Here is a 57671-nt window from a genome sequence, read left to right as displayed (position 1 = left end):
TACGCTGGGCCACTTCCGGATTGAGCGGTGCCGGCGGCTTGCCGTAAAGCCCCTTCACATACCCTTTGACTTCGCCAGGTACAATTTTATAGCGTTCACCTAAGAGCACATTCAAGACGGCCTGCGTGCCGATGATCTGGCTCGTCGGTGTCACTAACGGCGGATAGCCCATATCGGACCGCACGGAAGGAATCTCTTGCAACACTTCATTGAGCCGGTGGCCGGCTTTTTGCTCTTCCAACTGGGAAACCAAGTTGCTGATCATACCGCCGGGCACTTGATGATCAAACACCTGCATATCATTAATGCGCGTTACACCCCGGGAATAACCCAGGCGCTTGCGCAGATCTTCAAAATAGCGGGTGATCTCAAAGAGCGCATGAATATCCAAGCCCGTGTCATATTCCGTATCTGACAACGCCCGGACAACCGTTTCGATCGGCGGTTGCGAAGCCCCGAAAGCCAAAGGCAACGCGGCAGCGTCAAAAACATCGACACCGGCTTCAATCCCTTTGAGCAGTGCCCCTACAGCCATACCACCAATATAGTGGGTATGCATTTGCAGCGGCAGATCGACTTTTTCTTTGATCTTAGTGACCAGTTCCCGTGATTTGAAAGGCAAAAGCAGTCCGGCCATATCTTTAATGCACAGGGAGTCGGCGCCCATCTCCGCCAGACGAACAGCGGTTTCGACATAATGCTCCATCGTGTGTACCGGGCTAATCGTATAGACGATCGCTGCCTGCACATGAGCACCGGCCTTTTTGGCGTAACGCATCGCCGCTTCCATGTTGCGAATGTCATTTAAAGCGTCAAAAATCCGGATGATATCCATCCCGTTTTCCACAGCTTTATGAACGAACGCTTCCACCAGATCATCAGCATAATGGGTATAGCCGACCAGCGACTGACCCCGCAAAAGCATTTGCAGTTTGGTCTTTTTAAAGTGACTACGCAAAATACGCAGGCGTTCCCAGGGATCTTCATTTAAGTAGCGCATACATACATCAAATGTAGCCCCACCCCAGACCTCAACGGAGTGGTAGCCTATTTGATCCATCTTTTCAATGATTGGCACCATATCTTCCAGGCGCATCCGCGTCGCCCATAAACTTTGATGACCGTCGCGCAGCGTGGTGTCTGTTACACGAATCTTGCGTTGCATCTTTTGTCTTCCCCTCCATCACCGACGACCAAAATAGAAACAACTCAGGCCGTTGTTGGACCGACAACTCCTGAGTTTATTCTTGTCTAGCAAGCATAAAGCTAGACACCTAAATTAAATTATATGGTTATACAAGCCCTGATGCAAGGTCAGAAGGCGAATGTATACAAAAAATCTGAAAAAAACGCCAGGTTTACATGGCATGACTGGTCACGGAAACGGCTTCCGCTTTGATTCCCGTGGCCTTGCCCACCATTTCCGCCAACTTTTTTTGCTCCTCTCGGTCAACGTGCCGTCCGGCTACAACTGCCGAAACACCTTCCGCCTGCATGACGACCATCGCATCAGCATAGCCCTGGGCCAGTAAAAGCTTCTCCGCTTCCATCTCCCGGTTCATCCGACTGGTCAATTCCAGAAGCTTGCGGCCGGCTTCTTCCCGCGTTTCTGCCGATGCTTGCTTGTTGTTGACCATCTCCCGGAGCAGTTCAATCTGCTGCGATCGCGTCCGCTCTCGCGCCAGCCGGTAATCCACAAAAAAGCCGGCTTTGCCGGCACCGGACGTTCCCGCCTGCCCATTGCCGGAATCGCCCGGCAACACTCCCGGCAGCATTGCCGAAGCAGGCTTTTCTGCGCCTTGCTCACTTGGCGCCACAGCGGTAACAAGCGCCCCTTTAGGGGTAGCCTCGCTTGCGCCACCGCCCACCGGCGGCACCGATACAACCGGCTTTTCGCTGACGGCCGGCAGTTGCCGCGACAAGACCCAGCACACCGCCCCAGCCCCAGCTTCATAAGTAACTAATAACCCAATACCGACAGACAGCGCGACCAGTACCACACCGGCCGCTTTGCCCAGCGTCGTTGACGACCACCCTTCTTCGTCATCGGGAATATGGCGAAACTTCATCACTTGCTCACCTCACGGGCAAAAATACTGACTTTATGCGCCGGCACATCAAGCAATGTCGAAACAGCCCGGGCAATCTGCTCCTTGATCGCCGGATCTTTGGCACCGTCAGCAACGACCAAAACACCGGCCACTTGATAGCGCATCTCCCGCACCACAACCGGCTTTTCCTGTGCCCCCGTACCGCCTTCTTTCAAGACCACCACTTGGCGCGTATCCGTTGCATCGGAGGTGACACGCGTTCCACCTTGCTTGTCCCGTTCCTCCACTTTGCGATTATTGCCGTTTGTGTTGATCGCATACTCCGACACCGTCCCCTGGGCCAAACTGATTCGCACATCGGCTTGACCGACCCCGGCGATCCGCGCCAGTGCCGAGGCCACCCGTTCCTCAACCAGCTTTTCCTGCCCGGCCAGTTCCGATCCGCGATTAATCTTGGCGCCATCGGTTGCTGCGGTTGTCGCAACTGGAGCCGGGCTCCCTGTCGTCGGCGTCGGTTGCCGGCCAAACCAACTGCTTTCCTCTGTGCGCTCACCGCTTTGCCATAACATCAACGCTAAGCCAAGAAAAAAGGCCGCACCAATCACCCCAATGATCTTATCCTTCGGCGGTTTAAACCAAGCCTCCACTGGCCACGCACCTCCACCGTCATTCCCAGACTACATACACCCGTTCCGCCGGCACACCATAAAGCCCCGACAAAGCGCGGACTAATCCCTCGTCGCCTTTACCGGCCGGCGCTCCTGCATCCGCCCTTCCCCCAGCCGGACTTGGCGCTCCGCCGGCAGTCGCAACGGCGCCGCCGGTTTCCACGGACGCGCCACCCATATCAGGCACCATCACCGGCTCCACGGCCTCAGCAACACCGCGCCGTAACGTCACGCGGATCTCCCGGATTTCACCGGATCGGTTGCCTTCGGTTTCCATCTGCACATCGGCCCTAGCCTCTTGCACACCCGATTTCATCATCGCCACTGCTTCGATCTGCCGGGCCAGTCGCCCCTGCGCTTCGACCGCCGCCTGTGCACCGGCCTCTTGCCGCATCGCTTCACCCTGCTCACGCACCGCCTGATAACCGCCATCCGCTACGGCATTGCTGCGCATGCTTAATGTCTCCGCCCAATTGGGCTGGCTCAGCCAACTCATGATCGGCGTCAACACAGCAACCATGATAAAGATACCGGCTACCAAACGCACCAACGGTTGCAACCGCCCCGTGGGCAAGAGCATATCGATCAATGTGCCTACCAGTACGATCAGGATGATCTGCTGGATCATCTCCCGAAGCACCGTCAAAGGCACCACCCCTTTTTCATCGCTACCGATCTCCCAGTGCTTCCTCCAGTGCTGCCTCCATCGCTAGCGCAACATTACCGTCAAATTTCCCGCACCGACAACCACCGTCAGCGCCAGAAAAAACATTAACCCAACCGTGGCTACAGCCCCAAAGACCAGCGCCAATCCCTGGCCGATCGTCTCTAAACTGTCGACAACAGGACTGTCCCCTGCCGGTTGCAGCAACGCACCGGCCAGGCGATAGACGAGGACCATGGCCAGAATCTTAAGTGCCGGTAGCACACAAAGTACAATGATCACCATAACACCGAGCAGACCCAAGCCGTTTTTGAGCAGCAGCGATGATCCGATGATCAAGTCAAAACTATCGGCCAGCAGTTTGCCGACGACGGGCACAAAATTACCGGTCGCATACTTGGCCGTCCGCAGCGCCAGTCCGTCGGCCACCGAACCGACAGCGCCATAAAGACTGATGACACCGAAAAAGAGCGTCGTCAACAGCCCTAAAAGCAGTTTGTAACCGTCCTTGCTCAAGTTATAGAGATTGCGCACCTTGAACTGCGGCGCGATGTGCCCGAGCATCCCCAGCACAGCGATAAAAAAAATCAACGCAAAAATCCAGTCACGGATCAGCGTGCTGATAAAGGTCAGCGTCCCAAAGATCATCGGATGCAAGAGCGCCCCAGAGATAAAGCCACCCATGGCCGTCAACAGCGTCAGCAGAATCGGCAAGATCGCCTGCATAAAGCGAACCATCTCATCAATGGCATTTTGACCGGTCGTAATGGCCACCTGAAAGCTGTGGAGCGCGATCGTGATCAGCGCCATGTAGCCCACCGCAAAAGCTACCTTTGACGTCGTTCCGCCTTCAAAACCGGTCTGCAAATGACTGAGCACAGCCACAACGACGGCCAGGATCACAACCTGGCTGAGCAGCGCTGTGTTCGCCACAACCTCTTGAAAAAGATAGCCCATCACTCCCTGAAACAAACCATCGATCGTAAAAGGAATCTTGCCCTGGCGCAGATCTTCGATGATCATCGAAGGATTCCACCCCGGCAAATAGCGACTCTTGTCCTTTTCCAGTTCGCTTAAAAACTGCTCCAACGCCGTTAGATCCACGTCCGGTGTCGGCAGACCGCCTGTCGGTCCGCCGCCGACGGCCCCAACACTACCGGCTCCGCCGATTCCACCGCTCGCAGCTGCCGTTGTCACCGTACTGTTGGTGGGTGGTGCCCCTATTGCCCCCGACCCTGACCCCGATTCACCGGACAGGACAACCGGCGGCACCGTAATCGCTTCACCGGCTGCTTCGGCCATGACCACTGCACTTACGCCCATCATCAAGGCACACCACCCGGCCACCACGATCCCGGCCAGCCACCTACACCATCGCCGCCATCTCATGGACTTGCACCTCCCGGCAGCAGATTGATCAGCGACTCCATCAAAGCCAGCACGATCGGCAAGGCCAGCACCAGGACCAAGACCTTGGCACCTAACTCCACCTTCGACGCAATCGCTCCTTCCCCGGCATCACGGCAGATCTGCGCCCCAAACTCCGCTACATAAGCGATGCCGACGATCTTGAGCAACGTCGTCAAATAATAGCGGTTGATCTGCGCGCGGTTCGCCAGATCATCGAGCACCTGCACAACTGCCGTCACCTTCGTAAGAATAAATAAAAATAAAATCACCCCGGCAGCAATACTCAACTGCACGGCCATCTCCGGACGCTGCTTCCGCAAGATCACCAGCAATACCGTAGCGATCAAACCAAAGCCCACGATCTGCAATACTTCCATGATCGTCACCTCAACCAGTTCAGCGTCCGGCTTTTACTGCAAGAAAAAAACCGCTCTAACCTCATTAAAGAGCCCGCTGATCAAGCGAATTACCATCAGCGTCACCAGCGCCACACCGCTGATCGCCAACAATTGCGCCAGTTCTTCCCGTTTCGCTTCCTTTAGAATGGCATAGAACACGGCGACAAAAATTCCGATACCGGCGATTTGAAAGATCTGCGTGATATCCACAACTGCATCCCGCCTTTACCATATGGTCACAATCACGGCCAATCCCGTCAGCACCCCACCATAGGACCAGACCTTGGTCATCCGTTCACTGACATCGCGGGCCGTCACCTCCAACGCCTGTAGCCGCCGCTGCACTTCATAAATGCTGCGCAGTTGCTCTTCCCGGGGCGCTTCACCGAGCCCTAAAGCCAGGCGCATCAAGGCCTCCCCTTCCTCCGGCAGGAGCACCGTCTCCGGCAACCATTTTTCCACTGACCTACGCCAGAGCTTAGCCGCCGGTTCGCCCTGAGCTTGACGCAATTGTTGACCGGCCTCGGTAAACAAGCGCCCTGCGGCCCCTGCCGGCACCCCCGACCCGACCGCTTCCAACGCTTCCGGCAACGGCACCGCTCCGTAGCCGACCTGTGTTGCCAGCAATGCCAGAGCCGCCTGCAATTCCGCCAACAAGCGCGGTCGTGCACGTAACCGCCAAGCTTGCCATCCCCCAACGCCTGCGCAGGTTCCCAGGATCAAAAGCGCCCCTACCAACTTCAGCATCGCCTTCGCCCCTTAACTGTCCGTCCACGGACGCCCATCCACATCAAAGACCGCTTCCACTGTTCCCGGCCCCCGGCGGCGGCTCAAGAGCACATAGCGCTGAAACACTTCCTGCTCCATCAAAGCCCGCAGCGCCGGCCGCTGGCGCAGATCCTTTAGGCAAGCACCGTGGGCCGTTGCAATCACGGCCACGCCGGCGTTGATCGCCTCCAAAATGGCCTGTACATCGTCGGCGACGCCGATCTCATCAGTGACCAGCACCCGCGGATTCAAGGAACGGAGCAGCCGCATCATTCCCTCCGATTTGGGGCAACCATCCATCACATCGGTCCGCGTTCCTACATCATGTTGCGGTACGCCGCGATAACAGGCAGCCACCTCGGACCGTTCATCAACCAAACCGACATTCCAACCGGGCCAGTCCGATTCAGGCCGTCCGGAACTGATCTGGCGCACCAGATCACGAAGCATCGTCGTCTTACCGCAGCCCGGCGGCGATAAGATCAACGTAGAAGCCACCCCGGACGCGCCTCCCGTCAAGACGATCGGCATCAAGCCGTCGGCCACACCGGGCAGTTGCCGGGCAATCCGGATATTCAGCGAAGATACCGGATAAATCGTTTTTACCCGCCCCTCCGTCAAGACAACCCTTCCCGCCAAGCCTACTCGATGGCCTCCCGGCAACGTGATGAACCCCTGGCGAAACTCCTCCTCTAACGCGTAGACGGAACAAGCGCTGATCAGATGGACGGTCTGCTGCAACTCATCGGCCGTTACCGGCCGCAGCAGCACATCGCGGTTTCCGCAGACCAGTCCCAGCGGCCGCTCCGCCCGCAACCGGATCTCTTCAACCATGCCCAGCGAGCCTGGTCCCACTTGGCCGACAACAGCCGATGTCCCGGCCATCCACTCCTCCAGCAACAGCCGCAATGAAGGTGCCAAAAAGGATAACAAGCCCAGCGGCCATTCCCAGCCGCTCGCCTTGGTTACAACCTCCAACGTTCGGCCGGTACGCCCGCTTAGCTCCATGGCCCCGCCGCTGGTGCCTGCCTGGCTGCCTGGGCGTTTGCCCACAACCGGCAAGGTACTGTCACGTTCCCGGCCCACGGCCAGCGCCGCATCGACTGCGCCGGCACTGCCGGATTTTTCTTCTTGCGTACGGATCCACCGCATACCTCGTCCCTCCCTTTCTCTAAAAAGGTATGCTCGGTTTCCAACTTTATGCAAAAATGGACAGGGCGAATTGTATCGCCCTGTCCTATATGCCCTTTAAAAGAATAACAGGTTATGGAAATTAAACATCTTCTATGCTAGAATAGGGAATAGAAATACGTTTTGGGAGGGATAAATATCGATAAGGATATGCGTATTCCCAGGAATCACAAAGACATAACGCTACGATCGATGGCCGTAACCTTCCGCGGCGAAATGTTGCAATTTTTCAATCTGGCACTACCGAAAGTGGTGGATGCCTTGCCAGTGCATGTACCACTCATTGACGTAAAGGATCAGACCATGGATGTTGTCTTCGCCTTGGAAGACGACAGTTTGCTACACTTGGAGTTTGAGTCGAGCGAACCTACCATTGCAGATCAAATTCGCTATGGTCACTACGATTTGGAACTCTTTGCGCAGCAGCAGAAGATCATCCGGCGTATCGTTATTTTCGCTGCCGGCATTCAAAAAACTCCGGAACCGTTGAACATTGGAAGCTTAACTACGCATCAGAATGTGATTCACCTGAGCCGTCACTTTGACGGTGCTGATGAGTTGGAGCGAGCGCTGATCAAAATCCAACGTCACGAACCATTGGATGCGCAAGACAAGCTCCGCATCATGCTTCTGCCGATGATGTTTGAAAAACCGCAAGAACGCTCGCAAGCAGCCTGGAAAATCACCGAAGCCTTACAACAGGAGCATTCAGATAACAGTGCCTACCTAATCGGCACCATGGCAGCCGCCAATTTCAGCAATCTATTGAGTCCGGAAAAAGAAAAGATCATGGAGGTGCTACAAATGGCCAACGCTTTTCAAGAACTTTATCGAGAATTTGAGGAAAAAGGCATCGAAAAAGGTTTCAAAAAAGGCATTGAAAAAGGCATTGAAAAAGGTAGAAAAGAAGGCATCGAAGAGGGCCGTGAAAAAGGCCGCGAAGAAGTACGCAAAGAAATTGCCATCACCGCCTTGAATAATAAGTTTGATGTAGAAACCGTTGCAAAACTTAGTCATTTGCCACTTGAGAAAGTCCTCGAGATTAAAAAAGAGCTTGGTCTTTGACGCTTCCCCAGTCTGCTTGCAGGGACCACAAATACGGTACTTCCTATGACAAAAAATCCTCTCCGGTACGCCGGCCTTACAGCCCGCCTCCAGAGAGGATTTTTTACATTATCGCTATTACACCCGCATTACGCCCGCGAAACGTAGTTCCCCGTCCGCGTATCGATGATCAACATTTCACCTTCATTAATGAAGAAAGGCACTTGCACAATCGCGCCCGTCTCCAACTTAGCCGGCTTGCTGCCGCCGGTGGCCGTATCGCCACGCACACCTGGTTCCGTTTCAGCCACAAGCAGTTCCACCGTGTTCGGCAGTTCCACGCCCATCAAATTGCCGTTCCAGGTCAAAATCGAAACATTCATGTTCTCTTTCAAGAACTTGAGTTGTTCTTCGATCTGCGACTTTTGCAGCGTCGTTTGATCAAAAGTCTCGACATCCATGAACGTGTACTCGGAATCACCGTCATTGTAGAGATACTGCATCTGCCGGCGCTCCATCCGCGCTTTGGGAACTTTTTCAGCGGCACGGAAAGTCCGCTCCACCACCGAACCGGACTTGATATTTCTTAACTTGGTACGCACAAAGGCCGCACCTTTGCCAGGCTTTACATGTTGAAACTCGATGACTTGGAAAGCATCGCCGTCCAACTCAATCGTCGTTCCCGGACGAAAATCATTCGATGAAATCATGCCCCGAAAATCTCCCTTCGCTATCACAAAGAATTGTCCACAATGGAAATAGTATATCAATAGTCACCGCGAAACGATAGTCCCTAACCGCAAAAATCATAGAGGATCAGCGAATTTCCATCAATTCTTTGGGAGCTTGCGTCAGGATCATACATCCGCCATCGCGCACGATCACCATATCTTCGATGCGCACACCACCCCAGCCTGGCAGATAAATCCCCGGCTCGACAGTGACGACTTGCCCCGATTCCAGCGTATCCGACGATAACGGCGACAAGCGCGGCGCTTCATGAACGACCAGTCCGACGCCATGACCGGTACCGTGACCAAAGCGCTCCCCATAACCGGCCCGTTCAATCACATCCCGCGCCAGGCGATCAACCGCCTGCCCCGTGACCCCCGCTCGAATCCCAGCCAGCGCCGCCAACTGCGCTTCCAAGACCGTGCTATAGACCCTGCGCTGCTCCGGCGACGCCGACCCCAAGACGACGGTCCGCGTCGTATCGGAGCAGTAACCGTCGAGAACACAGCCGTAATCGAAGGTGACCATGTCGCCTTCCGCTAGCACTTTATTAGAAGCCACACCGTGCGGCAAAGCACCGCGCGCGCCGGAAGCGACAATGAAGTCAAAAGAAATCCCCTGCGCCCCCTGCCGGCGCAAGAAAAACTCTAGCTCTATCGCCACTTCCCGTTCCGTCACCCCGGGACGCAAAAAGCCCAGCAGATAATCAAAGCCGCGATCCGCCAGTTCAACCGCCCGGGCAATGGCCGCTTGCTCCGCTTCATCTTTAATCGCCCGTAGCGCTTCCACGGTACCCACCTTTTCCACCCACTGCACCGCCGGATCAACCGCTTGCTGCCACAACTGCTTTTGCCGTAGCGTCACCACATCGGCTTCCAGCGCCACACGGGACCAGCCCTGCTCGCTGATCAGATCGGCCAGGCATTCCTTCCACGCACCGCGCTGCTCCACCAACTGCCAACCGGCACATTCGGCGCGCACTTGATCCCAGTAACGAAAATCGGTCACCACCAGCGCTTGATCGCGCGTCACCAGCAGTGCTCCGTCCGATCCGGTAAAGCCCGACAAATAGCGGCGGTTCTGCGGCTGCGTAATCAGATAAGCATCAACGCCCTCATCCCACGCCGCCCGCAACCGCTCCAATCGCGATCGCATCATCAACTCGTCTCCTTTAACCAGCCCCGCGCCGCTTCCATGGCCAAGCGATACCCGTCTGCCCCAAAGCCACAGATCTGGCCGATGGCCACCGGTGCCACCATCGATACATGGCGAAAGGCTTCCCGGGCGTGAATGTTCGACATATGCACTTCGATTGTCGGAATCGCCGTCCCGGCCACAGCATCGCGCAGCGCCACCGATGTATGGGTATAGCCGCCGGGATTGATGATCAAGAAATCAACCTCACCCATGGCAGCATGAATCCTGTCGATCAGCGCCCCCTCATGATTGGACTGAAAACAGTCCACCTGCCAGCCCCACGTTTTGCCTTGGGCCACAACGGCCGCTTCAATCTCAGCCAGCGTTGTCGCCCCGTAAACCGCCGGTTCACGCCGCCCCAGAAGATTGAGATTTGGCCCATTGATCAACAGTACCCGTTTTGCCATTACTCGTACCCCGTTCCGATCGCTTCTTTCAAAATACAACAAGGCGATTTAATTCAATATTTTATCTTTTTTATCTTCCTTCTTTACCTTGACCTTTAACTACTGTTGCAGCTTACCCACCGACTAGACCTACCCGCTGATCGCCATCTCCCGGATCCGCACCGTCGGCGCACCCTTACCGCCGAAAAAGGTCAAATCGGCCCCAACACCGTCAATGGCCATCAGCAACTCATGCAAATTCCCAGCAATGGCCGCCCCGCGAAAAGGCCGCGCCAAAACGCCCTTTTCAATGCACAATCCGGCAGCGCCTACCGAAAAATCACCGGAGATCGGATTGGCCGTATGCATCCCCATCACTTCGGTCACATAAATGCCATCCTCCACGTCACCAATCAACGCTTCCGGCGTCAGCGTCCCCGCATCGAGGAAAAAGTTCGTCGTGCCCACTTCCGGCGTGCCTTTAAACGATCCCCGCACCCCATTGCCCGTGGACGCGGTGCGATCCTTGGCCGCCGTATAGGAGTTATAAAGATAGGTCTGCAAGACGCCCTGATCCATCAGCACCGTGCGCGATGTAGGCACCCCTTCGCCGTCAAAAGGTGCCGAAGCGATCCCTTCCGGCAAACGGCCGTCATCGATCAGCGTCACCAGCGGCGAAGCCACCGTCTTAGTTAACTGCCCAGCAAACATCGACTTGCCTTTTTGCACCGCTTCCGCCGTCAACGTCGGCGCCAGCACACCGAGAAATTGCGTCATCACCCGCGGGTCAAACACAACTGGCGCCCGCTTGGCCGCCAGCGGTTTCGCACCCAACATGCGCACCGCATGTTCCGCCGCTTCCCGGCCCACTTTTTGCGGTTGCAAGTCACCAAATCCGCGGCCGTAGGAAAAAGAAAAGCCCGTTTGACTTTCGCCGTTTTCCTCAGCCACCAAGAACAAGTAAGCCCCACAATAAGAGCCGCGATAAGCGACATCGATACCGCGGGAATTGACGATCGACACATGATATTGGGCATCTTGATAAGCGGAACGCTCCGTAATCTTGATCCGCTTATCGGTCGCCTTGGCAATGGCCTCCATCTCCTTGGCCAGGGCGATTTTCGCTTCCACCGCCGTAGCATCAAGGGAACCGTCAAACGTCACCACATCGGGATACTTCTCCACCGGTACCGGCAACGCATGATAGGGATCGGCCGCCGTATAGGTGGCGTTGGCCAGTGCCTGCTCCACCGTCAAAGCCAGCGCCCCTTCCGTCAGATCCGATGTAAAGGCATAGCCCATGCGGCCGTTAGCAAAAACCCGCAGCCCCAAGCCGCGATCCTCCGCTTGTTTCATCGTCTCCACAGCGCCCTGCGCGACTTCAATCGATAACTCCTTGCTGTGCAGCCCATAGGCCTCGGCCATGGCTGCACCTTTTTGTGTAGCCTGCGCCACCATCCGGCGCGCCAGGTCACTCATCACCGTTCCGCTCAACAACGATCAACCTCCCTCATATCCCGGCCGTCTAGCGGCGGCGAATCCGTCCGTAACCACCATCAACATCTTCGTTCCAGGGCATTGCCTCAATCCGCCGAATCTGCGGACCACTCGGTTCAGCAGCACCGGTTCCACCGACGATGAGCGACTTCATCCGCATCGTCGGCTGCGCATCGGCAACGGGCACCCCTTGCCCATCTTTGCCGCAAGTGCCGATGGCAAAGCCCAGATCAGAGCCGACCCGATCCACCACTTTTAACGCTTCCGGTCCGTTACCCGTCAAGGTAGCACCGCGCACGGCATGGGTCACTTCGCCCTTTTCGATCAGGTACCCTTCGGCCACATCAAAGACAAAATCACCGGTCGTCGTGTTGACTTGACCTCCGCCCATCCGCGTGACCAGTAAGCCCCGTGGCGTATCTTTGATGATCGCCGTCGGGTCTTCCTTGCCGGGTGCAATGATCGTATTGGTCATCCGGGGAATCGGCTTGTGCTGGTACGACTCACGCCGACCATTGCCTGTGGATGCCCGTTTTTCTTTGGCTGCGGTAAAGCGATCATACATATAGCCTTTGAGTTCGCCTTCTTCGATCAACACCGTTCGCTGCCCCGGCGTACCTTCATCATCAAAACGCAGCGCCCCGTATTTGCCGGCCAGCGTACCGTCATCGATCACCGTCACTAATGGCGAAGCGACCGATTGCCCCAGCTTGCCGCCGTAGACCGACAAACCTTTTTGCACCAGATCGGCTTCCAGCCCATGACCGCACGCTTCATGAACCATCGTCCCGCCGGCAGAACCAGCCATGACCACCGGCATCTTGCCCGTCGGCGCCGGTTGGGCTGATAAAAGCAACAGCGCCCGGTTCACCGCCGCCTGCGCCACCGCTTCCGGCTCTTTTTCACGAAACAGTTCGAAGCCGACGGTCCCACCGAGCGACTCGTAGCCCGTTTGAATCCCGCTGTCACCGGCGGCCACCGCATGAACAACAAAGCGGGAACGGACCCGCTCATCTTCCATATACACACCTTCGGAGTTGGCCACGGTCACCGCTTGCACCACATCGGCATACATCACCGACACTTGTTTGATCCGTTCATCCATCGACCGCGCCTGCTGGTTTGCCCGCAGTACATGGGCCACCTTATCATCGACCGTCACTTGATCCGGCGGCAATTCCACCGTTAAGTCCACCGGCGAAAGAGCCGGCCGCAGATCAACCACTTGCCCCTGCGCTCCGCCTTGCGCCGCATGGCTGGCCACCTGCGCTGCCTGGGTCAGTCCTTCTACCGTCAAGTCATTCGTGTAAGCATAGGCCGTCGCTTCACCGGCGATAACGCGAATACCTGCGCCTACATCGACACCGGAACTAAGCCGTTCGATCTTATCATCTTCACAGCCAATCCCTTGCGATACCTTTTTCTCAACAAAAATATCGGCAAAATCGCCGCCATGCTGCATAGCCACTTGCAATACGTTCTGCAATGCTTCTTTACCGGGCCGATCCAACCACTCCATCTCTGGTCCACCATCCCTTTTACCAATCTCCCGCCCAAGCGGTCCCATCAGCGAAAAATGATTAGCCTGACTCGCATAGAATTCCCGCTCTTCAGGAATCAAGTCAGAACGACGCTAGATACCACGCGTCATTACCCGTGTGATCAATTCGACAGATGGATAGCGCTTCCTGCCAGCTTCATTGCCTTTTACAGCGATCTCTACCAGCAGTTCGCCCCCGTCTCCTTGGCCCACTGTGCGAAAAGCCAACTTATCGATGCCAGAGGCCAACGGTTTTTCGTCCGCTCCCACCCTGCGCCGCACCACCCCGTCGGTGCCCAGACGATAGGCGACGGAGACCCAGGCCGGCGCCACCGGTTTACCGTTAGCATCCAGGGGATAGGTCACCAAAGACAGGCACGATAACTGTCCCGGTACAGTGAGATCGACTTGCTTGGCCCCGCGCAGATCCGCCGCCAGCCAATGCAATACCCAACGGGCGCCGTAGACCACTTCATATTGATGCGTTTGCCCCCGCCACGCTACCTGACTGTTGGTCACCAAGGGCCAGGCCAATGCCAGCACCGTACTCACTAACAGCACCACCAACACCACTTCAATGAGCGTAAAGCCGTTACGTCCGTCTGCACTTTTCCCCGTGTATCTGACCATATGTATCCCATCCTGCCTACTACCTGTACAGCCACTCTTTATAGCTCCTCTTTATAGCTCCTGATCACTGCGCGGCGCTTGCCGGTCGATTCGCACACGACCGCTTCGCGAAATCACCACATACCGTGAGCGCCCACGACCGTCCGTCAGCGTCACCGTTCCGCCCATACCGGGCAGGCGAGCCCGACCGTCTTCGGTAAAGATAAAACGATCCTGCCAGAGCGTCCCGGCATTAAAGGTCGTCTGGGCAATTTTAATGCCATTTTCTAATACCGTCTGGCGTAACGTCTGATTGACTCGCAGCACGGAATAGTTGGCCGTATTACGCCGAAAAATCAGCGTATAGGAAGCACGTTGGGCCACCGCCTGATCACGAGCCCATAAAAAATCAGCTTGCACCTGCCGCGCTGCCAGCATCAATCGTTGCTCCCGGAACCATTCATAGTACGTAGGAAAAACCGTCCCCGCCAGTAACCCGATAATTGAGACCACGACCATCACTTCCGGCAGGGAAAAACCCCGCTCCCATCGCCCCAAGCCATGCACCTCCTGGATTCATCGGCTCACGCTGGTTGATCAACCGTACTTTGCTCCCCTCCGTTGTCGTATGGACTACCATATCGCGGGCGACGGCCAACCACGCTTGATCTTTGCGAGCCTCCACGATGATGACCCACCCCGGCTGCAATAAGCTCGATGTTACCGTCCATGTAAGGGAGATTCCTTCGATCGGCAGGGCTTGTGCTTGCAGCGTATTCAAAAGCGCCTGAAGCGCTGTCTTATTCCAATCGGTCAGATCTTGTCCTGCCGCCGCTTCGCGATTCAAAATCGCCAGCGCCGCCTCCAATCCCGCTTCTGCAGCATACTGCATTTGCTTGGTTTTTTCGTCGTCACGCAGGCCCATCCGCATGGCCGAACTCATCAACACCACACCGGCCATGGCCACCATCATGACTGCAATTAACACCATCAGATGAAGCAGCACCATACCCGTCTGCCTTTTGTCTTTCATCCTAACCAGTTCTCCCTCCCCCCACTCACACTCTCTCTCACTCTCTCACTCTCTCACTCTCTCACTCTCTCACTCTCTCACTCTCTCACTCTCCCTCTCTCCCTCTCTCCCTCATCTTACCCTCGTGGTGTAACCCATGTCGTCAACCGACAAGGTCGTCCGCCGGGGCTTGCTACCACGGCTGTCACCGCCCAAAGCCGCCCCATCGTACCGCCGAACAGCGCTTCCACCTGGACCTCACCGTTGAATCCTTCCGGTATCGTCATTCCCAGCGGCAATCCCGGCACAGCATGGCGCTCATCACGATGGATTTCAGCTACCTTAGATTCCAAAAGCGCCGCTGCCACGAACAGCGCTTTCGCTTCTTTCCCCGTCTTTCGGGTCATCTGCTCACTATTTAACAGTGCCGAAAAAAAAGGCCCTGCGATGATCAATAACATCAGCAGGGCCGCCATGACTTCCAGCAACGTCATCCCTCGTGAATGAATTGCTTTTCCGTCCTTATGTTGCAATCCAGGCCCAGCCTGATTGACCTCCTTGTCCACTCTGTATCCGCTCCCTTTTTATGATCCTTTTCATCTTCCATAAATGATCCGCTTATGCCCCGCTTTTCATCGGCCAACTTTCAACGGCCAACCGCTTGGTCATACGTTGACTTTGGCCAACAACAACTGCATGCCAACTTCGTCGCTGACCGACTTCGTGACGGTAGCACTGCCTAACTCGTCGTAGATCTTATTGACCACCTCTGCAGGTACCTTATCGATTTCCAATATGTATTTGGTTTCCGTATTGGGTGCCGTCCCTGTGGTGATTTTTTTGATTTCAAAACTCACGTTCTCCCAAGGACTGGTAGGCCAGCGCTCCAAATAGGGGCCGCTCCAAGTGGCCGGAGAAGTTGCGGGCTTTCCAACCAAACCGGTTCCGTCTGCCGACTCAGCCGGCCAAGAACCAACATCAGTGTAGTAGTTAAGCACCGCACTTTTCACAGCACGGTAATCAGACAGCAGCGTCGCCACCTTCCCCTTGTCCACAGCACTGAAGGCACTGGGCACGATCATGGCGGCCAAAACACCGATGACAGCCACGACAATTAAAATTTCAATCAGCGAAAACCCTTCTTGACCCTTTTTTGACTTTTTACGCAAAGCACTCATCCCTTCTTCATTTTTGTTTTTGCTTTCTGTCACCTCATTCTGCTGTACCCCATTCTGCCTCCCCACTTAGCTCTACCCCATTTCGCTCCTCATTCCACCTCCCCATTCTACTCCCCATTGTTGTTCCCATGCTCTCACCGTCCATTCGGCCAAAGCATACCCTTCTCATCCCCCCCGCCATCACTCCGCCATCGTCCCCATCAGTTCGAATATGGGCAGCAACACCGAGAACACCAAAAAAAGCACGACCATGCTGATCACCATCAATAACAGCGGTTCCGCCATCGCCCCGATGCGCTGTGCCGTCGCCCCCACCTCCTTGTCATAGTAATCACCGACACGCATCAACATCGTATCCAGTGCCCCCGATTCCTCGCCAATGCTGATCATCTCCACGACCATCGATGGAAAAAGCCCTGAATTGCGAAGCGGTGCCGCCATCCCCCAGCCGCGCTGCACATCTTGCCCCACTTCCACCAAGCCTGTTCGTATAACCTCATTGCTCACACCGCGCGTACTTAGTTCCAGCGATGGCAGAAGCGGTACCCCGCAGCGCAGCAAAAGCCCCATAGTCCGGCAAAACTGCGCCGCCGTCAGTTTACGCAGGATCACACCGGCCACCGGCAACTGCAGCAGCAATTGATCCCAAAATCGCCCGATTCTTGCCGGCCCTACATACCGGTAACCAACGCCGGCCAAAACAAGACCAAACAAAAGCACTGGTACACCGTAAGCTTCCACCCCTTCCGCCAGCGCCATGGCGCCGCGCGTCACTGCCGGCAATTCCACACCCAATCCCTTAAGAATTCCGGCAAAAGACGGCAAGACAACAACCAACGTAAAAACAAAAACAACCGCAGAAGCCGCCAACACAAGACCGGGATAGATCAGAGCAGTGGTAAACTTTTTGATGATTTCCTCTTCTTTTTGCAGATGTTCGGCCAGACGGGCCAGCACCTGATCCAAGACACCGCCCAATTCACCGGCTTCCACCATGTGAATCATCAACGCCGGGAAAATCCGCGGATATTCAGCCAACGCATCACGCAGGCTTACACCTCCTTCCAAGCGATGGGCTACCTGAGCCAGCACCTCACGTAAGACCGATCCGTTGACTTGCTCACTGATGATCCGCAAAGCCTGAAAAAGCGCTACGCCCGCTGCCAACAACGTTGCTAACTGCTCACAAAAATGCGCCAGTTCCACAGACGTAACCCTTTGCCTTCGCCGCAAGCGACGCAGCACCGTTCCCGGTGAAAGCTTCTTCCCTTCGTTGCGCCCTTTTTCACGCCCCTCTTCGCGGTCCCCTTCGTGCCCCTCTTCACAGCCCTCTTCACAGCCCTCTTCGCGCTCTTCTTCCAGCGCAATCACCCAGATCTGCTGTTCTGCTAGCGCTAGGACGGCCGCGCGCGTTGATTCTTCATCAATCGACCCCACTTGCAGTGCACCGGCCCGGTTACGACCGCGATAACGAAAACGCACCCACACTCCCTCCATCAATCATGCTGCTACCCTTAGCCCCCTAACTCCCCGCCGCAAACCGGTTTTGCCCGGCCACCTCACTGCCGACGAACCGGTTTTGCCCGGCCACCTCACCGCCGGCGAACTGGTTTTGTCCGGCCGCCTCACCACCGGCGAACCGCTCATGGCCCATCAGCTTTGTTTCCCCATCTTTGATCTGCCACTCCGTCTCCTCACAGAAAACGACCCGCATGATCTCCTGAAGCGTCGTCCAGCCTTCCCGCACTTTTCGCAGGCCGTCTTCATAAAGCGTCACCATACCATCCCTACGGGCTTGTTGAAAAAGCTGATACATATCGGCATGCTCGGCGATCATCCGCCGCATTTTGCCATTGATCGCCACGACCTCCGTCACCGCGACCCGTCCTAGATAGCCCCGTTCACGGCACAGCGCACAGCCCGCACCACGATAAAGGCGGATTTCTTCTTCCGGCGAGACACCCAATAGCAAGCGATCCACTTCCAAAGGCGCCGGACAATAAGCCATTTTGCAATGCGGACAAATCTGGCGCACCAAACGCTGACTCACCACACCAACCAGCGCCGAAGCCAGCAAGTACAGCGGAATGCCCATATCACCCAAGCGCCCAATCGCACCCAGCGCATCATTCGTATGCAACGTAGAAAAAACCAAATGCCCCGTCGTCGCTGCCCGCACGGCAATCTCAGCCGTCTCCGCATCACGGATCTCACCGACCATGATGATATCCGGATCTTGCCGCACCAGCGAGCGCAGCCCATTGGCAAAAGTCAGCCCCGCCTTAGGATTGATCTGCATTTGCGTGATGCCTTCCAACACATACTCAATGGGATCTTCAATCGTGACGACATTTTTCTCCGGTCCCTGCACTGCCTGCATCGTGGCATAGAGCGTTGTCGATTTGCCCGATCCCGTCGGCCCCGTAATCAACACCAAGCCATGAGGCTGCCGGATCATCGACGAATACACCTCGAGCGAACGCTCCGTAAAACCCAAGCCGTCCAGAGAAAAGCGGGCACAATCCTTATCCAAGATGCGGCAAACCGCTTTCTCTCCGAACAACGCCGGCATGGTGGCGACCCGCACATCCATCGTGCAATTCCCCCGTTTGAGAAAAAATCGCCCGTCCTGAGGTAACCGTTTTTCGGCAATGTCCATTTTCCCCAGCACTTTCAACCGTGACATCAAAGGACCATGGGATTCCAAAGGCAGCGTCGCCACTTCATGCATCAACCCGTCAATGCGCAAACGCACCCGCACACTTTTTTCCAGTGCTTCGATATGAACATCACTGGCCCGCTCCTGCAGCGCTTGCAGAAAAATCGCTACCATCATCCGCGATACCGGTGCATCCTGCGCTCCGCTCGGGCGATCCAGTTCCAGCACCGTCATCATCTGCCCCGCCTTGCTACGCTGAGGCGATCCGTACATCAACTGCGCTTCCCGCACATGAGCATCTTGGTCTTGCTGAGAAATGAACATCGCAACGCCGCCTTTCCCCTAAAAAATAACACAAAAAGCTTTCCCATCCATTTTGATGAGAAAGCTTTTCGACAAAGAAGAGGCTTTTCCTCTTTCGTTTAGTAAAAAATTTGAAAAAACCCTTTGATTAACCTTAAGAGGACTTTTCCTGCAACTCCATGATCACATCGATGGCATTTTCCAGCGGAATCTGACGGGAAAGCACACAATCACCGATGGCCCGCACCAAGACAAAAAGCACGTTACCGTGGGCCACTTTCTTATCGAGTTGCAGCGCCCCTGACCACGCTGACCGTGCAAAACATGGAAAACTAACAGGCAGGCCGGCCGCCGTCAATAACAAGGTCACCCGCTCCGTCACCGCCCGGTTTAGGCCCAGCACTGTCTCCGCCAAGCGACAGGCCGCCACCAACCCGATCGCCACCGCTTCACCGTGCTTGTACCGCCGGTACTCCGTTAAGGCCTCCACCGCATGGCCAAAGGTATGGCCCAAGTTCAGTAACGCCCGCAAACCTCGTTCCCGCTCATCAGCACCGACCACACGAGCCTTGACGGCGCAGCACCGTGCCACCACCGTAGCCACTACCGCCGGATCAAGGGCCAACAGCTTTTCCTGATCCCTCTCCAACAGCTGAAACAACTCCGCATCACCAAGCATCGCCGTTTTGACGACCTCGGCATACCCTGCCGCTACTTCACGCTTCGGCAACGTGGACAAGGTATCGGTATCAATAAACACAGCCTGCGGTTGATAAAAAGCACCGATCAAATTCTTGCCGGCCTGATGGTTAACGGCCGTCTTGCCGCCTACACTGGAATCGACTTGGGCCAGCAACGTGGTCGGCACTTGCACAAACCCCGTGCCGCGCATATAGGTAGCCGCAAAAAAACCGGCCACATCACCGACGATTCCACCGCCCAAAGCCAACACTGTTGCCGACCGCTCCAGGCGCATGGCGATGGCCCGGTCATAGAGCATCGACAACGTAGCTAAGTTTTTATGTTCTTCCCCATCGGCGATCGCTACCGTTTCCACAGCCAACCCAGCGGCCTTGATGGAGGAGCGCAGCGCCTCACCCCAGCGGCTGTTGACAGCTTCGTTCGTGACGATCAGGACCTGCGGCGCCCCTGGTTGCCGGGCTAACCAAGTCCCCACCTCGGCCAGCACACCGGAGCCGATACGAATCGGATAGGAGCGTTCGCCCAAGTCGACGATGACCTCATGAACAGACCCCAACTACTTCAGCCTCCCTTTTCTACCGCCAGTGTTTGGCAGATCAGCCATCGTTCGCCCCGTTCGGCTTCGCGCCGGCGCAGATAGTCGACTAATTGATCGACAATTTCCCGTACTGTCTTGTCCGATGTGTCGATGGTCACATCGGCCGACTGATAATAGGGCATCCGGCGTTCCATCATGGCCGCAATCTCCTCGACAGTGATTGACTGATTGATCAGCGGGCGATGGGTCCGGTGGGCGACACGCTGCCAGACCACGTCCGGACGAGCCGTCAACGCAATGATCAAACCCTGCTCACGAAGGACCGTCAAATTATCGGGATTGAGGACGATTCCGCCACCGGTGGCGACCACCTGACCGCGCAACGCACCAAGCGTCTTGGCCATTTCATGCTCTTCGGCTCGGAACCGCGCTTCACCATGATGCGTAAAAATCTCAACAATCGACATGCCCGTAACCCGTTCAATCTCCTGATCCGTATCAAGATAGCGAAAACCAAGACGTGCCGCCAAGCGTCGCCCTACGGAGGACTTGCCGGTTCCCATAAAGCCGATCAAAACCACATTGCCCGACGAACATTCCTGCTGTTTTTGAAGTTCCGGCTGCTCTTGCATATCCGGTCGCTCTTGTGTGTCCAGTTGCTCTTGTACGCCCGGTTGCTCTTGTATGTCCAGCCGCTCTTGTATATCCGGTCGCTCTTGTATGTTCAGCCGCTCTTGCATGGCGGAACCTTCTTTCCTAAAAATCCACCGAAGCTTGTCGCAGCGCGGCAACACGTGCTTGTACTTGCGCCATCTGGTCACCGCCGGTAGTTTCCAGCAATACCTGGGCCACCGTCCAGGCCAGCACCGCTTCCGCGACAACAGCCGCCGCCGGCACAGCACAAACATCGGACCGTTCCACCGAAGCCGACTGCACTTCCCGGGAGCCAATATGGACCGTCTTTAAAGGAGTATAAAGCGTCGGAATCGGCTTCATGGCAATCCGCACCACCAGCGTTTCGCCGTTGCTGATCCCGCCTTCCATGCCGCCCGCCCGATTCGTGCAGTGTCCGTAGCCATAAACCGGATCATAGATAATCTCATCATGAACCAGCGAACCGGGCCGCACCGCTGCTGAAAAGCCCAAGCCGACTTCCACACCCTTGATCGCTTGGATCGACATCATCGCGCCGGCGATTCGGCTGTCTAAGCGGCGATCGGCTTGCACATGACTGCCTAGACCCATCGGCACACCGGTAACGGCCAGTTCGATCACGCCGCCGAGACTGTCACCGGCAGCTTTGGCTTGATCAATACGGGCCACCATCGCTGCACCCAGCGCCGGATCAGCACAGCGTACCGGTGAATGTTCCGCCTGCGCCGCCAACGCTTGCCAGGCCGCCGGCGAACGCAGCGCTGCCGCCTGGTCACGATCAACATCGCCCACATCACCGATGGCCAGCACATGGGAAACTACATCTATACCCAAAGCCTGAAGCAGCGCCCGTCCCACCGTGCCGGCGGCCACACGCACTGCCGTTTCCCGGGCACTGGAACGCTCCAGAATGTTGCGCATGTCCCGGTGACCATATTTCACGGCTCCCGGCAAATCAGCATGACCGGGACGGGGCCGTTCCACGCGGCGCTCATCAAGGGCCGCTTCCGTACCGGCGGCCATCACGGTGGACCAGTTGGCCCAATCGCGATTATACACTTGCAGCGTAATCGGACTGCCCAGCGTCAAACCGCCGCGCACACCGGACTGGATCACCGCCTGGTCCTGCTCAATCGCCATGCGACCGCCCCGCCCATGACCCTTTTGTCGCCGCGCCAGTTGCGCATCAATTTGCTCCACTTCCAGCGGTACTCCCGCCGGCATCCCATCGACAATCGCTGTCAGGGCCGGTCCATGGGACTCTCCAGCTGTTAGCATTCGTAATCCTGCCATCCTGCTCGCCTCTCTCTTCTATACGCATCAACTTTCGACTGCCTACCGTCAAAACGGCAACGCCCGCTGCATCACATCGACCGGTGCCGGACAGCCGGTCCATCGCTCCCAAGCGGCTACCCCCTGATACAACAGCATAGCCAGTCCGTTTTGCCCCCGACAACCCATTGCTCGACCGGCTGCCAGCAACACCGTCTCCCGCGGTTGGTAAACCAGATCAGCCACAAACAAGCCCGGACAAAGCCATAACGCCGGATCGATCGGATAGGGTGTTTGGAGGCCCTGCGTACTCATCCCTAACGATGTAGCGTTGATCACGATGGCCGCTTCAGCCGCAGCCGCTCGCAAGGCTGCCGGGTCCCAATTGATCACTTGCATATCGAGCTTGTCTGTGCAAGCTGCCTGCAGTTCGGCCATCAACCCTTCAGCCGCTTCCCGGGAGCGATTGACGATCGTCAATTGCCGCACACCCTCGTCGATCAGGGCGAAGGCTACCGCCCGCGCCCCACCACCGGCACCAAGCAAAAGGATGGAACGGCCGGCCACATCAATCCCGTCCGCCTGCAATCCACGAATAAAACCATCACTGTCCGTGTTATAACCGGTTGCCCGTCCTGCCTCATCAAAGACGATCGTATTGACCGCCCCAATCCGGGCAGCCCGCTCATCAATTTGATCGAGAACATCCAGCACCGCCCGCTTGTGCGGCACCGTCACATTGGCTCCCCGGAATCCCAGCGCTGCCAATCCCCGTACCGCCTCACCAAGCCGATCCGCTTCCACCCGGTATGCACCGTAAGCCCAATTCAGCCCTGCCGCTTGAAAGGCCGCATTATGCATAGCCGGCGAAAAGGAATGGCCTACCGGGTTCCCGAGCAATGCTACCCACGCCGTATGGCCGTCAATGGCCGAACCTGATTTGATCATCCTTTGCGCTCCTACCTTTCTTCCATCCTACTTTACAGATCAAGAAAAGAGGATCAGCGCGATGCCGATCCTCCCTCTTGATTACGGCGAAACAACCGCTTACGCAAGCGTAGCGGACGGCGCTCACGAAGCACCCAACCTTCCAGCCGCCGGACCAGCCGCGTACCGAGAAACTCTTTGCGGCTGATCGGATTGACCAAAATCGTATGCATCCGCAGACGATTGCCACCAAGCACATCAGTAAAGACTTGATCGCCGATGACGGCCGTCGTCTCCGGCGTCGTCCCCATCAGATGCATAGCCCGCAAAAAACCTTTGCGCCGCGGTTTGCGCGCTCCGGAAATATAGGGCACTTGACAGCCTACGGCAAAAGGCTTGACCCGCTTTTCCTTATTGTTCGAGACAATACAGACCTTGATCCCCCGCGACTGCAAGACCGCCAGCCACGACGCAATCTTCGGACACAAGGCGTGCTGATTCCACTCGGTCAGCGTATTATCCAGATCCAGAATCACACCGTTGACACCGTGGGCCAACAAGGCCTCCACATCCACTTGCGGCACCGCATCAACGCGCTGCGCCGGTCTCAACATTCTCAGGGACAACTTCATGCACTCATCGCCACCTTACGTACGGCTGCCCGGCTTGATTGCCGGCGTTCCTTCCGCACAAAGCGGACAAACTTCCGGTTCCCACGAAACCACTTCCATCGTCATGGCCGCCCAAAAAGGCACTCCAAAATCCACCGTTCCATTCGAGCGGTCGACCAGAGATACAACCCCTTGCAGCACCCCGCCGGCTTGCTTGACCACTTCGATCACTTCCCGGACCGAACCGCCCGTGGTGACCACATCCTCGCAAACCAGCACCTTTTCACCGGGCTGAATCGCAAAACTGCGACGCAGCGTCATCGCACCGTTTTCCCGTTCCGCAAACAAAGAGCGCACCCCTAATGCGCGGCCCACTTCAAAAGCCACCAAGATCCCGCCCATGGCCGGACCGATGACCACATCAGGCACCCCAACAGCGCTACGCACTTTTTCCGCCAAGTGCGCAGCCAGCACTTCCGTATACTGCGGATACTGCAGCACTTGCGCACACTGCACATAGCGGTTGCTGTGCCGCCCGGAAGTCAAGCGAAAATGCCCCTCCAGCAAAGCATTGCTTTTGCGAAAAATCTCCAAGATTTGTGACTGTTCCATCGTGGCTCCCTCTTTCTACGATTCTTATCATGTTATTACTTTATTCGCGTTCCGCCAAGCCCGCTTCCATTTCTTCCACAATGCGCTGCGCCGCCTCCGCCCGGTTCGCCGCCGCCGTGATCGGCCGGCCGACGACCAGATAATCGGCGCCGATACGCATCGCTTCCCGCGGCGTCATGACCCGCGCCTGATCATCACCGGATGCCCAGGTCGGCCGCACCCCCGGCGTCACAATGGCCAAACCACGACCACAGGCCGAACGAATCGGTGCAATTTCCATCGGCGAAGCAACAACCCCCGTAACGCCGGCTTGCTTAGCCAACTTGGCCAAACGCACCACATTCTCCTGCACCGTGCCATCCATACCCACTTCATCTTGCAAGACCGCACCCGAGATCGAGGTGAGCACCGTCACCGCCAAGATCACCGGCATTTCGCGGTTCCCTCTTATCGGTTCCGCCCAAGGCCTCGCTTGCGGATCCGGCACACCCCATACCCCGTCGCGGGCACCGGACACAGCTTTACGCATCATGGCCTGTCCACCACTGGCATGAATCGTAAACATGGCCACACCCTTTTGCGCCACCACCGTCGCCGCTTTGCCCACCGTATTGGGGATATCATGAAATTTCAGATCTAAAAAAACCGGGTAGCCCAACGCCTGGATCTGTTCCGTAATCGCGAAACCTACGCGATTATGTAACTGCATCCCTACCTTGAACAAACCACACCAGTCACCGACCTCGCGTACGATCTGGAGCGCCTCTTCCGACGAATCCACATCGAGCGCCACAATTAACCGATCTTTCGCTTTCAACACAAACTGCCTCCCTTGCTTCACGACGCTCACCGCAACGGTCGTCACCAGCATATTCTTCCCCGTTTTCTTCGCCTTGGACCAGGAAATCTCCTTTTTTTCCCCCATACCTTCCCGTGAATTCCCGTTATCAAGCATCAAAAACCCAAAAAAAGACCGCCTCTGCCTTTTGAGCAGAGACAGTCTTCGTTACACCTTGCCTTTTCGTAACAGCGGTACCACCAGCAACGCCAAAAACATCGGCAAGGCCGACGCAAAAAACGTATCGGCTACGGCCCGTGATAGGGCTTCCTTGGCCATCATCATCGACAGAACATAGCCGGCTCCACCGGACGAGTTAAAACCGTCGCCGCCCAGCATCACCAAGCCACCCGATAACATATTCAGCGCTTGCTGCGCCACGTCGCTGCCTACGGTAAGACTTTCAGCAATCCGCACATTGTGAAACGCTTGCCGGTCCGTCAGCATCGTCGTAAACAAAGCAATGCCCATCGTTCCAAAGACGTTCCGCGTCACGTTCCCTAGGGCCGAAGCGCGCCCCGTCATCGCCGGCGCCACTGCATTCATCCCGGCCGTCGTCAGCGGCATCAAACAAAGTCCCAGTCCCAGGCCCCGGAGAATCAACACTTCATCGAGCCAAGAAAAAGGCGTATCCGTAGTCAACAGATGCAGTTCATAAGTCGTGATGCCGACCAAACCTAATCCCACCAACCCCAGTGGCACCACACCGATTTTGTCAAAAAGCTTCCCGCTGATCGGCATGGCCAGCGCCATGGCGATCGATTGCGGCATCAGCAAGTTTCCGGCAGCGAGCGGCGTCAAGCCCTGTACATTTTGTAAGTAAAGGGGCAATAAAAACATCCCGCCGTACAAACCGACCATAACAAAGCTTGACGACAGGGTGCTTAATAAAAACACCGGATTGGTAAACAGCGTAAGCTCTAACAAGGGCCGCTCCGTCCCCGTTTCCACCCAAATCAGTAACAGCAAACTGCAAAAGGCCACAAACAACAAAGATACGATGAAAAAAGACGTCCATCCCTCGGCCTGCCCTCGACTCAGTGCCCAAAGCAAACTGCCAAAGAAGGTGACTGAAAGCACCAATCCCCCCAGATCCCAGCGCAATTCCCGATTGGACGGTGTCTCCTGAATCAAGATCCAGGAAAAAAAGATAGCCCCCAAGCCGATCGGTACACCGATAAAAAACAGCAGCCGCCAATCGATTTCCACCAGGTATCCGCCCAACGTCGGGCCAATGGCCGGCGCCGCCATCGAAGCGACCCCCCAGAGCCCGACGGCCGTGCCCACCTCCGCACGGGGAATCACCCGATAGATGATCACCATCGATACGGGCATCACGATTCCGCCACCGATCCCTTGCAGCACGCGAAAGACAATCAAACTCGTATCGTTCCAAGCAACTCCGCAGAGGAAGGAACCGAGTGTAAACAACGTAAGCGCCCCGACAAAGACCTTTTTATAGCCGTAGCGATCGCCGAGAAACGCACTGGGCGGTACCACCAGCGCTGAAGCCAGCATGTATCCCGTTAAGACCCATTGGATTTTCTCCGTCGTTGACCCGAACACAGCAGTCAACTTCGGCAGGGCCACATTGATCAAGCTGTTGTTCAAGACCGTTACAAAGGTGCCCATCACGATGACGGCTAACACCAGCCACTTCGATGTTGCTTCCGTAGACCCGTCAGTCATCATTTCCCCCTATTCTGCCCGTACGAGCGCATTCTCCGTCAGCAACGGAGTGGGCTTCGCCACAATCACGTCACCAAAACGCAAACCTTCCGTGACGGTGACAAATTCTCCATCCCGCTCGGTCACTTGCACGGCTCGCTGATGCACTCGATCGCCGTCGACCATAAATACAGTCGCACCGCTTTCACCGGTCAGCACGGCCGCCTTGGGCACAACCGGTTTATCTCCGCTACCCGCAGCTACCTGCACCTTGGCTTGCATGCCGGCCCGCCAAGCGCCATCGCGATTGTCCACTTTGATCTTCACCGGGAATTCCATCGAGTTGGCCGATGCCATGGGGGAAACAAACTCGACCGTTCCTGTCCGTTGCCCATTGGCAACGTGCACAACTACCGGTGCACCGAGAATGATCTCGCCGATCCGTTCTTGCGGAACACTACACTCGATCTTGACATCTTGCATCGCCACGACGCTCAGCAAGGTGGCACCTGACGTGGCCATTTCACCGGGATGAATGGAGCGGGCCGCCACCATGCCATCGACCGGGGCAACGATGACACTGTTATCCAACTGCGCTTGGGCTTGCTCAATGGCTGCCTGCTGTTTGAGCACTTCCGCCTGCAACGCAGCCACCGTGTGCACCGTCGCTCCCGCCCGGGCCATATCCAGTTGGGCGACAGCTTGGTCAAGAGCAGCTTTGGCACTGTCCCGCTCCAACGCCGCATTGTCCAGATCGGCTTGGGGGAGAGCACCGCCATCAAAAAGCCCTTTTTTGCGATCATAATTGCGTGACGCCACATCCCAAGCCGCCCGCGACTTAGCTACGACACTTTCCAAGCGGCGAAGTTCCTCTTCACGCGTACCAGCTTGGGCATCCGCCAGTTTGGCCTGGGCCGCCTGCAACGATGCCTGCGCTTGATGCAACCCGGCCTGGGCTTCGGACGACTCCAAGCGCACCAGCGGATCGCCTCTATGTACCATCGCGCCTTCTTCCACCGTCACCTCGGCGACACGGCCGGTCGTCTTGGCAACAACCTTGATCTCTTGCCAGGGCATCACGCGCCCCGTCAGTTGCAGCCCATTGCCGGCACTGTCACCGACCCGCAACACTTTTACCGTTATGGGACTATTCGCCCCAAGATCACTGGGCCCGGTGCAGCCGGCTGTCAACAATAAAAGCATCGCCAGCGACGCTATGACCGAGCGACCGATGGGATGGGCAGGCTTTTTGTCGATTCCGGCGAGCACTGTCCGTCCAAGATGGTTACCGCGATGGTTACCAAGATGTCTACCGAGAAATTGATCATTCCCTGCCATCATTACCGACTACCTTTCACATGAATCTTCAATACCACGTTCATTCCCGGCGCCAACGGCAGCCCCTGATGATCATCGATAGATAACTTGATCGGGAGCCGCTGCGTCACCTTGGTAAAGTTACCGCTTGTATTCACCGGAGGCAACAACACAAAGGTGGAATTAGTCGCTTTGCCGATCTCCTTGATCCGGCCGGAAAAATGAACACCGGGAAAAGAATCGATCGTAAATTCCGCCCATTGTCCGATCTGCAGCCGGCTGATTTCCGTTTCTTCAATGTTCGCCGACACATACAGCTTTTGATCATCGACGATCATCGCTACCGGTTGGCCCGTAGATACAACTTCCCCTTCCCGTGCCAGCTTCTTGATGACCACACCTGCCACCGGCGCACGCAACAATGCGTGATCGAGCGTTCCCGTCGATAGATTGGTCGTATCCTGCTGACCCAGCACCTGATCGGCCACCACCCGTTCACCCTCATCTACAGGCAACGATAAAATCTTACCGGTCACTCGGGGCATGGCGCGATACACATCACCGGCCAGGCGCGCATCTTCGGTTTTCACATAATAAGCACCTTGATACCAAAACCAACTGCCCAGCGCAACTGCACCAAGCACCATCATCGTGATAATCCCGTACAGCGTCTGCTTCCGACTCAAGGGCGATTTGCTACCTGTTGTCGGTGTTTTTACCGTTGCCGGGTTCGATTCGCTTGCCGGCTTATGTTCCGCTGTTGGCTTTTGTCCCGCAATTGGGTTTTGTCCCGCTGCCGACTCCTGACCACTCATCGGTTTTTGTGTCATACCCCTTCTCCGTCCTTTTTCTCCAGCTTGTCAATTAACATGGTCATTGTTTTCGCTACTTGGGCTCTTTCATCAGCACTCAAATCAGCAAAAATCTGCACATAAAATTGGTCCTGCATCATCCGTACCTGCCGGATCAGTCCATCCAACTTTTCTTCGCGATGCAGCCAGACGACCCGTCGATCACTATCATCACGAATACGTTTGACATAGCCTTCACGCTCCAGCCGATCGACGATCCCCGTTGTCGTGGAACAGGACAAACCAATGGCTTGACTGATCTGGCTCATCGTCTTGGGCTCCTCATAGATCTCACGAATCACCATTCCCTGCGGCACCGTCAATCCTAACTTTGCCGCTTGTCGCGACGCCAAGTTATTCAAGATCTTGCTCAACTTGCGTATCTGGTTGCTAAGAGCGATCTCTGAAATCGCCATGGCCAACCTCCTTTTATTTAGGACACGAAATATTTCGACAGAAAATATCTCGTCAAAAAACAGACCATAACGAACCAGCGTCACGGTCACCAGTTCATTATAGTCAACGTGTGCTCGAAAAACAATCCTTTCAAAGGACCTGGCTCGCCGTATTCACCGTCTGGCAGCGTTAGAAAAAAATAACCCCGGCTCACCACTGGTAAGTCGAGGTTCTCATTCAGTTCTCTTTGCTCTCATTCACGCACATTTCCTTCATGAGCTTGCCGACTGCCCGCTTTTCGATCCGGCTGACATAGGACCGGGAGATCCCCAGATTGCGCGCGATTTCCCGCTGCGTTTGCCGGCAACCGCTCAATAACCCAAAGCGCAGTTCCACGACATAGCGCTCCCGTTTGCTCAACTTTTTTAACCGCTCCAATACCCGGGCCTGCTCCAAAGCATTTTCCACCACATCGGCCACGGAGTCTGGCTCCGTTCCCAAAATATCAATCAGCGTAATTTCATTGCCTTCCTTATCAACACCGATCGGATCATAAAGCGACACTTCACCACGACACTTCTTCATCGCCCGCAGGTGCATTAAGATCTCATTTTCAATACAGCGTGCTGCATAAGTGGCCAGTTTTGTTCCTTTGCCGGCATCAAAGGTATTGATCGCTTTGATCAGGCCGATGGTGCCGATGGATATGAGGTCATCATTGTTCTCGCCGGTGCCGTCAAACTTCTTGACCAAGTGAGCGACTAAGCGCAAGTTATGTTCGATTAACTTTTGTCGTGCTGCTTCATCACCCTCCCGTAGCCTACACAAGCAGTCAGCCTCGTCCTTCTCCGATAAGGGTTGAGGAAAGGCATTGTTCGAGATGAAACTCAAGAGCGCCGTGATCCCTTTGATAAAGGGGAAAATCAATGCCGCCACGATCGTTGGTATCATCCAGGGCACCTCCCGCTCACCATGCTGTCTTACAGTCTATGGCGCCCGTAGGGCCAGCGTGCTTGACTCATCGTTGAGCGGAACAATGCGAAATAATTCCATCAACATTTGATTCCCACTGCCCACCATGATAAGCTTAAACGTAATACCCGCAAGCATCGCCCCATTTCCGCACAGAAAGGATCTCAGGCACCATGACCATTACGCAACTCCTCAACCGGATCAAGCCCCTCGATCAAGAACAAATGGCTGAAACACAGGCCTATCTCGATACGTTGACCAAGCCAATCGGCAGCCTCGGTGTTCTCGAAGACATGGCCTGCCAACTTACGGCCATTTATCAGGATCCTCGCCCGCCGATCCCCGCCAAAGCTTTAATCATCATGATCGGCGATCATGGTGTCGCCGCCGAAGGAATCAGCGCCTTTCCACCGGAAGTTACCACCCAAATGACCATGAACTACAGCAGCGGAGGCGCCGGCGCCAACGTCATGGCCCGTCACGCCGGCGCTGAAGTTGTCTGTGTGGACATCGGTGTGGCCGTCGACTTGCCGGACATGCCCCGCTTGATCAAACGGAAAATTGCCTATGGCACCCAAAATATGACCCAAGGTCCGGCCATGACCCGTGAGCAAGCGGAAAAAGCTATTTTGACCGGCGCCGACATTGTCGCAGAGCTCGTTCGCTGCGGCGTCGGGATGGTGGCCACCGGTGAAATGGGCATCGCCAACACCACCGCCGCCGCCGCCATCATCGCCGCCATCAAAGGCGAATCGGCAGAACGCGTTGTCGGACGTGGCAGCGGCATTGACGACAGCCGCCTCCAGCGCAAGATCACCATCGTCAACCAAGCGCTTACCGTTAATAAACCCAACCCCCAAGACCCGATCGATATCTTGGCCAAAGTGGGCGGACTGGAGATCGCCGGTCTTGTCGGTGTCATTCTCGGCGCAGCCGCCGAAAGAGTCCCCGTTGTGGTGGACGGCTTTATCTCCACTGCGGCTGCCGTCATCGCTGCGTCCCTCAGCCCTGATTGTAAAGCCTATATGATCGGTTCTCATCTTTCAATAGAGCCAGGCCACCAACACATGCTCAGCTACCTCGGCCTGGAAGCCATGCTACACATGCGCTTTCGCCTCGGCGAAGGCACCGGTGCTTGCTTGGCCATGATCATGGCCGACGCTGCGCTGAAGATGCTTCATGAAATGGCTACCTTTGAAAGCGCCGGCGTGGCCATATCGATTTCTCGGCCCTCGGAGACGCAAAAGGCAAAAGACATTCCGTGGGGGCACCTTTAAGATTATACCTTTACTCCTATTCAGCGAAGTGAATAGTGTATCCGATTATTATACTGTTCATATAACAAACCCCGGACACCAAAAAAAGACGTCCCGGGGTTTGTTGCACTCCAAACACTTTCAAGCCCATATGCAAATCTTATTCACTATCCTTCTGAGCAACGAATAGTGCTGAAACACCAAATGGCAATGAATAACGTTGCATTAAATCCGCTTCCTTGGTCATCAATGAGGTTAACAAACGATTCCATATTGGCGCAGGGAGTTTTAAATCATTTTCCCTCATTCCCGTTATCTCATTCCAATACCGCAGTAACATAATTAAGGGAAATAGAAAAAAATTAAAGTAACTCCTATACCGAACACTGAAACCAGCGGCGTTAACCTTATGCATGAGATCAGGCAACCGATAACGCCGGTGATGATGATTATACTCATCATGGTAACTCCATAAAAAAGAAAAAGCAGGCACCGTTATAACAAGGTGTCCCCCGGGTCGCAACAATGAATATAAGACTTTTAAAGCGTCCTGATCATTCTCTACATGTTCCAGCACATCAAGAAGAAAAATTAAATCAAAAGACAATGGCGAAAAAGGCACCTCATGAGGCAAAGATCCCTTAGAAACAGCAATCCCACTTTTCTTCGTGGCCATTTCCGCTGCCCATGCTTCCTTTTCCATAGCATAGATATGAGCACCAAATTCTTTAATCATTTCTAAATTTCCGCCAGTTCCACATCCAGCATCCAACACATCAACAACCCTTGAAGCAGAAATATACCGAGACGTGATCTTTTCTACAATCAGTCGGCGAGCCACAAACCACCAGTGTTGTTCTTCTATATCATTAAATTGATTATACATTTTGACATCCATTATATTTCACCCCTTTTTGATCAGCGTTGAATCCATTGAACTCCACGGTCACTTGTGTCCTCTTATTATCTTGATATCATTGGTTCCATATTAAGCCCTCTTGTCAAACTCGATATTAAATATTTCGTACTACTATTGCTTGAAATGAATACTGATTCTATAGTATGTTCAAGAAAAAAATCCCTAGTCGACTCTTTTTCCATTAAAACCCACAGAGTTCCCTCTACGAATTCAATACCCTTCAATTCAACCAAACAGGAGTAGTATCCATGAAAAAAATTAGCATTATTGTACCTATGTACAATGAATCTCAAATGGTGAGTATTTTTTTTGAACAAATCAACCACATACTTAACCAATTGAAAAATTATGAAACAGAAATCATTGCTGTAAACGATGGTTCTCATGACACCACCTATGAATTATTGCTTTCCATGAAACTTAAGTACAGCAATATCGGTGTGGTTAATTTATCCAGAAACTTTGGCCACGAAGCGGCCGTGTCAGCTGGCCTTCATTACGCAACGGGCGATGCCATCATTGTCATGGATGCCGATTTACAAGACCCTCCGGAAATTATCCTTCAAATGGTCGAAAAATGGGAGCAAGGATATGATGTGGTTAATGCCAAACGTTCCTCCCGCGATGAGGATTCCTTGCTCAAACGTTGGACAGCCATGAAATTTTATCAACTAATCAATCACTTAAGCGGAAAAGTTTATATCCCCCAAAATGTTGGTAATTATCGACTGATTTCTCGGCGGATCTTGGATGAACTCAATGCGCTTCCTGAGAAAAACAGGGTTTTTCGCATTTTAGTTCCTTCGCTAGGCTATCGCACGACGGAGATTGAATTTGTTCGCCCCAAGCGCGCCGCCGGACAAACCCATTACAATTGGCCAAGTATGATCCGTTTGGCCATTGACGGTATTACCTCTGCTACAACCATCCCCTTAAAACTGGCGACCAACATCGGACTTATCGTTGCTTTTATCGGCCTTTCCAGCATCTTGTTGATCGTTTATGAAGCTTTGTTTACCAACAAAACCGTAACCGGCTGGGCCTCAACAGTATCCATCATTCTCTTCATGGGTGGTATCCAATTGATTTGTCTTGGTGTGATCGGCGAATATATTGCCCGAATCTTTATCGAAGTCAAAAACCGCCCTGTATATCATACCGAATCATTCAGTAAGCCCAGTGAATCGATACGTAAAGCCGTTTAATTTTTAAGCATTCCATTTTGCACCGCCAACCGTAACATACTGCGTACCCGGCGTCGTAACAGGTAAAAACCAGTTCTGGGGCAACACCTTGTCAAAGATTTCTTTTAATAACATGCCCGCCTCACAACAGAGCCGACCAGTTGCCTGATCAAAAGTGACAAAACGGTCCATTTTGCGAGTGTGTAACAACGCACCGCCTTCATTTAGGCAAACATCACCATAACTACGGATTGCTATAAGGCAGGCAAAACCCTACTGTTTTGGCAGATCACCAAACCGAACAGATAAGAAAAGACTTTTCAATGTTCCATACAAGGAAAGCTATTCCATGAGAGCACCCTGCCCATATCTACCTCCAAAAGGCCTCTTAAGAAACAACATCTTAACACCGGCCAAAAACAAAATTCTTATTTAACAAGTAGGCGATGGCTGCCATTGGCAAAGTCAGTAACGCCCCGGCCAGATACATATCTACTGACAAAGACACCAATGCGTTCAGACCCATCACGTTAAGTAAATACGTCACGCTGTAGACCAAAGCAAACTTCCAAGCTGCCGCTACATCGTGGTTACGAAAGACCAAGTTACCGGTAGAAAAAAAATTAAACACCACACCCAAAGCCTGCGCCAAGAAAGAAGCCAAGGCATAGTGCAACCCGATAAACAAAAAAAACGCAAAGAACGAATAGCCTACGAGCGTGTTCAAGGCCCCTACCAGCAAAAACCGTACCGCTTGGTAAGCGATCAGCTTCTGCCACCAGCCAATTATCCGTAGCTTATGCCGTTTCGCTAGGGCCCCTTGTTCGTGTCCCCTTTCCTGTCTAACTCCCCACTCTGTCAACACCCCACCGTCCTTCATCTGTGATAGAAGACCCATCGTACGGTTGTCGCCAACCAAGGCCTGCCTTCTGAGCGTTATAAAGAACCCTTCCCCTGCGGTTAACGCCTGTCGCTTAATTTTGCTTTAACTTCTTGTGAAAATCACCGATACATCGTCTTCGTATACTTTTTTCCAACCGGGACGACCATCAAAGTAAAAAGACACGGCATCACTGCGCAAGAGAAGTAGCGTCTTGACTCCATACTTATCCATGATACTCTCCGGCGAAGTCTGTAGGCGTACCGCCGCTATATAATCCTGAAAAACACCATGTTCCGCAAACACATCAGCTCGCGCATCAATAAACACTTTTTCCTTCATAAGCAAGAGATAGCCGCCAAAGGCATAATTATTAAAAATACGTTCGTTAATCTCCGGGTGCTCCTGCAGATACGCTACCGGCTCCTCTGGCACGATGACCGGATTGACGACAAAGGTGGGAATAAAGGGAAAACGAGCCGCCATCGCCAGCATAAAGACACCCAAAATCACCGTAATCACAGCCGACTTAAGACGGAATTGGCGCGCAACCCAAGTAGGCACAAAGGTCGCGAAGCAAATAATCCAAAAAATAATTGCATATTGAATCACACGAACCGTCATAAATGCGTAAATAAAGGATACCCAATACCAAAAAAACAACATCAGATAGTCATAGTGACGCTCTAACATACCCTGGCGATAGCGCTTGTATGCCTCCAGCGTTGCCATCGTGCCAGTAAATCCAATGATCAAATAAAGGGCATAAAAGAATTTATTCTTAAAATCAGGCGCTTGAAATTCATTGATATAATTGGCAAAATCGCTCGTCGTATGAGTAATGGCATATTCCCATACCCCTATGCCATAGGGATTCATCAGCGTGGCCACCAGACACAACAAAGCAACCTTCCACAGCGACCGATCCCGGAAAAGAATCGTCGCCACTAAGGTTTCCATACATAAGATTAAAAAACCATGAACCACCGTAGTATGCATATTTCCCCAGGCCACAAATACGAGGGGGATCAAATAAATCCACTTTGTGGAACGGTGGAAGCGAAGCAAGTACATCATCACGGCTATAAAGCTAAAAGTAAAAACAAAAGCACGCGGCATGGCTGTCATATACACCAGCAACCAAGTACCTATTGCATAAATCCAGTACACGATTCCCGATGAATTTTGTTTGATACATATGGCCAGCAACACATACGCTGTGATCAGATACGCACTGGCGATAAATAACGCCGTACCTATATAGCCGATCGATTCGACAAGATGATATAAAACCCAACAAAACAGCCACTCATGCGTAATCCAAGGCTTCCCTTCTACCGTCCATGAGAAGGGATCCACCGTCGGCCACGTCCCATTTTCCACAATCCAACGACCAATCGCATACGACCAGAACTGGTCGCTGTCTCCGTAGAAGTTGGTATACATCTTAACCAATATCGCACTGGCCACAACAAAAAAAGGCAGCAACCAAAAAAACATTCGTGATGATGGCCCATCCTCACTTACCATCGCTGCCACCGCTGATCCAAGTACAGATTCTTTCTCCGGAAGTGGTCGCTTGACTTCTGCATCTACCTCCGAAACTACCGAATTCGTTAATCCCTCTCCCTGCTGCGGAGTCATCTCCGTACCCTTCTCCGTCATCCTTGACTCACCCAACAAGTTCCCTTCGGTCATCTTTTCGACTCCTTAACTTCCTACTTCACAACAGACCCTTACGCGTGGCCAAGCCTACGGCCACCGCCATCTCCGGTCGCAGTTCACCATGGCATTTTGCCGTACTCCGCTCCCCTAGCAAACCGCCCAGATCAATCGGTGCAACGGCCACATCCAGATTCGCCGCCATCCACGGCGCCAGCTTGGGATGATTGGCCAGCTCTCCAGCCACGGTCAACTGTAAATCCAATTGCTCCCGCACTTGCAAACGAAAATAGTCAATTGAACGCTGGACCTCACTGACCAATTCCGTCAAAAAGGCACGCACCGCTTTAGCTTGCAGCGCCGCATCCAGTGAATCTTCCATTGCCACTTCATCAGCCAGCGACAAGTCCAGATGGGTAAACAAAGCGCCGCTACGAATTCGCTCTCGCACCTGTTCCCGCGCCATCCCCGAGATCTCCGCCAAGCTTTCTTCCAACTGCAAAGTACCTATGGGGATACTACGAATAAATTGCACCGCATGATCACGGACAACCGTCAGCATCGATCGCGACTCACCCAGTTCCAACAGCGTACCAGGTCGTGCTTTATCCCCCTTCGACAACACCAAACGTGCCAATGCATAGGACGCCGTTTCCACAGACACCGCCTGCAGTCCGGCTTTTTTTAATCCGGGAAGAAAGCCCTTGACCTCCTCCTGCGGCACCGCCACCAGCAGCAATCGAACCATCGGCCCTTCTTCCAGGTCTTCACGGCCATGCTGCGTAAAATCATACACATAATGCTCTACGGAATCCGGTATGTATTTTTCTAACTCCCAGCGCAGCGCGGCCCGCATCTCTTCCTTAGGCATTTCCGGAAGGCGCACTACCCGTGTGATCAGATTCTTCGGTGCAAAGGAAAAATTGACCTTGCCGCCTTTGATTCCTAATTGCTGCAAACAAGCATTGAGTGCTTTGTTAATTTCCTGTTTGCGCTCTTCATCCGGGGTATGTTCCACATCCCCCATGGGCAGCGGCGCCATCGCTACCCCGATCAATTGAAATTGATCTTTTTGCCACTCCGTGAGCACCATGCGCACTGCCGTCTCGCCATATTCAACCCCCAGCAGCAACCGCTGCTTACGAAACATATCGTCACCTCCGCCAGCCTAGTTCCCCGCCGGATTCTGCGCTGTGTTTGGTGTCAACGAAGGCCATCCCGGAAAGTTCCCCGTCACTGAATCCGACAATGGCCATCCCGGCCCACCCGGCTGCCCAGCTACTGATGGCTTGGCCCCATCCGCTACCGGTACCTTGTTCTCCTCCGGTAGCACAAAGCCTTCCGGTAGTAACCACGGATTGGCCTCATCCCAGGTTTGTGGTTCAAAAGGATCATTGCGCCCACGAGCATACTTGTCCAGGTCAACTTGGTCCGGCGCTTTGCCTCCGTCCACTTCCACAAAGGAAAGCTTATACACCACATTTAACGTCGGTGTTGGCCCTTTGACATTCGGCTGATAAGCCGCGCGAGGTATCCGCGTTGCTGTTCCGGACGTTGATTGCCCGCCTTGGGAAGCGGTACCGGTAGCACCGCCAGTTCCCTTCCCGCCCCCGATGCCCGAAGCACTGATCAAACGATCCAGTAACCCCAAGATGAATCCGCTACCATTGCTTTCCGTTTTGGCCGCTTGTTTCTCCGTTGCTTGCGCCGGTCGGTTGACGCGGTTGGTCTCCCAGGAAGCAGCAAAGCCACGGATGACCACATTGCCCTGCAAGTTTTCCAAGCGTACCCAAAAATCAGACAACTGCTCATAGGTCCCTTCCACCAGCAAGTCGACCGGTACTTCCGTAACGATTTTTTCCGCCCCCTTGCCTGGACGTTCCACCGTCGGCTGCGGGTAGAAATACTTAACTTGTACCTGTGCGGCCCGGGCGGCTTCCCCCACCATCAACGCGAGCGTACCGGAATGCAAATTCTTCGGGTAGAGCAGCATGGCATTGCTCATCCGCTCAGCCAGTGCGTTCTGCTTCACTTGCAATTCCGGTAATCGCTTGACCTTGGCCCGGGCATCTTCCAACTGCAAGCGTGTTGTTGGTAATTGCTCCCGAAGCAATTGATACTGGTCAAACTGATCCGATATCAACAAGGTATAAAGTCCCGTCAGCGAGACCACCATACCAAAGACCGTCATCAATACGCGTTCCCGCGGCGTTCGTTGCTGCCAAAACTGCCTAAGGGGCGAATCTTCCGGCAACGCAATGGGTAGTTTCATCTTTTGCCAACCGCTCATCATTGCGCTCCTTCCCCATTCGCACCGGACAATTTTTTCTCTTGGCCCTTGCTATCCATCAGTACTTCCGGATCGGGCTTCACGGAGCAACGAATCAAAAAGCGTGTGACCACTTGCCCATTCACGACCTGATCTTTCGCTTCCACAATTACAGTATCGGTAAAATAAGGTAGTTCCTTGAGCCGCAGCGCTAGTACACCGACCTGTTCAAAAATCGTCGTTTGTCCTTCGATTTCGACAACATTCTTGGTTGTTTCGGGATTGACGGCCACCGTCATCAGCCAGACGCCGTCGGGCGTACTATTCTTAATTTCACGAAAAACTTCGGCCCAGGATAAGCGCGTTTGATGCAATTGCTCTAACGTAGTTGTTTTGTTTTGATCAACCGCAATCTGCCGCTCCAGCAGTTCCACTTGTTCCACTTGCGGTCGAAGTGTATCCATCTCTGCTTCCATCTGCTGTACTTCCCACTGCCACCAGAAAAGCTGCACCACAAAAATCACATAGGCGATTCCCAACAACAGCAATATCCCGACAGAGGCCCAGCGCATCAGTAAGGTACGCCGATCGGCTTTTTGAGGCTGCAGTTCTACAGGCAGTAAATTGATCGACTCCACCGCGCTGACCACTCCTTCTCGTCAGGAAGTCTTTTTTTGCTAACGAATCAACAAGGACACCACATCCGGTGAAAAACCAAAAAGTCGCAATAAAACCACGACGATCCAGCCCAACGCCAAAAAAGGCCCAAAGGGGATCTCCGACTTCCGGCCATAACGGCCGCCCACCATACCAACCAGCCCCCATAACGATCCGAATAAACTGCCGATCGTCAGGGACCATACGGTCCAGAGCGGCGACAAAAACAAACCAAATACAGCCATAAATTTCACGTCACCGAGGCCCATACCACCGCGGCTGGCAACAAAGACCCCACCGAGCAAACCGGCCCCCGTCACACCGCCCAAAGCAGCTGACCAGAATTCCGGTGCCGCCGGTAACGATGGCCATGCCCAGAACCAAGGCCCCGATAAACAAAAGGGCAGTGCCAAGAGCAGCAAGCGATTAGGAATAATCAGATGATCCATATCGATACCGGTGATCGCCACCAAGATCGTCACCAGCACTGCCAACACCAGCCAGCGCCAATCCCAGGTCCCCAAGGCCAACAGCAAACCGGCAAACGATAGGCCCACGACCAGTTCCACTGCCGGATAGCGCCAAGCGATGGGCGCCGAACAATGGCGGCACCGTCCTCGTTGCCAGAGATAGCTTACCACCGGAAAAAGCTCATACCAACGCAAAGACGCATTACAAGACGGACAATGGCTGCCAGGCACAACCAGCGACTCTTCCCGTGGTAAACGATAGATCACCACATTTAAAAATGAGCCGATCGCCAACCCAAACATAAAAAGAATAAACGGCAACCCATAATCGGCCACAAACTCCATGCTGAAATATTCAACTCCCCCAAGTCTATTGCACCAATTGAAGATTCAACTTGCGGATTTGAAATTCCTGCACCGATGCAGGTGGCACATTTTTAATTACTGTATAAGGAATTCCTTCCTGAACCGCCATGACCGAAAACCCTGCCGCCACTTTGATCGGTTGCTGAGCCGGCGTTGTTCCATTAAGGGTCGGCACAATCTGAAAGCGCACTTGAAAAGAATCGCGCACATTCGGCGTCGGCGCTAAGACAATGGACGGTCCTTGGATGGTTTGGATGGTACCACCGCTTCGAATATCCCCTTCCTCATTCCCTGCGTTTTCTTGACCTCCGGAATTACTTTGTACCACGGGATTTTTGCCACCTGCTTCTGCTTGAGTCAGTAAGCGGTAACCGAATGAGCGATTGCCCATCGTGATCGCTCGCGCTAATTCTGTTGATTTCCAGGACGCTTCGCTTAATTCCGATTCCGTCAAGTAGCAAAGGTTGTCGATCGTCTGCGCTTTTCCCAGATCCGGGTTATTGTCCTTAAGATAGTCTACCTCATCATCGACTCGCCAGCGTACTACATCCCCCGTTTGCTCCGTTGCGAGCCTAAGATGCTTTAATTTGGCATTTAATTGCTTGCGAATAAAATAAATATAATGTTCCGCACCGGATCCAGCAGCATAACGAAGTTGGATATTCTCCAAGTGCTTCCGGGATCCATCGGATCCACTTTCAAAGAACACATAGCGTGCAATCGCCGCTGACATTGTTACGATGATCGTCAGCACGATCATGGCTAACGGCAATGCTCCGCGCTCGGAACGCCAAGCCTTGCGCATCACTTGCCTGATCACAGGCGGGCTCAATCGCTGGCTCAATCGAACCTCCCCCTTATTGCGTATAGATCCACAACTCATATTCCTTGAGATAGCGAAAAGGTGCTGCCGGATCTTTCGGATTCGTTTCGGAACCTTCCACGGTAATCACAATTTGATTTTCTACTTTAGTGCTCGACAAATTGCATGTCCATACCCCGGATCCGCTCGAGGTCGCCGGTAGCAACGCTAAACCATCATCACTTTTGATTTCTACTTTTACTACATCTCGTGAGTCCATCGGTGTTGCTTCTACCTTCATATAGCCACCTTTATAGGTTCCGGGGCTGTCATCATTATCGCGGTAGGTATAGTTCGTAATCCCCGCTAAATGGAATAAATCAGTGTTCTCTACCCAACTACCCGGTTCACCGGTTGTACTCAGCCAGAACTTTAAGTTTTGTAGATTTCCCCGGTCCAAACGAGGCGTCACTTTGGTTTGCATGGTAATCGTCTGTGCTTCCTCAGAACTAGCGCTATGGGTATCAGCATACAACATATTGATGCCGACATTCTTACCATCATAAGAAAAGAAATCAACTCCTGGAGCCAACGGATAAATACGTATGGATGTGTACGTTATTTCTTGAGCAGTTCCATCCTTAACTGACAACGTATAGGCAGTACTGCCTGCGTTTTTTTTCAATTTGTACGTTTGATTTTGAGGAGAACCACTTTGATATCCTCTGGTTAACTCCATCGTAGTCTCATCGGATTTAACCTGAATGTTTACATGAAAAGCCTGTTGGATATCATCGATCAGCTGCCGAATGATTCGGCGATCTTCGAGGCGTACCGATGCACCGCGCTCTTCACGATAAAAAATCTCTGTATTCAAACGCAATATCGAAAAGACGGCTGTCAACAATATACTGAGAATCCCTATGGTCATCATCAGTTCGATAAGGGTAAAACCCCGTTGCTGTTTTTTCCTATCCAACTTCCATCACCACACGATCGTACTGCTCTATTTTTCGTCTTCAATCATCGCGGTGTTACATAAGTGGCTAACTCTACGGCATGTTCCTTCGTCGCTGCCGGCCAACGCACGGTCACGGTCAGTTTATTTAGCTGATTTAAATAAACCCATTCAGATGCAACGATATTTTCATGTTGTGAATCTGGATCTGTTTCGATGTTACTGATGTTTAGTTCAACCAGATAATTACCAGCGCTTGCATCCGTTTTCGTTTCATTAAAGTTACCTATTAGGAACTCTTCCCATGACGTTATCACCGTTTCATCGGGCATCGTTTGGTAAAGCAGATGATACCATTTTTGACTATCGGTGAATAACACCTTTTCATCGATCATGATCTTCTTAACTTTTTCCAGTCGCTCTGTCGCCAGTTGCACGGCGACAGCTTTTTGCTTTTCTACTCGACTCAGTTTGCCGACTTCACTGTACAGTGAAAAAACCGGCAAGATACCAATAAATAAAATGGCGATCGTGATCATCAGTTCCACCATCGTAAAGCCAGCTGAACTCCGTTTCACCATCGCTTGTTCATCTTCCTTATCTCAAAAATAAAGCCATTCAGATTAGAAAAGGGGCGGTCGCCTTTCGGCGGCATCCGCCCCTTTTTCCTTAGAAAGCTACCTATACATGCCGTAAATTCTATTGAATGTCTTTCTTTACTATGTTGGGATCTGTTATCAACTTGCCTGCACCATCATAAGCGTTCAAATCAACCGTTAATTTACCACTTGACGAATAGATATCCACAATGATGGCTCCTGCTCTTGCAGATGCCGGGTCAGTCATAGCAGTTTCAGCAGTAGTAAGCGTAGCAGCTTTTAATACTGCAACGGCCGGAGCAGTTGCTGCAATTTCAGTCTGGAGAGCTATGTCTTCCGCAACTCTTGATTTACTGTACGGGTTTGACAGATTACCGTTTAATTTTGCTACTAATGCAGCTTGGAAAGCAGTTGGCCCATTGCCATCGGCGTCATCGGTATCATAGTTTGGCAACAAACTGTTGACTGCGGCCTCTACTGTGCGAGCATTCGAGGCAACCCCTGAGTCTTTCGCTGTGTCCTTCATAAAGCCCATCCGTGGAATGAGAACCGCCGCCAGGATACCGATAATCGCGATGACGATCATCAGTTCCACCAAGGTAAACCCTTTTTGCGACTTTTTGTACCGTTCAAATAGTCCCCTCATTTCTTTCTCCTCCTTGAAAATTTTTTATTGAGCAGCCGGTCCGCTGGGACCGATCATCTCAAACATCGGGAGAAACATGGCAATCACGATAACGCCAACGATAATACCCATGATCACCATCAAGATCGGCTCGATCACCGATGACATGCGCCCGACGATGGTCCCGACTTCGGTATCGTAGTAGTCGGCGATTTTCTCCAGCATTTGATCCAGCATACCGGTTTCTTCGCCGACACCGACCATTTGCACGACCATCCGAGGAAACACAGGATTGGTATTCAGCGGTTCATAGATGCCCATACCGCGGGTAATGCTTTCCTGCGCATTGCCAATCCCCTCGCTGACCACCAAGTTACCGACGGTTTTCTTGACCACTTCTAAGGACTGCATCAACGGCACACCGCTTTTGAGCAGCGTACCTAAGGTACGGGTAAAGCGCGCCACGGCAACTTTCAACAGCAATTCACCGAAAAAAGGAATCTTGAGGATGTATAGATCGCGCAAATAGCGCATCGATGCTTGTTTCATCGCCTGCTGGTACGTTAGGGCGGCAACCAAAACTGCCACAAAACCAAGATACCAGTAGTCTTGTACTGCATAAGCAATCGCCAAGACAATCCGGGTAATCAGCGGCAATTGCACATCCATATCGGTAAGCACTTCCGAGAACGTAGGAATCACATAGCCAATCAAAAACGCTACAACACCCACGGCCACAATCGAGATGATCACCGGATAGATGATCGCTGATTTGGCTTTGCTTTGCAGATCATTTTCTTTTTCGAAGTGCGTTGCTAAACGAAGCATGATCTCATCGAGAATCCCGCCCAGTTCTCCCGCTTCCACCATGCTGACAAAGATATCGGGAAAAACCTTCGTATGCTTGCTAACCGATGCGGAAAAGGTATTTCCTTTACGCACATCATCAATAACACTGTTCATCGCCTGGCGAAAGGCCTCATTACGCCCCTGTTCCTGTAAGATGACCAGCGCATTATAAAGCGGTACACCAGCATTGAGCAGCGTGGCAAACTGCCGGCAAAACAACACCAACTCGGCGGCTTTCATTTTGCGCTGAAAAAGGGCGTCTAAGGAAAGAGAGTTACCGGCTTTGCTTTGTTCTTTGATAGCTTCAACAGTAATTACAAAAAGGCCATTTTCTCGCAATCGCAGCGCTACCGCCTGTGCGGCTTCGCCTTCCATGGTCCCCTCACGGGCCGCACCTGATTGCTCGCGCACCTTGTATCGGAACGTAGGCATGCTATATCACTCCGATGCGCCCTTGGCATCTTTGCCAGTTAGTAGTGGTAACGCAAATTATATCGATTACTTGCAACAGATATGCCCTTAATTCGTTAAAAATCATTGTTTTCCTGCATTCACTTTGCCATATAACTACTTTTTTTGTACACGTTCCTGTGTGGATTCGGTGAAATATCCTATCCAATGTCATTTTCAGTATAGCATTCGTTGCTTACAGAATGCTTACAAAAGGCTACATAAAATCGTGCATGATATACCGTTGGAAGGCTTCCGGATCGGCGGAACGCTTCATGGCTTCTTGCGCTGTCACCATTCGTTTAGCGATCAACGCACGCAGGGCCATATCCATCGTTTGCATGCCCATTTTACTGCCCGTTTGCAGCGTCGATACGATCTGATGGGACTTACCTTCACGGATCTGGTTGCGCACTGCATGGGTGACGACTAAGATCTCTTGGGCTACCACCCGCCCGCGCCCGTCCATCCGCGGAATCAGTTGTTGCGACACAACGGCCTGTAGTACTGCTGCCAACTGCACGCGAATTTGCGCTTGTTGACTTGGCGGAAAGACATCGATCACCCGATCAATGGTTTGGACCGCATCATTGGTATGCAGTGTTGCAAAGACCAAATGGCCCGTTTCCGCCGCTGTAATGGCGGTACTAATCGTTTCTAAGTCACGCATCTCACCGACCAGCAATACATCGGGATCTTGCCGCATCGCCGCCCGCAATGCTTTGGCAAACGATTCGGTATCGAGCCCCACTTCACGCTGGTTGACCACACTTTTGATATGGGGATGCAAAAACTCAATGGGATCTTCCAAAGTGATGATATGGGCCGCCCGTTCCTTATTGATGAGATCGATCATGGCCGTCAGGGTCGTCGACTTGCCGCTTCCGGTCGGACCCGTGACCAGTACTAAGCCGCTCGTTCGCCGGGCAAAGGTAGCCAGTATCGGCGGAAGATTCAGTTCTTCAAAAGTAGGCACATAAAAAGGAATCACACGAATGACCATACCGACTGAACCGCGTTGACGATAGCAGTTGACACGGAAGCGGCCGATGGCAGGAATGGCATAAGCAAAATCAAGATCACCGGCTCGTTCAAAGGTGGCCCGTTGCTTGTCATTCAGCAATTGGCCCATGATGCGCGCTGTGTCATCCGGGGTTAGCACTTGCGCCCACGCTGCACCAATGGTCTGCTCTGCTAATGGCGGCTCCGTGGCCGGCACCATTTCACCATGCATGCGAAATACCGGTGGCAATCCTACGGTAATATGAACGTCTGAGACTTTTTGCTTCACCGCAAAGGTGAGTATCGAATCAATATCCATGATTAGCTCCCATCTTCTATCTTCGATCTTTCATTATTCTGTCGTATAGGCTACGCGCATGATTTCTTGGACCGTCGTCAATCCCTGCATGACTTTCTCGATACCGTCATCACGCATGGTATACATGCCGTTGCGTATCGCCGCACTGCGCACCGTATCGGTCGCGGCTTTTGCTAAAATCTGCTCGCGCACGTGGGACGTAACCGGCATGACCTCTTGAATCGGCAAGCGCCCTTTATAACCGGTATAATTGCAAGCAAAACAGCCTTTTCCTCGATGCAGCACCGCCGATGCTTCCCGATCAAGGCTGAGAAATAGCCGTTCTGCCGATCCCGGTTCCGGCTCATAGGATTCTTTACAATGGGGACAAATCTTGCGTACCAACCGCTGGGCCAGGACACCAGTCAGGGAGGAACCCACCAAAAACGGTTCCACTCCCATATCGATGAGCCGGGCAATGGCCCCGGCAGCGTCATTGGTATGCAGCGTGGAAAAGACCAGGTGGCCCGTGGTGGCTGCCCGAACGGCAATATCGGCCGTATCGCCATCACGAATCTCACCAACTAAGATCACATCGGGATCCTGCCGAAGAATCGAACGCAGCCCACTGGCAAAGGTGACGCCGGCCTTGACGTTGACTTGCACTTGATTGATCCCCGGCAACACATACTCCACCGGATCTTCAATAGTCACGATGTTTTTTTCGGAACTGTTAATATCGGCAATCGTCGCATACAGTGTGGTGGTTTTCCCGGAACCGGTGGGCCCGGTGACCAGCACGATCCCAAAGGCATTGCGAATGAGCTTACGATACATCTTTAATGGATCTTCGCGAAAGTGCAGGTCCTCCAACTTGTAGAACATGTTGGCTTTGTCCAAGAGACGGATGACGCATTTTTCGCCAAAGATCGTTGGCAGCGTCGACACCCGGAGATCAATCGGTTTTTTGTCCAGTTTGATCTGAATCCGGCCGTCTTGGGGCACGCGCTTTTCAGCAATATCCATCTCGGCCAAAAGTTTGATTCGTGACATTAACGAAGCATGGGCATGCTTGGCGATCGTCATCATCTCCCGAAGCATGCCGTCGACACGATAGCGCACTTTAATATTTTGCTCATTGATTTCAATGTGAATGTCGCTCGCCCGATCCTGCACGGCTTGCTGGAGGATCATATTGACCACCCGTACGACCGGGGCATCGGCACCTGCATCCATCCGATCGAGATCGAGCATGTCCAGTTCGCTCATACTGCCAGGCATGTCATTCGATCCACCGGCCGCCGCTTCCAAGACGCGTACGGCTGCGCCCCGCGATGCCCCCATGCCATAGACTTGATTGAGAATCGATTCAATATCTTCTTCCGTGGCGATAACCGGATCGACATCCAGTTTCGTAGCCATCTTAACATCATCCATGGCGATGACATTCAAGGGATCGGCCATGGCGACGGTAAGCCGCTTTTCGTTACGTTTCAATGCCAAACATTTATGTTGCCGGCAAATGGATTCCGGTATTAAGCGGATAACTTCCGGATCGGTGGAAAATTTCAACAAGGACACTTGCGGAATGCCCAGTTGAAACTCTAAGATCTCATTAATTTGTTGTTGGGAAACAATTTTGGACTTCGTAAGAACTTTACCAAGACGCTCCCCAGTTTTCTTCTGAATTGTTAACGCTTCCTGCAATTGCTCACGGGTGATAATTCGATATTCGACTAACAGATCCCCAAGCATTTTGCGTTCTGCTTTCGCCATGATGCCTCCCCCATAAGTCTAATGGTTACGATCGAGTACCTACATTAGTTTCTTCTCTTCCTGTAAATTTTCCTTTTTTACAGATATGAATTTGTTTAAGACAAAAGCCGTCATCGCAATCAGCGTTGACGGCTTTTACCATGATTACACTTTTTACGGACGAATTGACAACTGCGCAATGGGATAATTATAAGCAATTTCTTCATCAAACGTTACATAATCCAGATTAACCATGAGGAGTAAGTAGCGTTTTCCCGTTTTCGGGCAACTGATAATCACGTGATCACGGCCGGCGGCCTCAATGATTCCCTTAAATACTTTGGCATTCCACTGGGTGTTTTCTTCATAGGTCATGTAGAAGGTGCCCAGTTTACCTTTGTTAAGGCGTAAGATATTTTCGATATACGATTGTTCGACCGGCAGCATACCCGGTGCTTCGGTTCCTGTACGGGGAATCAATCCACCGCTGGGGGGCAGCATCGGCACAAGTTGTTCGGGCATCGTTTGCGGCGCTGTACCCGGCATGGTTCCCGGCATGACACCCGGCATCGTTCCCGGCATGACACCCGGCATCGTTCCCGGCATGACACCCGGCATCGTTCCCGGCATGACACCCGGCATCGCCCCTGGCATCCATCCCGGATGTACCCCCGGCATCCATCCCGGCATGGTTCCTGGCATGCAGCCTGGCATGTAACCCGGCATGTAGCCCGGCATCGGTTCCGGTGTACATGCCGGTGTTCTTCCTGGCATCCATCCTGGCATGGGCTCGGTTTCCTCCGGCATCATACCTGGCATCGGATACAGGGGCGGCATGGTATATCCCGGTTCGCAGGGCATGGACGGAAGCGATACAGGTTCTTTTTTCATCGGTGGCGTCCCTCCTAATTCCGGTACTTCCGGTTCCTTTGCTTCGGGTTCCGGTACTTTCGGTTCAGTTACTTCGGGTTTGGTTCTCATCGGCGGCACTGGCGGCTTCTCGATTGGCGGCATTGCTGGTGGCATTGCTGGCGGCATTACTGGCGGCATTGCTTCCGGAGCTCGCTCATCCGGTGGCATCCATCCGGGCTCTTGGGACATGGGTGGATTACCCCAATTTGAAGGTAGATCCGGCAGGGGGGCTACCGGTTGTAACGGTGTTAATGGTGGTTGCGCGGCCACCGGCGGTATCGTCGGTTTCACTTCTCGCAGTATTCTTTCTGTCCTGTCAGCGAATTCTCCGCTGAACCGGTTGTAATCATCAGCGTACAGGTCAAACAACAATCAGCACCTCGGCTTTCTCGTCTTGACGGAGCCATTCAACCGTCAGATTTCTTCACGGCTACGGGCAACCTTAGAGTTACAGGCAGCGTTAATATACCCGCGGGCAATCACTAGTTGAAGGTTGATAAAAACAATGGGCCTTAAACCGTCCGGAACCTTGCTGGTTGTACCATCGCCCTGGGCAATTGCCTGCCGGTCGGAAGAACCATAAGGCATTGCGCGCCGGGTGGACTTTTTCGCCGTTGATCACCCGTTGGGCCAATCTTTTTTCTTTATTGCGCGCACGCTGATAAAAATAGGGTTTTTCGACGGCTTCGTAACCTCCGGGAGATTGGAAGACCATTTGCTGCATCGTGCGGATATTTTTAAAATCCAGACAATTGCCTAAGATACGATTGACTCCGACATTGCCGACCATCAACATACCTAAATCGCCTTCGCCCTCGGCTTCAGCCCGTATCAATCGTGCCAGTAAATCAACGTCTGATTTTGTCGCTTTGATTACCGCCACAGGCTCACCTCTTTTCTGCTCGCTTGCATGGGCAGTATATGCGGGCAAAAAAAAACGGTCACTGTTGTGACCCGTGACCTGGAGATCGCACTAAAAAAATAACCTGCAGACACGGTCTGCAGGATGGCAAATTAATTACTGTACCCTGGCATACATTCATTACCCTAAAAACTAAAGATTTGTGTTGTTACCGTTGAAGCCATTGTAAGGAACATTACTGATCTTAACTACACCGTTAGCGTAGTTGTACTCAATGTTATTCGGTCCTTTTGGCCAACCGCCGCTCTGGAAGTAGTTTTTCAATTGGGTTTCGTTGGGGAAGTCTGTCCTGTTTTCTTGAGCTTGCCATTGCGATACGGCTCCGTGAATCATGCGGGCATTGGAACGTGTTGTTTTATCCATGGCTGACTCCTGTGCTTTTGTATACATCGGAATGGCAATAGCTATCAGGATTCCAATAATCAATACGACAACCATCAGTTCTACGAGAGTGAAGCCTTGTTTTTTCTTCTTGAGACGGCGGAATGTTGCTAACACTAATTTTTCCTCCTTCTGAATATCAGACCTATTTCTTGCGTAACTCTTTTTCTATTTTATGCATTCTTCATGTAACACCCAAGATGTAGGTTCTAAATCTTCCATGAGAGTTCCCTACTACACATCCGTTTTCCGTCTCCTGGGGCTTATGCGCCAGAAGTACAAACTTGCCAATGAATAATTTCCTCTATGGGTATTTATCGTAATAAATCTAGGGCATCTTTAGCACTTGTTCAATACTGAATTGATATTTCTACATATTTTTTATTTTTAAAAAACATCCCGCAGACCAGGTCTGCAGGACTATGTATTTGTATGCTGTACCCTGGCATACATTCATTACCCTAAAAACTAAAGATTTGTGTTGTTACCGTTAAAGCCATTATAGGGAACGTTAGTGATCGTAACTACACCGTTAGCATAGTTGTACTCAATGTTATTCGGTCCTTTTGGCCAACCACCGCTCTGGAAGAAGTTTTTCAATTGGGTTTCATTGGGGAAGTCTGTCCTGTTTTCTTGAGCTTGCCATTGCGATACGGCTCCATGAATCATGCGGGCGTTAGCACGGGTTGTTTTATCCATGGCCGACTCTTGTGCTTTTGTGTACATCGGAATGGCAATCGCAATCAAAATCCCGATGATAAGTACAACAACCATCAATTCCACAAGGGTAAAGCCTTTTATATTTTTTTTGATACGCTTAAGCGCTTTACGCAAAGATTTCACCTCCTTTAAGCATAATATGGGCTTTTGTAGTTTAATAGAACCCATTAACCTATATTTATATTATGAGTTCCATCATCCTTTGATACCCAAGATTACAATAGCAGATATCTAACAAATATTCTCGAATGATATCTGCTTTCCTGTCTTGGGGTTCCTGCGGGGAAACCAGGGTACGAGAAAATAATTACATTTCATCGGCCAGATCTTTGATCATTTGGATCTTGTCCGGTGTTTCCTCTACCCAAAGAACATATTTCGGAGTGCCGCCACTAGCTTGGTCAGTGGTTCCAATGTCCCCTGAGATATTAAAGCTACTTAGCGCTACGCCAGAAAGTTCGCTAAGCAACGTTCTTTGTGTATTAAGACCTGTAAACGAAGGTGATGTGGCCACAGGCACACGGGTCTTGGAAATTGATAAATCCAAGCTGGCCAAGGCGCTGCGAACTTGATTCTCCATATATGTCGGGCAAATGATCATGATGTCTTTGGCAAATCTATCATTATTATACGATATTGCTTTTACATCTGCACCCAAATTAAATTCAGCTAATCGAGATTTAGCGTCTTTTGCTACGATATTTTTTAATTGATAGTTAAAGCTGGTCTGATCTTTTGAGCCCTGATTATCAAGTTGCGCCAGTAAGACATCAATCTGATCCCACTTACTAAACCAGTCTTTGTCGAAAACAAGTACGCGATCTTGTAGTTTTACGTAATGCTTAAATTTAATGCCGATGTCATCTAACAATTTAACTGCCCGATCAGGAGGAATTTGTTGTGTATTGATCGTCCTGTATTCAAGCGTAATATCCATGGTAGGTGTTTCCGCATTCTCGGGTCGATCAATCGAATAAATCACTTCCTGTACTTTTTGCATTGACTGTACAGTACCTTGTGCCCAGAACACGTATTCATTGGAGTCTAAGGATACTGCTTTTAGCGGAATGCCAAGCGCATTGATTAAGTCCATTGCTTTTTTGGCTTTCACGTTGACTGTATCAAAGCGAGTTACGATCATTTGATTAAAGAAATTATCGTTGAGAGTGCCCGACTCACCAACGACGATCACACCACCTTGTTCAATATAAGCGTAACCGTGGGTTTGGATCAACAATTCCAGAGCTTGTCGTGGTGTTACATTTTTAGTTTGAAACGTTATTTCTACCGCTTCCGTATCAACTAAAATGATATTGACACCCATCTTTAAAGCCAATGCTGAAAGCACGTCGCGCATATCCACATTGCGCACGTCCATCGAAATCTTAGATCCGCTGCTCAATGAATCGGTTTCACTTGCTGTCAGTATCTCCGTACCGGAATAAGCACTTGCCTGCGGTAATGGTGTTAAGGTCAGCGCGGTTGCGCATACACCAACGCACAATGCAGTAACTGCCCAAGTCGGCAAGCGCGCAGCGGAATGTTGTTTTTTGACGTTGTCATTTTTGACGACCATCATTGATTCCCTCCGCTGGCAGAAGTGCTCTTCACCGAAGTGTCCTTCGCAGCAGCATCCTTCGCCGTTTCTATCGTCGCTTTCTCAGGTGCTGTCGCCTGTCCTGCGGCAGCCTTTGTATCATTTTTCTTATCGACTGAATTGGTTATTTTTTCGCTTTTGTTGCGACCATTTAATTCTAACTTAATTTTTTGTGAATCAGATGCTAAGGTCACAGAATTAGCGGTAATTTCCGCAACGGACCAACCGTTACCGACTTGTGCTCCCAGTGCAGCGACATAGGAAGTTTTACCGTTTTCTATGATCGCCACATCGTTACCATCGCCACCCTTGATGATTCCTTTGAGCGTGATGGCCCCACTAAAGGGATCCCGCAGCAAGCTTGTATCATCAACGCTGCGTTGCGTTTCCGGTAAATACGTTAAACTTCGGGCCGCTTGTTTATCTACGGGCACCGCTTCTTCCGGTGCCGCTGCCCATGGCTTATTGACCAGCAGTACCGCTGCCAGTATTACTACCAGGAGCAAACCACCGCCGATGAATACTTTTTTCTGCAACTCTTTATCGGTATTTAATCTATCCATGAGTGCGGAAAACTGTTCATTAAGCGATTTTTCTTTTTCTCCTGCCACGAACTGCACCGTCCCTTTCTCTTACCGACTTATCCTATTGTGCATAAAATGCACTCGCTTTGATTTCCGCTCGAATGTCGCTTTGTCCTTCTTGATTTACATTGATTGAATCAATTCGTAATGCGCGTTTACTCTGCCTTAACTGGTCGGTGAGTTCGATGAGATTATTGTAGCTTCCCTTTATTGATAAAGTAAAGGGCATTTCTGTATATCCGTCCTGATTGATACGCGGAGCAAAATTGATTCTTGTTAGCTCCATACCGCTGATTGTAACTTGATGCTGAATGACTGTCAGCAACTGCGGTTCATCGGCTTGCTTCGGCATCAGTTGATCATAAAGAGCAGCCTTTTGTTGATTACTTTCGAATAATTCTTTTTGTTGTATGTATTCCCGAACTTGACTTTGCACCTGCGTGTACATTTTTTGTTCTTTACTTTCTTCTGCTTTTGCTTCGGCCAGTGCTGTGTATTGATAATAAATTAACCCAACAAATAAAAATAAAGCTATGATTGCGATAACCGTTTGTTTGGTATCTAGTTCTATCCCTTTTTTATCCTTCATCTGCTTTGCCCCCTTTCTCAGTTAGGGGTGCTGATTTGGGGGATTTGACTATGTCCGCTTTGATCTCAAACTGATAGACCGGTTGCCCATTGACATTTTGTGCCGATGTTGATTGGAAGCGCGCATTGGAAAGCGACGATACTTGTTCGGATCCTTTCAGCCATTCGGCCAAGTCCACGGCACTGTATGCCTGTCCCCGCATCGTTATTTCACCAAGCACAGATGCACTGGGTGGTGAAGCAGGCGCTTTCGTTTCAGCAGCAGGTTGATTTTGCTTTTGTGCAGAACCACCGTACGTTGCTGATAAGTCATTAAGCCACACACCGGAAGGTAAATGGATATTCATATCATGTAACGTTTGTGCCCAATTTGGCTGGTTGCCAGCCGCTTTGTTCAACAATGCATCGGCTTGATAGATGCGATCCATCATCCGAACGTAAGGAGCATACTCCAAAAGTTCCGCTTCTAAAGCAGTTCGTTTGGCTCGCAGATCTGCCGTATTGGTCTCAGTCATCCAGGTGAATACAGCTAGAACAGCAAATATAGCGAGGAAGATGGATACTGCGATTACTGCCGTTGTTTTTACGATAAGTTGGGTACGTTTTTGCTCTTCCCGTGATCGCAACTCCGGTGGGAGCAAATTAAAACGAACACTCACAGAATCAATCCTCCAATCCTCGCAAAGCTAATCCCAGGCAAACCGCAAACTCCGGAGCCTCGCGAACCAAGTCGAATCCAGGTACTGTATGAGGCAATGGAATTTGGGAAAGCGGTCGTGCTGAAGTAACGGGAACAGCCATCGCTTGGCCAACTTCTTCTGCCACTTCCGGTATTTTCGCACCTCGTCCACTCAAGATAATGCGATTAATTTCTGAAAGATTATTTTTAGAAAGAAAAAATTGAATTGTTGCCCGCAATTGATCACTTAATTCTTGTGCCCAAAGCGATACGGTTGATGATTCATTAGACTGGACGACTTCGATTTCTGCAGTGGAAGCTACTTCGTCCAAGCATATTGAATCCATCATTTTGATCATCTGTTGGACACCAAGAGGGATTTGACGTAAATAGCGTGGTATACCCTCGATTGTGATCATCAATGCTGTTTGTCCGTTGGCAATATCAATATAAACGGATACACCCTTTTTTTCTTCTTCACCGGTAGCGTGAAGCAAGGCAATTGGCGAAGCTTCGACAACCTTAGGGACAATCTCTGCGTTAGCTAAGGCACTGTAACAAGAACGCTGGTTTTCCAGTCGTGAAGCAACAAGAAGTAAGTCAAGGGCATTGCCTTCGGCTTTTTCAGCTTCACCGATGACGGCAAAATCCATGACCAGTTCAGCAAAAGGAATAGGGAAATACTCTTCTGACTGGTAGCGGAGCAATTGAGGGATCTTGGCTACAGGAACCTTAGGCAAGTTGACAGGCCGCAAAAATACGCCTTTATTAAAGATACCGAGAATCACTTCTTTGTTACGAATACCGACCTTTGCCCAAAGTTGCTTGAGGGCAGTCGCAACTACGCCAGTTTCTTGAACGATGCCCTCCACAACAGCCGTATCCGGAATGGGAACCAGACCTGCCGCAACTAAAACCGGATTTTTACGGGTGCCTTTTAATTCCACAACGCGAATACACCCGGTATCAAATTCCAGACCGACTGCACTGGATGGCTTAAAAAAGCTCAGCAAATGTCCACTCCCCCAATCGTTACCTAGAATACTGATGAATCTCTTATTTTGTGTACTGGATTATATGGCCAGGCCCAGATCCTAGGCCTGTTGGTAATGTTGTATTATTTAAAAGTATAGCAGTTTGTACTCGATAATAGTTTCCTACCCCTGGGTCCAAATCATCGTCACCGTACGGATCAGGCTCAGGATCAGGATCAGGATCTCTTGAAAGCGCTTGGCTATATACATAAATCCTAATTCCAAGAGTTGATTTATCATTTTTTTTACTATATCTACAAAAGGAGATAATCGGCAATGCTTCCTTGTTACTATTGGTAGGTATTCCTTTACCTAATGGTAGTTCCTCTGGTTCAGGTATATTTGGTTTATATATCTGTAACTTCGGCTCATTAGGATTCGTATCCTTATCAACTTTTATGTGGTGATATTTGTCGATTTCACTCATTTCAGTAACTATTTTTATTGTTTTAGCTTTTCTCACTTCTTGTATTATTCGTTCCATAGCAAAACGAGCATCTTGTTGTGCGTTTGTCTGTGCATACCCAAAGTTATAGCTATTGAAACTATAATCTATAAGAGAATATCCTATAGCAACAGTAAATCCTAGAATCATCGTAGCAACAAGTAATTCAGCCAACGCAAATCCCTGATTATGTTTATTTTTCAATTTCATTCACCATAGCATCCTATCACCCATCTTTCTTCTTTATGATTTAGCTATTGACTTCCAAATAACAGGCGAAACATCTCTTCCGTCGTCGGAAAAGCTTGTAGGTGAATTTTCGTCGGAAAAGTAAATAAACCCATTTGAATTGGCTATAACTACACGGTTACCAACTAATAACGCAGTATTAATAGTACCCGCTGTACTGCCTAAGACACTTGTTTCCCATACAGTACTGTCATCAGGTTTATAAGTCGCAAATTGTCCTTTTGTTCTAGTAAGAAAAAAACGATCGCCTATCCATGCCACATCCGTTAATGGTTGAGTACCTGATGGATTATCGAATTTTGGCATTTTCGTGTCATTATCAACAATATTTATAATTTTAGGGGATGATGATGTAACATTACCGGCTACAACAAAACGATCTTTACCTCGACTAACACCTACTAAATCAAATGGTTGTTTAATTGTTCCTGTAGAACTCCAATAGGTGATTGGAATCCATTCATTTGTTTTCTCAGTCAATCGATATAGATTTGTGGTAGATGTATTATAAAAACTAGCAGTAACCACAAAACCCTCATAAATTGAATCGGAAAGTCCCCCCCAAGCAACATCAGTATAATTAAGTGCAGAATCAGGAGTAATGTTTTCCCACTTGTTCCCATCAGCAGATTTATATACCGCATTCTTTCCTACAGCAATAAACTTACGATTGGTCCCATTTCCTCCCCAAGTTATTGCATTAAGTGGTTTAAATTTATTTTTATTGAGATCATCCTCAATCTTATTCCATCTACGCAAGTTCGTTGAAGTATAAATTTTGCCGTTACCATCAGCACCTTTTCCTACCATAACCCACATCTGATTAGTTGAAGAACCACACCAAATAAGGTTAGCAGGGGTAAAATCATACAACTCCGGTAAGTCAAATATTGTCCAATCGCTGCTGTCCGGATCAATATTCGGTTTATAATATAAGCCAATTACACCATTTCCATTGTTAACACCTGCGAATACTGCCCATGGATTGGCAAAGGCTGATGGGACATAGGCCTTAAGTTTATTTAGCGAGTCATCGCCATCGCCTGATTCTGTGGCGTACTTTTCAAGGCCAGTACCATAGATAACGACTTGTTTATTTGGCTCCCAGCCCAAATTAAAAAATCTTTTACTAGGTCCAGTAGAAGTGCTTCCTTTGGCCCTAAGGATTTGATCATCCATTTCATTAATTTTATAAAAAAGTGTTTGGTTTCCGTTCGCAGCTGTCTGAATTGCTCGATGGCTTAAGGCCATTATCTCAAAGAGCGCAATACTAACGATAGCTAAGATTGATAGTGTGACCAAGATTTCAGCCAATATAAAACCTGATGATTGGTTCGAACGTAGTTGTTGCATCAATCATCACCTCCAGCCTACTTCCAAGTTACCTGCGTCGCAAGCAATTCTATTGAAGGTGCAGCAACATCTTTAGGATTATGACTTGGATTTATCGTAGATATCTCTCGCAAATAAGATGTTCCTGACGGGATTTGTGCACCAGATTTGAAGTAAAAAACTTTATGTGAAATACTCTCATTGTAAACATCATTAATATAGACATTTTTAAAGTAGACTCTTCCATAATCGCTGTTACCAATTGTCACCCCTTCACCAGGTGGCAATTGAAGAACTAAAGAGTTTGCACTCGCCATGTTAATTGTGTCAGTAAAAACAATTGTACCGGAAGATAGCGTTAGAGACTTATTAGAGTCTGTCTAAAAACCCCCGCATCCCAAGGGGCGATTCAAAAAACGCATTATTCGATGGTATTTTGCACCATTTAAAGGTATTTTGACTTCGCATGTCGAATCAAATGAAGAAACGATCGATTCGAAAGCGAGGTTTTCTCCATGTTTCGATATGCTGATGACCCCCAAGGTAGCTTTTATAATCATGA

The 57671-nt window shown here is 51.8% G+C and carries 64 protein-coding genes (1 of these 64 running past the window's edge); 4 read left to right on the top strand and 60 right to left on the bottom strand.

All coding sequences use genetic code 11. The features are described from left to right. From accB to spoIIIAA, 9 genes are all read right to left on the bottom strand, one after another. Nucleotides 1-1165 carry the 5' portion of an acetyl-CoA carboxylase biotin carboxyl carrier protein gene (accB, locus tag EDD73_RS03690; protein WP_131918426.1) on the bottom strand. The gene continues 821 nt to the left of window position 1, outside the view, so only the first 1165 of its 1986 coding nucleotides appear in the window; its start codon is at nt 1163-1165; its stop codon lies beyond the left edge, outside the window. Nucleotides 1166-1358: 193 nt separating this feature from the next. Further along, on the bottom strand, nt 1359-2069 hold the full coding sequence (locus EDD73_RS03685) for a SpoIIIAH-like family protein (protein ID WP_131918425.1): 711 nt from the start codon (nt 2067-2069) through the stop codon (nt 1359-1361). Continuing rightward, on the bottom strand, nt 2069-2698 hold the full coding sequence (locus EDD73_RS03680; RefSeq protein ID WP_131918423.1) for a hypothetical protein: 630 nt from the start codon (nt 2696-2698) through the stop codon (nt 2069-2071). Before EDD73_RS03680 ends, EDD73_RS03685 begins: the two co-directional genes overlap by 1 nt. A 19-nt stretch (nt 2699-2717) precedes the next feature. Then, a complete protein-coding gene (locus EDD73_RS03675; RefSeq protein ID WP_243116787.1) occupies nt 2718-3359 on the bottom strand; it encodes a stage III sporulation protein AF in 642 nt (213 codons plus the stop codon). Nucleotides 3360-3428: 69 nt separating this feature from the next. Beyond that, entirely contained in the window at nt 3429-4772 is a 1344-nt protein-coding gene (gene spoIIIAE, locus EDD73_RS03670; protein WP_243116778.1) for a stage III sporulation protein AE, read from the bottom strand. Beyond that, complete coding sequence (gene spoIIIAD, locus EDD73_RS03665; protein ID WP_131918419.1) at nt 4769-5170, bottom strand: stage III sporulation protein AD; 402 nt, start codon at nt 5168-5170, stop codon at nt 4769-4771. The genes spoIIIAE and spoIIIAD overlap by 4 nt, the downstream gene beginning before the upstream one ends. Before the next feature lie 33 nt (nt 5171-5203). After that, complete coding sequence (gene spoIIIAC, locus EDD73_RS03660; protein WP_131918417.1) at nt 5204-5401, bottom strand: stage III sporulation protein AC; 198 nt, start codon at nt 5399-5401, stop codon at nt 5204-5206. 15 nt (nt 5402-5416) lie between these two features. Continuing rightward, nucleotides 5417-5938 (bottom strand): stage III sporulation protein AB, encoded by a 522-nt coding sequence (locus EDD73_RS03655; RefSeq protein WP_131918416.1) that lies wholly within the window; start codon nt 5936-5938, stop codon nt 5417-5419. Nucleotides 5939-5950: 12 nt separating this feature from the next. Continuing rightward, complete coding sequence (gene spoIIIAA / locus EDD73_RS03650) at nt 5951-7111, bottom strand: stage III sporulation protein AA (protein ID WP_243116777.1); 1161 nt, start codon at nt 7109-7111, stop codon at nt 5951-5953. 306 nt (nt 7112-7417) lie between these two features. Here spoIIIAA and EDD73_RS15060 point away from each other — a divergent pair, with 306 nt between their 5' ends. Then, nucleotides 7418-8215: an RpnC/YadD family protein gene (locus EDD73_RS15060; protein WP_207668800.1), complete on the top strand. Its 798-nt coding sequence runs from the start codon at nt 7418-7420 to the stop codon at nt 8213-8215. Between the two features lie 128 nt (nt 8216-8343). On the opposite strand, the gene efp is transcribed toward EDD73_RS15060, so the two are convergent. From efp to sigK, 24 genes are all read right to left on the bottom strand, one after another. After that, nucleotides 8344-8904: an elongation factor P gene (gene efp, locus EDD73_RS03640; RefSeq protein WP_131918413.1), complete on the bottom strand. Its 561-nt coding sequence runs from the start codon at nt 8902-8904 to the stop codon at nt 8344-8346. A gap of 106 nt (nt 8905-9010) precedes the next feature. After that, entirely contained in the window at nt 9011-10084 is a 1074-nt protein-coding gene (locus EDD73_RS03635) for a M24 family metallopeptidase (protein ID WP_131918412.1), read from the bottom strand. Further along, nucleotides 10084-10530 (bottom strand): type II 3-dehydroquinate dehydratase, encoded by a 447-nt coding sequence (gene aroQ / locus EDD73_RS03630; protein ID WP_131918410.1) that lies wholly within the window; start codon nt 10528-10530, stop codon nt 10084-10086. Before aroQ ends, EDD73_RS03635 begins: the two co-directional genes overlap by 1 nt. A gap of 129 nt (nt 10531-10659) precedes the next feature. Continuing rightward, a complete protein-coding gene (locus EDD73_RS03625; protein WP_320055172.1) occupies nt 10660-12003 on the bottom strand; it encodes a TldD/PmbA family protein in 1344 nt (447 codons plus the stop codon). Nucleotides 12004-12034: 31 nt separating this feature from the next. Next, complete coding sequence (locus tag EDD73_RS03620; RefSeq protein ID WP_131918408.1) at nt 12035-13525, bottom strand: TldD/PmbA family protein; 1491 nt, start codon at nt 13523-13525, stop codon at nt 12035-12037. Nucleotides 13526-13639: 114 nt separating this feature from the next. Continuing rightward, a complete protein-coding gene (locus EDD73_RS03615; protein WP_131918405.1) occupies nt 13640-14176 on the bottom strand; it encodes a prepilin-type N-terminal cleavage/methylation domain-containing protein in 537 nt (178 codons plus the stop codon). 51 nt (nt 14177-14227) lie between these two features. Next, complete coding sequence (locus EDD73_RS03610; RefSeq protein WP_243116786.1) at nt 14228-14674, bottom strand: GspH/FimT family pseudopilin; 447 nt, start codon at nt 14672-14674, stop codon at nt 14228-14230. Continuing rightward, nucleotides 14616-15188 carry a hypothetical protein gene (locus tag EDD73_RS03605; RefSeq protein ID WP_131918402.1) on the bottom strand — a complete coding sequence of 191 codons (573 nt, stop codon included), beginning with the start codon at nt 15186-15188 and terminating at the stop codon, nt 14616-14618. Before EDD73_RS03605 ends, EDD73_RS03610 begins: the two co-directional genes overlap by 59 nt. A gap of 116 nt (nt 15189-15304) precedes the next feature. Continuing rightward, nucleotides 15305-15733 carry a type IV pilus modification PilV family protein gene (locus tag EDD73_RS03600; protein ID WP_131918400.1) on the bottom strand — a complete coding sequence of 143 codons (429 nt, stop codon included), beginning with the start codon at nt 15731-15733 and terminating at the stop codon, nt 15305-15307. Between the two features lie 99 nt (nt 15734-15832). Then, the gene (locus tag EDD73_RS03595) at nt 15833-16411 is read right to left on the bottom strand and encodes a type II secretion system protein GspG (protein WP_131918399.1); all 579 of its coding nucleotides are present in this window, start codon (nt 16409-16411) and stop codon (nt 15833-15835) included. A gap of 114 nt (nt 16412-16525) precedes the next feature. Beyond that, nucleotides 16526-17827, bottom strand: a complete 1302-nt coding sequence (locus EDD73_RS03590) for a type II secretion system F family protein (protein WP_131918397.1) — start codon at nt 17825-17827, stop codon at nt 16526-16528. A gap of 40 nt (nt 17828-17867) precedes the next feature. Next, complete coding sequence (locus EDD73_RS03585) at nt 17868-19328, bottom strand: GspE/PulE family protein (RefSeq protein WP_131918395.1); 1461 nt, start codon at nt 19326-19328, stop codon at nt 17868-17870. A gap of 133 nt (nt 19329-19461) precedes the next feature. After that, nucleotides 19462-20565, bottom strand: a complete 1104-nt coding sequence (gene aroB, locus EDD73_RS03580) for a 3-dehydroquinate synthase (RefSeq protein WP_131918394.1) — start codon at nt 20563-20565, stop codon at nt 19462-19464. 5 nt (nt 20566-20570) lie between these two features. Then, nucleotides 20571-21287, bottom strand: a complete 717-nt coding sequence (locus tag EDD73_RS03575) for a shikimate kinase (protein WP_131918391.1) — start codon at nt 21285-21287, stop codon at nt 20571-20573. Between the two features lie 16 nt (nt 21288-21303). Next, nucleotides 21304-22479: a chorismate synthase gene (gene aroC, locus EDD73_RS03570; RefSeq protein ID WP_279222075.1), complete on the bottom strand. Its 1176-nt coding sequence runs from the start codon at nt 22477-22479 to the stop codon at nt 21304-21306. A 63-nt stretch (nt 22480-22542) separates the two neighbouring features. Next, nucleotides 22543-23421, bottom strand: a complete 879-nt coding sequence (aroE, locus tag EDD73_RS03565; RefSeq protein ID WP_131918389.1) for a shikimate dehydrogenase — start codon at nt 23419-23421, stop codon at nt 22543-22545. A gap of 53 nt (nt 23422-23474) precedes the next feature. Further along, complete coding sequence (locus tag EDD73_RS03560; RefSeq protein WP_243116776.1) at nt 23475-24032, bottom strand: YqeG family HAD IIIA-type phosphatase; 558 nt, start codon at nt 24030-24032, stop codon at nt 23475-23477. A 15-nt stretch (nt 24033-24047) separates the two neighbouring features. Continuing rightward, nucleotides 24048-24623 (bottom strand): orotate phosphoribosyltransferase, encoded by a 576-nt coding sequence (gene pyrE / locus EDD73_RS03555; RefSeq protein WP_131918387.1) that lies wholly within the window; start codon nt 24621-24623, stop codon nt 24048-24050. 40 nt (nt 24624-24663) lie between these two features. Continuing rightward, the gene (pyrF, locus tag EDD73_RS03550; RefSeq protein WP_320055171.1) at nt 24664-25548 is read right to left on the bottom strand and encodes an orotidine-5'-phosphate decarboxylase; all 885 of its coding nucleotides are present in this window, start codon (nt 25546-25548) and stop codon (nt 24664-24666) included. Nucleotides 25549-25629: 81 nt separating this feature from the next. Continuing rightward, a complete protein-coding gene (locus EDD73_RS03545) occupies nt 25630-27150 on the bottom strand; it encodes a DHA2 family efflux MFS transporter permease subunit (RefSeq protein WP_207668799.1) in 1521 nt (506 codons plus the stop codon). Nucleotides 27151-27159: 9 nt separating this feature from the next. After that, on the bottom strand, nt 27160-28470 hold the full coding sequence (locus tag EDD73_RS03540) for an efflux RND transporter periplasmic adaptor subunit (protein ID WP_131918383.1): 1311 nt from the start codon (nt 28468-28470) through the stop codon (nt 27160-27162). Further along, nucleotides 28470-29276: an HlyD family secretion protein gene (locus EDD73_RS03535; RefSeq protein ID WP_243116775.1), complete on the bottom strand. Its 807-nt coding sequence runs from the start codon at nt 29274-29276 to the stop codon at nt 28470-28472. The genes EDD73_RS03540 and EDD73_RS03535 overlap by 1 nt, the downstream gene beginning before the upstream one ends. Continuing rightward, nucleotides 29273-29713, bottom strand: a complete 441-nt coding sequence (locus tag EDD73_RS03530; protein ID WP_131918382.1) for a MarR family winged helix-turn-helix transcriptional regulator — start codon at nt 29711-29713, stop codon at nt 29273-29275. The genes EDD73_RS03535 and EDD73_RS03530 overlap by 4 nt, the downstream gene beginning before the upstream one ends. Before the next feature lie 217 nt (nt 29714-29930). Beyond that, nucleotides 29931-30644 (bottom strand): RNA polymerase sporulation sigma factor SigK, encoded by a 714-nt coding sequence (gene sigK / locus EDD73_RS03525; protein ID WP_131918380.1) that lies wholly within the window; start codon nt 30642-30644, stop codon nt 29931-29933. 194 nt (nt 30645-30838) lie between these two features. Between sigK and cobT the strand changes: the two genes are divergently transcribed. After that, the gene (cobT, locus tag EDD73_RS03520) at nt 30839-31942 is read left to right on the top strand and encodes a nicotinate-nucleotide--dimethylbenzimidazole phosphoribosyltransferase (RefSeq protein ID WP_131918378.1); all 1104 of its coding nucleotides are present in this window, start codon (nt 30839-30841) and stop codon (nt 31940-31942) included. A gap of 139 nt (nt 31943-32081) precedes the next feature. Here cobT and EDD73_RS03515 read toward each other — a convergent pair whose 3' ends face one another. After that, nucleotides 32082-32819: a class I SAM-dependent methyltransferase gene (locus tag EDD73_RS03515; RefSeq protein ID WP_131918376.1), complete on the bottom strand. Its 738-nt coding sequence runs from the start codon at nt 32817-32819 to the stop codon at nt 32082-32084. A 269-nt stretch (nt 32820-33088) separates the two neighbouring features. On the opposite strand from EDD73_RS03515, the gene EDD73_RS03510 reads away from it, so the two are divergent. Beyond that, the gene (locus EDD73_RS03510) at nt 33089-34045 is read left to right on the top strand and encodes a glycosyltransferase family 2 protein (RefSeq protein WP_131918375.1); all 957 of its coding nucleotides are present in this window, start codon (nt 33089-33091) and stop codon (nt 34043-34045) included. Between the two features lie 3 nt (nt 34046-34048). Here EDD73_RS03510 and EDD73_RS03505 read toward each other — a convergent pair whose 3' ends face one another. The 15 genes from EDD73_RS03505 to gerQ all read right to left on the bottom strand — a co-directional run bounded on the left by EDD73_RS03505 (nt 34049) and on the right by gerQ (nt 48557). Further along, nucleotides 34049-34234, bottom strand: a complete 186-nt coding sequence (locus tag EDD73_RS03505) for an FAD-binding protein (protein ID WP_207668798.1) — start codon at nt 34232-34234, stop codon at nt 34049-34051. A 193-nt stretch (nt 34235-34427) separates the two neighbouring features. Further along, complete coding sequence (locus tag EDD73_RS03500; RefSeq protein ID WP_207668797.1) at nt 34428-34943, bottom strand: GtrA family protein; 516 nt, start codon at nt 34941-34943, stop codon at nt 34428-34430. A 66-nt stretch (nt 34944-35009) separates the two neighbouring features. Next, nucleotides 35010-36602 carry a hypothetical protein gene (locus EDD73_RS03495; protein WP_131918372.1) on the bottom strand — a complete coding sequence of 531 codons (1593 nt, stop codon included), beginning with the start codon at nt 36600-36602 and terminating at the stop codon, nt 35010-35012. A 25-nt stretch (nt 36603-36627) separates the two neighbouring features. Continuing rightward, nucleotides 36628-37716, bottom strand: a complete 1089-nt coding sequence (gene pilM / locus EDD73_RS03490) for a type IV pilus assembly protein PilM (RefSeq protein ID WP_131918369.1) — start codon at nt 37714-37716, stop codon at nt 36628-36630. Between the two features lie 18 nt (nt 37717-37734). Beyond that, entirely contained in the window at nt 37735-38856 is a 1122-nt protein-coding gene (locus EDD73_RS03485; RefSeq protein WP_165876295.1) for a type IV pilus inner membrane component PilO, read from the bottom strand. Next, complete coding sequence (locus EDD73_RS03480; RefSeq protein WP_131918366.1) at nt 38856-39473, bottom strand: PilN domain-containing protein; 618 nt, start codon at nt 39471-39473, stop codon at nt 38856-38858. The genes EDD73_RS03485 and EDD73_RS03480 overlap by 1 nt, the downstream gene beginning before the upstream one ends. Before the next feature lie 39 nt (nt 39474-39512). Further along, nucleotides 39513-40307, bottom strand: a complete 795-nt coding sequence (locus tag EDD73_RS03475; RefSeq protein ID WP_131918364.1) for a prepilin peptidase — start codon at nt 40305-40307, stop codon at nt 39513-39515. A 25-nt stretch (nt 40308-40332) separates the two neighbouring features. Next, nucleotides 40333-41172, bottom strand: coding sequence for a hypothetical protein (locus EDD73_RS03470; protein WP_131918362.1), 840 nt, complete (start codon nt 41170-41172; stop codon nt 40333-40335). Nucleotides 41173-41185: 13 nt separating this feature from the next. After that, nucleotides 41186-42109 (bottom strand): PilW family protein, encoded by a 924-nt coding sequence (locus tag EDD73_RS03465; protein ID WP_131918360.1) that lies wholly within the window; start codon nt 42107-42109, stop codon nt 41186-41188. A 44-nt stretch (nt 42110-42153) separates the two neighbouring features. Continuing rightward, on the bottom strand, nt 42154-42669 hold the full coding sequence (locus EDD73_RS03460) for a type IV pilus modification PilV family protein (RefSeq protein WP_131918358.1): 516 nt from the start codon (nt 42667-42669) through the stop codon (nt 42154-42156). A 118-nt stretch (nt 42670-42787) separates the two neighbouring features. Beyond that, the gene (locus EDD73_RS15420; protein ID WP_279222074.1) at nt 42788-43333 is read right to left on the bottom strand and encodes a type II secretion system protein; all 546 of its coding nucleotides are present in this window, start codon (nt 43331-43333) and stop codon (nt 42788-42790) included. 24 nt (nt 43334-43357) lie between these two features. Next, nucleotides 43358-44593: a type II secretion system F family protein gene (locus EDD73_RS03450; RefSeq protein ID WP_131918356.1), complete on the bottom strand. Its 1236-nt coding sequence runs from the start codon at nt 44591-44593 to the stop codon at nt 43358-43360. Nucleotides 44594-44828: 235 nt separating this feature from the next. After that, entirely contained in the window at nt 44829-45932 is a 1104-nt protein-coding gene (locus EDD73_RS03445) for a type IV pilus twitching motility protein PilT (protein ID WP_131918354.1), read from the bottom strand. Between the two features lie 33 nt (nt 45933-45965). Further along, the gene (locus EDD73_RS03440) at nt 45966-47687 is read right to left on the bottom strand and encodes a GspE/PulE family protein (RefSeq protein ID WP_131918352.1); all 1722 of its coding nucleotides are present in this window, start codon (nt 47685-47687) and stop codon (nt 45966-45968) included. A 153-nt stretch (nt 47688-47840) separates the two neighbouring features. After that, complete coding sequence (gene gerQ / locus EDD73_RS03435) at nt 47841-48557, bottom strand: spore coat protein GerQ (protein WP_243116774.1); 717 nt, start codon at nt 48555-48557, stop codon at nt 47841-47843. Here gerQ and EDD73_RS03430 point away from each other — a divergent pair. Then, on the top strand, nt 48526-48924 hold the full coding sequence (locus tag EDD73_RS03430) for a hypothetical protein (protein WP_131918350.1): 399 nt from the start codon (nt 48526-48528) through the stop codon (nt 48922-48924). The genes gerQ and EDD73_RS03430 overlap by 32 nt on opposite strands. A 114-nt stretch (nt 48925-49038) precedes the next feature. Here EDD73_RS03430 and EDD73_RS03425 read toward each other — a convergent pair whose 3' ends face one another. From EDD73_RS03425 to EDD73_RS15050, 11 genes are all read right to left on the bottom strand, one after another. Next, nucleotides 49039-49461 (bottom strand): cell wall hydrolase, encoded by a 423-nt coding sequence (locus EDD73_RS03425; protein WP_131918348.1) that lies wholly within the window; start codon nt 49459-49461, stop codon nt 49039-49041. 171 nt (nt 49462-49632) lie between these two features. Continuing rightward, the gene (locus EDD73_RS15415; protein WP_131918346.1) at nt 49633-49998 is read right to left on the bottom strand and encodes a prepilin-type N-terminal cleavage/methylation domain-containing protein; all 366 of its coding nucleotides are present in this window, start codon (nt 49996-49998) and stop codon (nt 49633-49635) included. 351 nt (nt 49999-50349) lie between these two features. Next, the gene (locus EDD73_RS15410; protein ID WP_279222072.1) at nt 50350-50715 is read right to left on the bottom strand and encodes a prepilin-type N-terminal cleavage/methylation domain-containing protein; all 366 of its coding nucleotides are present in this window, start codon (nt 50713-50715) and stop codon (nt 50350-50352) included. Nucleotides 50716-50908: 193 nt separating this feature from the next. Beyond that, nucleotides 50909-52180 carry an STN domain-containing protein gene (locus EDD73_RS03410; RefSeq protein ID WP_131918343.1) on the bottom strand — a complete coding sequence of 424 codons (1272 nt, stop codon included), beginning with the start codon at nt 52178-52180 and terminating at the stop codon, nt 50909-50911. Continuing rightward, nucleotides 52177-52809, bottom strand: a complete 633-nt coding sequence (locus tag EDD73_RS03405) for a hypothetical protein (protein WP_131918341.1) — start codon at nt 52807-52809, stop codon at nt 52177-52179. The genes EDD73_RS03410 and EDD73_RS03405 overlap by 4 nt, the downstream gene beginning before the upstream one ends. Before the next feature lie 34 nt (nt 52810-52843). Next, complete coding sequence (locus EDD73_RS03400) at nt 52844-53371, bottom strand: type IV pilus inner membrane component PilO (protein ID WP_131918340.1); 528 nt, start codon at nt 53369-53371, stop codon at nt 52844-52846. Further along, a complete protein-coding gene (locus tag EDD73_RS03395) occupies nt 53361-54029 on the bottom strand; it encodes a PilN domain-containing protein (RefSeq protein WP_131918338.1) in 669 nt (222 codons plus the stop codon). The genes EDD73_RS03400 and EDD73_RS03395 overlap by 11 nt, the downstream gene beginning before the upstream one ends. Nucleotides 54030-54033: 4 nt before the next feature. Further along, the gene (pilM, locus tag EDD73_RS03390; RefSeq protein ID WP_165876294.1) at nt 54034-55062 is read right to left on the bottom strand and encodes a type IV pilus biogenesis protein PilM; all 1029 of its coding nucleotides are present in this window, start codon (nt 55060-55062) and stop codon (nt 54034-54036) included. Nucleotides 55063-55105: 43 nt separating this feature from the next. After that, entirely contained in the window at nt 55106-55738 is a 633-nt protein-coding gene (locus tag EDD73_RS03385; RefSeq protein WP_131918334.1) for a PilW family protein, read from the bottom strand. Nucleotides 55739-55771: 33 nt separating this feature from the next. Then, nucleotides 55772-57130, bottom strand: a complete 1359-nt coding sequence (locus EDD73_RS03380; protein WP_131918332.1) for a pilus assembly FimT family protein — start codon at nt 57128-57130, stop codon at nt 55772-55774. Between the two features lie 359 nt (nt 57131-57489). Continuing rightward, on the bottom strand, nt 57490-57671 hold a 182-nt coding region (locus EDD73_RS15050; RefSeq protein ID WP_207668796.1), incomplete at its 5' end, for a hypothetical protein.

Source organism: Heliophilum fasciatum (assembly GCF_004341395.1).
Lineage (GTDB): Bacteria > Bacillota > Desulfitobacteriia > Heliobacteriales > Heliobacteriaceae > Heliophilum > Heliophilum fasciatum.
This window is presented reverse-complemented; position numbering and strand designations above follow the sequence as displayed.

Bases quoted from the DNA above. Each gene is read 5' to 3' on its own strand.
- EDD73_RS03400 (WP_131918340.1), bottom strand. From the start codon at position 53,371: ATGAAGGATAAAAAAGGGATAGAACTAGATACCAAACAAACGGTTATC.
- cobT (WP_131918378.1), top strand. From the start codon at position 30,839: ATGACCATTACGCAACTCCTCAACCGGATCAAGCCCCTCGATCAAGAA.
- EDD73_RS03585 (WP_131918395.1), bottom strand. From the start codon at position 19,328: ATGTTCATTTCTCAGCAAGACCAAGATGCTCATGTGCGGGAAGCGCAG.
- EDD73_RS03485 (WP_165876295.1), bottom strand. From the start codon at position 38,856: ATGAGCGGTTGGCAAAAGATGAAACTACCCATTGCGTTGCCGGAAGAT.
- sigK (WP_131918380.1), bottom strand. From the start codon at position 30,644: ATGATACCAACGATCGTGGCGGCATTGATTTTCCCCTTTATCAAAGGG.
- EDD73_RS03540 (WP_131918383.1), bottom strand. From the start codon at position 28,470: ATGATGGCAGGGAATGATCAATTTCTCGGTAGACATCTTGGTAACCAT.
- EDD73_RS03445 (WP_131918354.1), bottom strand. From the start codon at position 45,932: ATGGATATTGATTCGATACTCACCTTTGCGGTGAAGCAAAAAGTCTCA.
- EDD73_RS03535 (WP_243116775.1), bottom strand. From the start codon at position 29,276: ATGACACAAAAACCGATGAGTGGTCAGGAGTCGGCAGCGGGACAAAAC.
- EDD73_RS03605 (WP_131918402.1), bottom strand. From the start codon at position 15,188: ATGAAAGACAAAAGGCAGACGGGTATGGTGCTGCTTCATCTGATGGTG.
- EDD73_RS03655 (WP_131918416.1), bottom strand. From the start codon at position 5,938: ATGCTGAAGTTGGTAGGGGCGCTTTTGATCCTGGGAACCTGCGCAGGC.
- EDD73_RS03380 (WP_131918332.1), bottom strand. From the start codon at position 57,130: ATGCAACAACTACGTTCGAACCAATCATCAGGTTTTATATTGGCTGAA.
- EDD73_RS03475 (WP_131918364.1), bottom strand. From the start codon at position 40,307: ATGGAGTTTGTGGCCGATTATGGGTTGCCGTTTATTCTTTTTATGTTT.
- EDD73_RS03545 (WP_207668799.1), bottom strand. From the start codon at position 27,150: ATGACTGACGGGTCTACGGAAGCAACATCGAAGTGGCTGGTGTTAGCC.
- pyrE (WP_131918387.1), bottom strand. From the start codon at position 24,623: ATGGAACAGTCACAAATCTTGGAGATTTTTCGCAAAAGCAATGCTTTG.
- EDD73_RS03685 (WP_131918425.1), bottom strand. From the start codon at position 2,069: ATGAAGTTTCGCCATATTCCCGATGACGAAGAAGGGTGGTCGTCAACG.
- EDD73_RS03530 (WP_131918382.1), bottom strand. From the start codon at position 29,713: ATGGCGATTTCAGAGATCGCTCTTAGCAACCAGATACGCAAGTTGAGC.
- EDD73_RS03575 (WP_131918391.1), bottom strand. From the start codon at position 21,287: ATGCAAGAGCGGCTGAACATACAAGAGCGACCGGATATACAAGAGCGG.
- EDD73_RS03610 (WP_243116786.1), bottom strand. From the start codon at position 14,674: ATGGTCGTGGTCTCAATTATCGGGTTACTGGCGGGGACGGTTTTTCCT.
- EDD73_RS03560 (WP_243116776.1), bottom strand. From the start codon at position 24,032: ATGAAGTTGTCCCTGAGAATGTTGAGACCGGCGCAGCGCGTTGATGCG.
- gerQ (WP_243116774.1), bottom strand. From the start codon at position 48,557: ATGAAAAAAGAACCTGTATCGCTTCCGTCCATGCCCTGCGAACCGGGA.
- spoIIIAD (WP_131918419.1), bottom strand. From the start codon at position 5,170: ATGGAAGTATTGCAGATCGTGGGCTTTGGTTTGATCGCTACGGTATTG.
- spoIIIAA (WP_243116777.1), bottom strand. From the start codon at position 7,111: ATGCGGTGGATCCGTACGCAAGAAGAAAAATCCGGCAGTGCCGGCGCA.
- EDD73_RS03430 (WP_131918350.1), top strand. From the start codon at position 48,526: ATGGACGGAAGCGATACAGGTTCTTTTTTCATCGGTGGCGTCCCTCCT.
- EDD73_RS03515 (WP_131918376.1), bottom strand. From the start codon at position 32,819: ATGGATGTCAAAATGTATAATCAATTTAATGATATAGAAGAACAACAC.
- EDD73_RS03495 (WP_131918372.1), bottom strand. From the start codon at position 36,602: ATGACCGAAGGGAACTTGTTGGGTGAGTCAAGGATGACGGAGAAGGGT.
- aroE (WP_131918389.1), bottom strand. From the start codon at position 23,421: ATGATCAAATCAGGTTCGGCCATTGACGGCCATACGGCGTGGGTAGCA.
- EDD73_RS03410 (WP_131918343.1), bottom strand. From the start codon at position 52,180: ATGATGGTCGTCAAAAATGACAACGTCAAAAAACAACATTCCGCTGCG.
- EDD73_RS03450 (WP_131918356.1), bottom strand. From the start codon at position 44,593: ATGCCTACGTTCCGATACAAGGTGCGCGAGCAATCAGGTGCGGCCCGT.
- EDD73_RS03635 (WP_131918412.1), bottom strand. From the start codon at position 10,084: ATGATGCGATCGCGATTGGAGCGGTTGCGGGCGGCGTGGGATGAGGGC.
- EDD73_RS03460 (WP_131918358.1), bottom strand. From the start codon at position 42,669: ATGGTGAAACGGAGTTCAGCTGGCTTTACGATGGTGGAACTGATGATC.
- spoIIIAE (WP_243116778.1), bottom strand. From the start codon at position 4,772: ATGAGATGGCGGCGATGGTGTAGGTGGCTGGCCGGGATCGTGGTGGCC.
- EDD73_RS15420 (WP_279222074.1), bottom strand. From the start codon at position 43,333: ATGAGGGGACTATTTGAACGGTACAAAAAGTCGCAAAAAGGGTTTACC.
- EDD73_RS03615 (WP_131918405.1), bottom strand. From the start codon at position 14,176: ATGGTCAGATACACGGGGAAAAGTGCAGACGGACGTAACGGCTTTACG.
- EDD73_RS03620 (WP_131918408.1), bottom strand. From the start codon at position 13,525: ATGGAGTGGTTGGATCGGCCCGGTAAAGAAGCATTGCAGAACGTATTG.
- pyrF (WP_320055171.1), bottom strand. From the start codon at position 25,548: ATGGGGGAAAAAAAGGAGATTTCCTGGTCCAAGGCGAAGAAAACGGGG.
- aroC (WP_279222075.1), bottom strand. From the start codon at position 22,479: ATGCTAACAGCTGGAGAGTCCCATGGACCGGCCCTGACAGCGATTGTC.
- EDD73_RS03510 (WP_131918375.1), top strand. From the start codon at position 33,089: ATGAAAAAAATTAGCATTATTGTACCTATGTACAATGAATCTCAAATG.
- efp (WP_131918413.1), bottom strand. From the start codon at position 8,904: ATGATTTCATCGAATGATTTTCGTCCGGGAACGACGATTGAGTTGGAC.
- aroQ (WP_131918410.1), bottom strand. From the start codon at position 10,530: ATGGCAAAACGGGTACTGTTGATCAATGGGCCAAATCTCAATCTTCTG.
- pilM (WP_131918369.1), bottom strand. From the start codon at position 37,716: ATGTTTCGTAAGCAGCGGTTGCTGCTGGGGGTTGAATATGGCGAGACG.
- EDD73_RS03440 (WP_131918352.1), bottom strand. From the start codon at position 47,687: ATGGCGAAAGCAGAACGCAAAATGCTTGGGGATCTGTTAGTCGAATAT.
- EDD73_RS03385 (WP_131918334.1), bottom strand. From the start codon at position 55,738: ATGAAATTGAAAAATAAACATAATCAGGGATTTGCGTTGGCTGAATTA.